The sequence below is a fragment of the Pikeienuella piscinae genome (assembly GCF_011044155.1).
In the GTDB taxonomy this organism is placed as follows: Bacteria; Pseudomonadota; Alphaproteobacteria; order Rhodobacterales; family Rhodobacteraceae; genus Pikeienuella; species Pikeienuella piscinae.
Map to the genome: position 1 here is coordinate 3,260,723 of NZ_CP049056.1, position 57,671 is coordinate 3,318,393.

48 protein-coding genes and 1 pseudogene (2 of these 49 running past the window's edge) are annotated in these 57,671 nt (G+C 62.6%); 27 read left to right on the top strand and 22 right to left on the bottom strand.

What is annotated here, in order from left to right; genetic code table 11:
- Positions 1-678, bottom strand: the 5' portion of a protein-coding gene (locus G5B40_RS15550; RefSeq protein ID WP_165100372.1) for a LysR family transcriptional regulator. Its footprint begins 216 nt before the window's first position; the window shows 678 of its 894 coding nt (coding positions 1-678); its start codon is at positions 676-678; the stop codon falls past the left edge of the window.
- A 104-nt stretch (positions 679-782) separates the two neighbouring features.
- Here G5B40_RS15550 and G5B40_RS15555 point away from each other — a divergent pair, with 104 nt between their 5' ends.
- The 3 genes from G5B40_RS15555 to G5B40_RS15565 all read left to right on the top strand — a co-directional run bounded on the left by G5B40_RS15555 (position 783) and on the right by G5B40_RS15565 (position 2,555).
- Complete coding sequence (locus tag G5B40_RS15555) at positions 783-974, top strand: putative quinol monooxygenase (protein ID WP_246209568.1); 192 nt, start codon at positions 783-785, stop codon at positions 972-974.
- A 185-nt stretch (positions 975-1,159) separates the two neighbouring features.
- Entirely contained in the window at positions 1,160-2,173 is a 1,014-nt protein-coding gene (locus G5B40_RS15560; protein WP_165100375.1) for a zinc-binding alcohol dehydrogenase family protein, read from the top strand.
- A 1-nt stretch (position 2,174) separates the two neighbouring features.
- A complete protein-coding gene (locus tag G5B40_RS15565) occupies positions 2,175-2,555 on the top strand; it encodes a VOC family protein (protein WP_165100378.1) in 381 nt (126 codons plus the stop codon).
- Positions 2,556-3,012: 457 nt separating this feature from the next.
- Here the strand turns inward: G5B40_RS15565 and G5B40_RS15570 are convergent, their stop codons facing one another.
- The 7 genes from G5B40_RS15570 to G5B40_RS15600 all read right to left on the bottom strand — a co-directional run bounded on the left by G5B40_RS15570 (position 3,013) and on the right by G5B40_RS15600 (position 12,959).
- A complete protein-coding gene (locus tag G5B40_RS15570; RefSeq protein WP_165100380.1) occupies positions 3,013-4,668 on the bottom strand; it encodes a bifunctional aspartate transaminase/aspartate 4-decarboxylase in 1,656 nt (551 codons plus the stop codon).
- A gap of 4 nt (positions 4,669-4,672) precedes the next feature.
- Positions 4,673-5,071, bottom strand: coding sequence for a potassium channel family protein (locus G5B40_RS15575; protein WP_165100382.1), 399 nt, complete (start codon positions 5,069-5,071; stop codon positions 4,673-4,675).
- 135 nt (positions 5,072-5,206) lie between these two features.
- The gene (gene cax / locus G5B40_RS15580) at positions 5,207-6,298 is read right to left on the bottom strand and encodes a calcium/proton exchanger (RefSeq protein WP_165100384.1); all 1,092 of its coding nucleotides are present in this window, start codon (positions 6,296-6,298) and stop codon (positions 5,207-5,209) included.
- A 68-nt stretch (positions 6,299-6,366) separates the two neighbouring features.
- Positions 6,367-8,058: an aspartate-alanine antiporter gene (gene aspT / locus G5B40_RS15585; protein WP_165100387.1), complete on the bottom strand. Its 1,692-nt coding sequence runs from the start codon at positions 8,056-8,058 to the stop codon at positions 6,367-6,369.
- 68 nt (positions 8,059-8,126) lie between these two features.
- A complete protein-coding gene (gene aspT / locus G5B40_RS15590) occupies positions 8,127-9,812 on the bottom strand; it encodes an aspartate-alanine antiporter (RefSeq protein ID WP_165100390.1) in 1,686 nt (561 codons plus the stop codon).
- A gap of 33 nt (positions 9,813-9,845) precedes the next feature.
- A complete protein-coding gene (locus G5B40_RS15595) occupies positions 9,846-12,578 on the bottom strand; it encodes an aminotransferase class I/II-fold pyridoxal phosphate-dependent enzyme (protein WP_165100392.1) in 2,733 nt (910 codons plus the stop codon).
- Positions 12,579-12,713: 135 nt separating this feature from the next.
- A complete protein-coding gene (locus G5B40_RS15600; RefSeq protein ID WP_165100395.1) occupies positions 12,714-12,959 on the bottom strand; it encodes a hypothetical protein in 246 nt (81 codons plus the stop codon).
- A 163-nt stretch (positions 12,960-13,122) separates the two neighbouring features.
- Here G5B40_RS15600 and G5B40_RS15605 point away from each other — a divergent pair, with 163 nt between their 5' ends.
- From G5B40_RS15605 to G5B40_RS15620, 4 genes are all read left to right on the top strand, one after another.
- Positions 13,123-14,799 carry a hypothetical protein gene (locus tag G5B40_RS15605; protein ID WP_165100398.1) on the top strand — a complete coding sequence of 559 codons (1,677 nt, stop codon included), beginning with the start codon at positions 13,123-13,125 and terminating at the stop codon, positions 14,797-14,799.
- Between the two features lie 261 nt (positions 14,800-15,060).
- Complete coding sequence (locus G5B40_RS15610; RefSeq protein ID WP_179961585.1) at positions 15,061-15,600, top strand: hypothetical protein; 540 nt, start codon at positions 15,061-15,063, stop codon at positions 15,598-15,600.
- Positions 15,601-15,603: 3 nt separating this feature from the next.
- Positions 15,604-16,833 carry an HlyD family secretion protein gene (locus tag G5B40_RS15615; protein WP_165100400.1) on the top strand — a complete coding sequence of 410 codons (1,230 nt, stop codon included), beginning with the start codon at positions 15,604-15,606 and terminating at the stop codon, positions 16,831-16,833.
- A 430-nt stretch (positions 16,834-17,263) separates the two neighbouring features.
- A complete protein-coding gene (locus G5B40_RS15620; RefSeq protein ID WP_165100403.1) occupies positions 17,264-18,373 on the top strand; it encodes an AI-2E family transporter in 1,110 nt (369 codons plus the stop codon).
- A 318-nt stretch (positions 18,374-18,691) separates the two neighbouring features.
- Here G5B40_RS15620 and G5B40_RS15625 read toward each other — a convergent pair whose 3' ends face one another.
- From G5B40_RS15625 to G5B40_RS15645, 5 genes are read right to left on the bottom strand one after another with little or no spacing between them, the layout of a single operon-like run.
- Positions 18,692-19,591, bottom strand: coding sequence for a LysR family transcriptional regulator (locus tag G5B40_RS15625; protein ID WP_165100406.1), 900 nt, complete (start codon positions 19,589-19,591; stop codon positions 18,692-18,694).
- Positions 19,581-20,243, bottom strand: coding sequence for an aspartate/glutamate racemase family protein (locus G5B40_RS15630; protein WP_165100409.1), 663 nt, complete (start codon positions 20,241-20,243; stop codon positions 19,581-19,583). The genes G5B40_RS15625 and G5B40_RS15630 overlap by 11 nt, the downstream gene beginning before the upstream one ends.
- A gap of 15 nt (positions 20,244-20,258) precedes the next feature.
- Complete coding sequence (gene hydA, locus G5B40_RS15635) at positions 20,259-21,722, bottom strand: dihydropyrimidinase (RefSeq protein ID WP_165100411.1); 1,464 nt, start codon at positions 21,720-21,722, stop codon at positions 20,259-20,261.
- Positions 21,723-21,758: 36 nt separating this feature from the next.
- Positions 21,759-22,682 (bottom strand): N-carbamoyl-D-amino-acid hydrolase, encoded by a 924-nt coding sequence (locus tag G5B40_RS15640; RefSeq protein ID WP_165100413.1) that lies wholly within the window; start codon positions 22,680-22,682, stop codon positions 21,759-21,761.
- A gap of 15 nt (positions 22,683-22,697) precedes the next feature.
- Positions 22,698-23,009, bottom strand: coding sequence for a hypothetical protein (locus G5B40_RS15645; RefSeq protein WP_165100415.1), 312 nt, complete (start codon positions 23,007-23,009; stop codon positions 22,698-22,700).
- Between the two features lie 261 nt (positions 23,010-23,270).
- On the opposite strand from G5B40_RS15645, the gene G5B40_RS15650 reads away from it, so the two are divergent.
- From G5B40_RS15650 to G5B40_RS15685, 8 genes and pseudogenes are all read left to right on the top strand, one after another.
- Complete coding sequence (locus G5B40_RS15650) at positions 23,271-24,674, top strand: amidohydrolase family protein (RefSeq protein WP_165100417.1); 1,404 nt, start codon at positions 23,271-23,273, stop codon at positions 24,672-24,674.
- 39 nt (positions 24,675-24,713) lie between these two features.
- On the top strand, positions 24,714-26,306 hold the full coding sequence (locus G5B40_RS15655) for an ABC transporter substrate-binding protein (RefSeq protein WP_165100419.1): 1,593 nt from the start codon (positions 24,714-24,716) through the stop codon (positions 26,304-26,306).
- 62 nt (positions 26,307-26,368) lie between these two features.
- Entirely contained in the window at positions 26,369-27,310 is a 942-nt protein-coding gene (locus G5B40_RS15660) for an ABC transporter permease (RefSeq protein WP_165100421.1), read from the top strand.
- Positions 27,311-27,444: 134 nt separating this feature from the next.
- Complete coding sequence (locus tag G5B40_RS15665) at positions 27,445-28,212, top strand: ABC transporter permease (protein ID WP_246209570.1); 768 nt, start codon at positions 27,445-27,447, stop codon at positions 28,210-28,212.
- A 28-nt stretch (positions 28,213-28,240) separates the two neighbouring features.
- A complete protein-coding gene (locus G5B40_RS15670; RefSeq protein WP_165100425.1) occupies positions 28,241-29,260 on the top strand; it encodes an ABC transporter ATP-binding protein in 1,020 nt (339 codons plus the stop codon).
- Positions 29,253-30,254 (top strand): ABC transporter ATP-binding protein, encoded by a 1,002-nt coding sequence (locus G5B40_RS15675; protein WP_165100427.1) that lies wholly within the window; start codon positions 29,253-29,255, stop codon positions 30,252-30,254. Before G5B40_RS15670 ends, G5B40_RS15675 begins: the two co-directional genes overlap by 8 nt.
- Positions 30,255-30,312: 58 nt before the next feature.
- Positions 30,313-31,749, top strand: coding sequence for an amidohydrolase family protein (locus G5B40_RS15680; RefSeq protein WP_165100430.1), 1,437 nt, complete (start codon positions 30,313-30,315; stop codon positions 31,747-31,749).
- Between the two features lie 250 nt (positions 31,750-31,999).
- Positions 32,000-32,715, top strand: a pseudogene (locus G5B40_RS15685) (integrase core domain-containing protein); the annotation flags it as partial.
- A 111-nt stretch (positions 32,716-32,826) separates the two neighbouring features.
- Here G5B40_RS15685 and G5B40_RS15690 read toward each other — a convergent pair.
- Entirely contained in the window at positions 32,827-33,360 is a 534-nt protein-coding gene (locus tag G5B40_RS15690; RefSeq protein WP_246209571.1) for a helix-turn-helix domain-containing protein, read from the bottom strand.
- Positions 33,361-33,368: 8 nt separating this feature from the next.
- On the opposite strand from G5B40_RS15690, the gene G5B40_RS15695 reads away from it, so the two are divergent.
- From G5B40_RS15695 to G5B40_RS15720, 6 genes are read left to right on the top strand one after another with little or no spacing between them, the layout of a single operon-like run.
- Entirely contained in the window at positions 33,369-35,204 is a 1,836-nt protein-coding gene (locus tag G5B40_RS15695) for an ABC transporter substrate-binding protein (protein WP_211907349.1), read from the top strand.
- A gap of 44 nt (positions 35,205-35,248) precedes the next feature.
- Positions 35,249-36,196 (top strand): ABC transporter permease, encoded by a 948-nt coding sequence (locus G5B40_RS15700; RefSeq protein WP_165100435.1) that lies wholly within the window; start codon positions 35,249-35,251, stop codon positions 36,194-36,196.
- Positions 36,193-37,068 (top strand): ABC transporter permease, encoded by an 876-nt coding sequence (locus tag G5B40_RS15705; protein WP_165100438.1) that lies wholly within the window; start codon positions 36,193-36,195, stop codon positions 37,066-37,068. The genes G5B40_RS15700 and G5B40_RS15705 overlap by 4 nt, the downstream gene beginning before the upstream one ends.
- Complete coding sequence (locus G5B40_RS15710; RefSeq protein WP_165100441.1) at positions 37,065-38,078, top strand: ABC transporter ATP-binding protein; 1,014 nt, start codon at positions 37,065-37,067, stop codon at positions 38,076-38,078. The genes G5B40_RS15705 and G5B40_RS15710 overlap by 4 nt, the downstream gene beginning before the upstream one ends.
- Complete coding sequence (locus G5B40_RS15715; protein ID WP_165100444.1) at positions 38,075-39,067, top strand: ABC transporter ATP-binding protein; 993 nt, start codon at positions 38,075-38,077, stop codon at positions 39,065-39,067. The genes G5B40_RS15710 and G5B40_RS15715 overlap by 4 nt, the downstream gene beginning before the upstream one ends.
- A gap of 21 nt (positions 39,068-39,088) precedes the next feature.
- Positions 39,089-40,180, top strand: a complete 1,092-nt coding sequence (locus G5B40_RS15720; protein ID WP_165100447.1) for a serine hydrolase domain-containing protein — start codon at positions 39,089-39,091, stop codon at positions 40,178-40,180.
- A 548-nt stretch (positions 40,181-40,728) separates the two neighbouring features.
- Here G5B40_RS15720 and hydA (G5B40_RS15725) read toward each other — a convergent pair.
- The 7 genes from hydA (G5B40_RS15725) to G5B40_RS15755 form a co-directional block, all read right to left on the bottom strand.
- Positions 40,729-42,183, bottom strand: a complete 1,455-nt coding sequence (gene hydA / locus G5B40_RS15725; protein ID WP_165100449.1) for a dihydropyrimidinase — start codon at positions 42,181-42,183, stop codon at positions 40,729-40,731.
- 42 nt (positions 42,184-42,225) lie between these two features.
- Positions 42,226-43,095 carry an NHL repeat-containing protein gene (locus tag G5B40_RS15730; RefSeq protein WP_165100451.1) on the bottom strand — a complete coding sequence of 290 codons (870 nt, stop codon included), beginning with the start codon at positions 43,093-43,095 and terminating at the stop codon, positions 42,226-42,228.
- Positions 43,092-43,952, bottom strand: a complete 861-nt coding sequence (locus tag G5B40_RS15735; protein WP_165100454.1) for an ABC transporter permease — start codon at positions 43,950-43,952, stop codon at positions 43,092-43,094. Before G5B40_RS15735 ends, G5B40_RS15730 begins: the two co-directional genes overlap by 4 nt.
- Positions 43,949-44,740, bottom strand: a complete 792-nt coding sequence (locus G5B40_RS15740) for an ABC transporter ATP-binding protein (RefSeq protein ID WP_165100457.1) — start codon at positions 44,738-44,740, stop codon at positions 43,949-43,951. The genes G5B40_RS15735 and G5B40_RS15740 overlap by 4 nt, the downstream gene beginning before the upstream one ends.
- The gene (locus G5B40_RS15745) at positions 44,737-45,603 is read right to left on the bottom strand and encodes an ABC transporter permease (RefSeq protein WP_165100460.1); all 867 of its coding nucleotides are present in this window, start codon (positions 45,601-45,603) and stop codon (positions 44,737-44,739) included. The genes G5B40_RS15740 and G5B40_RS15745 overlap by 4 nt, the downstream gene beginning before the upstream one ends.
- Before the next feature lie 21 nt (positions 45,604-45,624).
- Entirely contained in the window at positions 45,625-46,878 is a 1,254-nt protein-coding gene (locus G5B40_RS15750; RefSeq protein WP_165100463.1) for an ABC transporter substrate-binding protein, read from the bottom strand.
- A gap of 291 nt (positions 46,879-47,169) precedes the next feature.
- A complete protein-coding gene (locus tag G5B40_RS15755) occupies positions 47,170-47,934 on the bottom strand; it encodes an IclR family transcriptional regulator (protein ID WP_165100466.1) in 765 nt (254 codons plus the stop codon).
- A 968-nt stretch (positions 47,935-48,902) separates the two neighbouring features.
- Between G5B40_RS15755 and G5B40_RS15760 the strand changes: the two genes are divergently transcribed.
- Positions 48,903-51,656 (top strand): right-handed parallel beta-helix repeat-containing protein, encoded by a 2,754-nt coding sequence (locus tag G5B40_RS15760; RefSeq protein WP_165100469.1) that lies wholly within the window; start codon positions 48,903-48,905, stop codon positions 51,654-51,656.
- A 229-nt stretch (positions 51,657-51,885) separates the two neighbouring features.
- Here the strand turns inward: G5B40_RS15760 and G5B40_RS15765 are convergent, their stop codons facing one another.
- A complete protein-coding gene (locus G5B40_RS15765; protein ID WP_165100472.1) occupies positions 51,886-53,232 on the bottom strand; it encodes an amidase in 1,347 nt (448 codons plus the stop codon).
- Between the two features lie 195 nt (positions 53,233-53,427).
- On the opposite strand from G5B40_RS15765, the gene G5B40_RS15770 reads away from it, so the two are divergent.
- The 5 genes from G5B40_RS15770 to G5B40_RS15790 form a co-directional block, all read left to right on the top strand.
- A complete protein-coding gene (locus G5B40_RS15770; RefSeq protein WP_165100474.1) occupies positions 53,428-54,213 on the top strand; it encodes a LamB/YcsF family protein in 786 nt (261 codons plus the stop codon).
- 4 nt (positions 54,214-54,217) lie between these two features.
- A complete protein-coding gene (gene pxpB / locus G5B40_RS15775; protein WP_165100476.1) occupies positions 54,218-54,940 on the top strand; it encodes a 5-oxoprolinase subunit PxpB in 723 nt (240 codons plus the stop codon).
- Positions 54,937-55,980: a 5-oxoprolinase subunit C family protein gene (locus G5B40_RS15780; protein ID WP_165100478.1), complete on the top strand. Its 1,044-nt coding sequence runs from the start codon at positions 54,937-54,939 to the stop codon at positions 55,978-55,980. The genes pxpB and G5B40_RS15780 overlap by 4 nt, the downstream gene beginning before the upstream one ends.
- Before the next feature lie 117 nt (positions 55,981-56,097).
- Positions 56,098-56,766, top strand: coding sequence for a DUF4286 family protein (locus tag G5B40_RS15785; RefSeq protein ID WP_165100480.1), 669 nt, complete (start codon positions 56,098-56,100; stop codon positions 56,764-56,766).
- 29 nt (positions 56,767-56,795) lie between these two features.
- Positions 56,796-57,671: the 5' portion of a TRAP transporter substrate-binding protein gene (locus G5B40_RS15790; RefSeq protein WP_165100483.1), read on the top strand. The gene runs 117 nt beyond the window's last position; only the first 876 of its 993 coding nucleotides appear in the window; its start codon is at positions 56,796-56,798; its stop codon lies beyond the right edge, outside the window.

Sequence of the window (57,671 nt, forward strand, 5' to 3'; positions counted from 1 at the left end):
CACCAGTGAGCCATCATTGGCGATCTTGTCGCCGCGCACGATGACTGTCTGCTGCTTCTTGCCCGTACCGAACCGCCAGACATTGTCGAGCGTCGCTCCGAAACGCATGATCAGGCAGTTGTGTTGCGCCAGGTCGGCGAGGGTTTCCGGCGCGCCGTGAGCAGCGACATAGGAAGGGGCGGCGCAGACGACTCGACGAAAATGGCCGACGTTGCGCGTTCTCAACGTGCTGTCGGTGACCGCGCCATAGCGCAGCGCCAGATCGAATCCCTGGCCGACGATATCGATGTAGCCATCCGACAAGAGCAGTTCTATCGAGATCGCGGGATTCTCGGTGGTGAAGCGCGAGACCGCCTCGGAGACGATGGATCGGCCAAGATCGATCGGCGCGCTGACGCGGATCGAGCCGGAGAGGGTCTCGGCCCCGTGGCGGATGCGCGTCTCTAGCTCTTCGATCTCACCCAGGATCACCTTGGCCCCGCTGAGCAGGGTGCGCCCCGCGTCGGTCAGGCTCAACGAGCGCGTCGTGCGGTTGAACAGGACAACACCGTAGTGCGCCTCCAGCGAGGCGAGGCGTTCGGAGACCGTGGAGCTCGACAGGCGGGCTTCGCGCGCGGCCGAGACAAGGCTGCCCTTCTCTGCAATTGTCAGGAAAAGGCGGATGTTGTCGATCAACATTATACGGATTTACCGGATTATTATTTCGAGTGATGCCCGTTTATCCGTCTCAGCCGCGCATGTATATCCCCGTCAACGCCACAGACATCCGAAGGAACGCCCCAATGTCCAAGCTGACCATCGTCGCCGACATCCATGCCAGGACCGACCAGGTCGAACTGGTGAAGGCCGAGCTGCTCAAGTTGGCGCCGATCACCCGCGCCGAGGTCGGCTGCGTCAACCATGACCTGCACCAGGGCAACGAAGACCCGGCGCATTTCAACTTCTACGAGAACTGGGAAAGTCGAGAGATCTAGCAAGAGCACATGGACGCCCCGCGTCTGGCCGCCTACATGGCCGCCACCGAAGGCGCGGTTGACCAGTTCATCCTCGCCGAGATGACCCAGATCGACTGAACCGCTTCCCTCTCCCGCGCCCTGCGCGGGAGAGGGACCTGCGCGCTGTCGCGCAAGAGCCTTTTGCCCCCTCCAGGAGAATGAATATGAAAGCCATCGGCTATACCGCCAACGGCGCGATCGATCGCGCCGACGCGTTGATCGACCTCGAGATTGAAAAGCCCATGGCCAATGGCCATGACATTCTGGTCAAGGTCGCCGCCGTCTCGGTCAACCCCGTCGATACGAAAATCCGCCAGAGCCGCCCCGCCGAGGGCGACACGCCGGTGATACTCGGCTGGGACGCCGTGGGCGAGGTCGTCGAGACCGGAGAGAAGGTCAGCCAGTTCAAACTCGGCGACAAGGTCTGGTATGCTGGCGCGATCAACCGAACTGGCGCCAATGCGGAATACCACCTCGTGGATGCCCGTATCGCCGGTCACGCGCCGAAGAGCATCGACACCGCGGCCGCGGCCGCGTTGCCGCTGACCACGCTGACGGCGCAAGAGATGATCTTTGATCGCCTGAAAGTCACTGATAGGGTGCCAGGCGCGGCGAACGCCGTCGTCATCATCGGCGGTGCGGGCGGAGTCGGATCCATCGCGATCCAGCTTCTGCGCGAACAGACCGACCTGACGGTTATCGCCACGGCCTCGCGCCCCGAAACGCAGGACTGGGTGAAGGAACTCGGCGCCCATCACGTTGTCGACCACTCCAAGCTGCTGCCCGAGCAGATCGCGGCGCTCAACATCGGCGCGCCGGCCTTCGTGTTCTCGACCAACCACTCGGAAAGCTACGTGACGCAGATCGCCGAGTTCATCGCCCCGCAAGGGCGGTTCGGCTTGATTGACGACCCTGAGAACTTCGACATCATGCCGTTCAAGAGCAAGGCCGTGTCGATCCATTGGGAACTGATGTTCACCCGGTCGCTGTTCGCGACCAAGGACATTGCGCGCCAGGGCGAGATCCTCAACGCTGTCGCCGGCCTGATCGACGCGGGCAAGATCCGTTCGACCGCGACCGAGAGTTTCGGGGTGATCAACGCCGGGAACCTCAAGCGCGCCCACGCGCTGATCGAAAGCGGCAAGGCCAAGGGCAAGATCGTTCTGGAAGGCTTTTGAGATGCAGGTGCGCAGGCTCGACCACGTCAATATCCGGACCACCCAGGTTGAGGCCATGGCGGCTTGGTATCGCGACATCCTCGGCCTGCGCACCGGTCCGCGCCCGGAATTCTCCTTTCCGGGCGCGTGGCTCTATGCTGGTGATGACGCCGTCATCCACTTGGTCCACCACGATGGCGACCCGGCGGTTGGTTCCGAGGCGAACGTGAAACTCGAACACTTCGCTCTGAAGGCGACAGGCAGGGGCGCTTTCGAGGCGCGCTTGCGTGATGCGGCCATCCCTCATCAGCGTCTTGCTCTCGAGGAGATTGGCGTCGTTCAGTTCCATTTGCGCGATCCGGATGGCAATCACGTCCATGTGGATTTCGCCGCGCAGGATTGACTGGGGCCCTGGACGGCAAGGCAGGCTGGGCCGCCTGTCGACGAAAGGCGCTGCGCGCTTGACCCGCGGATGCACTTCGCCGCATTCAATATCCCGTCGCATGGGGTGGGATTCCGCCCATGCCATCGCGCCAACCGTCTCCACAGGAGCTTGACCGGATTTGGCGAATCGTCCGCATCGAACCGGCCACGGCCGAGGAGCGCCGGTCGGGGCGGCGTCCGCCGCTCGATGACCATGTCGCGTTGACCGCGACAACGTTCTTGGTGAGCTTCGACTGAGCCACGGTTGAACACCCGTCCCGGCTGCTCATTCTGTCCCAGAGGCGCGGGTTGCGGCGCGCGACGCGCCGATCGGTCGTTCGAGGGCGCGCGATTGACCGATGGCCGCGACACTCGCGGCGGCGCGTGGTTCAGTCGTTCGACCTGCCGCGCTGAAGGTTTTCCTTCGACGCGCCGGCTCACGCCGTGATCGGCTCACCCTTCGACGCTTGGTAAGCTTGAACATAGCCGCGAGCGATAGAGCGGACCGCCCGACCAATTTCGGAGTACGCCTCGTCATTCAGGTTCGCGAATGACACGCGCGCAGACCAGTTCGGCGCGGCGAATCCCGACCCGTTCAGCAGGACGATGCCGTGATCCTCGGCCAGTCGGAAAGGGATGTCGAGCGGATGAATGTTCTCCTTCACCCAGGAGACCACATCCTCGCCTAGATATTTCCTGAGCCAGAACTCCAGGTCGATGATCCCGTAATAGTAATCGAAATAGGGGCCGGGATCCGACTCGACGCCCATGCCCTCGACGAGGTTGCGAAAGCGTTTCTCGCAGATTGCGATGCATGCCCTCTGGTAGGCCTTGTCGTCGTCCATCATCTCCACGAGTCCGAAGAGCGTCATCATCACCTGTTGCGGCAGCGACAGGCCAGCGGTGTGGTTCAGGGCCACGTCGCGGCTGTCGGCCACGATACGGTCGATGAACTTTACCTCGCGGGGTTTCGGGGCCATCGCCTTGTAACGGTTCGCGACGACCTGCTGCATCTCCTCCGGATGGGCGCGGATGCGCTCGTCGAAGATGTTGTCCTGCGCCACCGCGATTACGCCCAGCCGCCAGCCGGTGCAGCCGAAATACTTGGAGAAGGAATAGACCCCGATGGTGTTGCGGGGCAGGTGGCCCATGATCGACTCGAAACCTGGCACGAAGGTTCCGTAGACGTCGTCAGTCAGGATCATCAGGTCCGGACGCCGCTCGTTCACGAAGCGAACCAGCCTGCCCATGCTGTCGGCATCCATCGCCGCCGCCGAGGGATTGCCGGGGTTCACGAGGAACAGCGCCTTGACCTTGGGGTCGGCCAGAGTCTCGACGTCCTCGTCGGTGAACTGGAACTTGTCCTCCTGCTCGGCGCTCATCCGCACGATGTGCAGTCCATAGTCTTCAAGCTCGGGCATCTCAAGATAAGGGGTGAATATCGGCGTGCCCAGCGCGATGGTGTCGCCGGCGTTCAGCAAGCGCTGGTTTTTCAAAGCCTTGAAGATATAGCACATCGCCGCGGTGCCGCCCTCGACCGGATAGAGGTCGAATTTCACGTCCGGGCGGCGACCGGCGCACATCGCCCACATCAGGTATTCGTGAGTGACGATCTCGTTGTGATGCAGCGCCCGGTCTGGCACCGGGTAGTTGTCGCCAATGATCGAGTCGGTCAGCTCGTGCACGAAGGCGTCCGGCTCGAAGCCGAATCTCTTGATGGCGAAGTCGACCGCGTCCGCAAGCGTGTTGGCGGCAGGCGTGCCCTCGATATCGAAGTCATCGTCCGTCTCCTCGACGACCTGCGCGCGGATCCAGCGTGTGAACCGTTCGTGCGCACCGTCACGCGGCGGCATCCCCGCGATCCCGGCCTTTGGATCGGAATAGCTGCGGCGGGCCTCCGAAAGCGCGAACTGGCCGAGCAGGAAGAACGCCTCGCGCGCTTTTGTGGCGATCCAGTTCGGGTTGCCGCGCCCTGCATTGAGAAAGGTCCGGGTCGACTTTTCAGCGCCAATCCGCGCCAGCTTGATCAACTCGTCCTTGATCTCGAACGGGCTAAGATCGGATATGCTGTTGAAATAATCTCTGTCCAACATGGGATTATCCTTTGCTCTGTTGATCGTCGTCGTGACGCAGCGTTTCGGAGCGGTCCCCCTCCAGAGAGGAACGACGGTCCGCTTCGAATAATTCGTGCATGATCGCTTGGGCGATGGTGGTGACGGTCAGGACGAATATCCCGACGCCGATGACCAGAAAGACCATGCACAACACCTTGCCGAGCGGCGTCGTCGGCGTCAGGTCGCCATAGCCGACCGTCGCCATGCTGACGATCGCGAAATAGAACGCGTCGAGAAAGCTCCAGCCTTCGATCCAGCGGAAGGCGAGCGCCTGCGCCGTCGCGATCAAAGTGCAGACCAGCAAAACAGCCTGCACGCGCGGGACAAGGAAGGCTCTGTAGATGGCCCGGTAGAGCAAGACATATGCATGCAAGAGCCGCACCTCACCCTCCCCGCGCCAGGGTCATGGCGGCGCACGCCCGCCCGCTCGCGACGATCGCGCACCCGATCCGCCTCGGCTGCCTGCGCCTGCGCCGGCGGAGGGCGGATGCTCGCTGAGCGGGCGATTGGGCCTTCCTCATGGGCCCGGCGGCAGCACATAAAGCGTGAGGGCGAAAATGGCGTAGACCATCAGCACCAGCACGCCCAGGAACCATGTGGACCGTCCGCCGGTCGTAAGCAGCGTCGCGGAAACGGCTGCGATCATCATCATCACGATGGCGCCGGGCCAGAAGTCGAGGCCCATCGGCGCGGGGCCGATAATGTAGCTGAGCAACACGAGGAGCGGCGCAACGAAGAGGGCGATTTGCGACGAACTGCCGAGAGCGATGCTCACGCTGAGATCCAGCCGGTCCTTGCGCGCCGCCGAGAACGCGGAAGCGAACTCCGCCGCGCCGCCGACAAGCGAAACGACGATGAAGCCGACGAAGGCGGGCGACAGGCCGATCGCCTCGCCCGCGACCTCGACCGAGGCGACGAATACATGGCTGACGAGCGCGACGAAGATGGTCACGACGGCTAGCGTGGCGAGAGCGAGGCGTATGGGCAGCGGCTCCCCATGGGACCCGCCGTTTCCTGCGCTGGCGAACGCCTCCTTGTGAGTGCCGAGGGAGAACCAGAGACCGAGGACATAGCCGACGATCAGCAGCAGCGCGAGCATCAGGCTCAACTGCTGAAGCGCCGCGGGGTCGGCCGCATTGTCGGCGGTGGCCACCGCCGACGGCACGAGCAGCGCCACCACCGCGATGAAAAGCAGGCTCGCCTGGAGCCGGGCGCCGATGCGGTTGAAGTCCTGGACGTGCTTTCGCATCCCTCCAAGCAGGAACGACGCCCCCAGCATGAAGAGCGAATTGGTGACGATCGCGCCTGCGATCGACGCCTTGACCAACGCGTACTGGCCGGCGGCGAGCGCCGTGAGGGCGATGAGCAGCTCGGTCAGGTTGCCCAGGGTCGCATTGATCAGTCCTCCCGCCGCATCGCCGGTTTTTTCCGCGACAGACTCCGTCGCGAGGCTGAGCATCGCCGCAAGCGGCACGATAGCTAGGATGGAGAGGATGAACAGCAGCGTGTGCGCCTCGGGGCGAACGACCTCGACGACGAGCACGATGGGAACGAAGACGAGAAGCCACAGAAGGGGGGTCTCCCTTATCGCCGTCAATAGTCGTGGCATTCCGCCTCCTTGCTATACGCTCGGGCCGAACACCACGCCACACGGGCGGCTCATCACGGCGCAGCCCCTCAGACCGTGAGCACAAGGATGGGACCGAGCAGCGTAAGGGTGACGTTCGATATGGCATATGGAACCGTGTATCCTAGCACAGGTGTTTCGTTGTTCGCCGCCTCCACCGCCGCATTCAGTCCGGCTGTACAGGTGAAGCAGCCGGCCAGCGCCCCGCAGATGACGGCCGGGTTCATCTTCAGCACGTAGCGGGCATAGTACAGCGATGCGATGATCGGGATCAGGACGCCGATGATCCCGATTATGGGCAGCAAGACCCCCTGCTCCATGAGCAGGATCCTTGCCTGCGGACCGGTTCCCAGCCCCACGCAGGCGATGAAGATCGCGAGGCCGAAGTCCCGCAGGTGCAGCGCAGTCGCCGGCGGCATGCCGCCGAAAGTCGGGTGGCGCGACCTCAACCACCCGAACAGCAGCCCCGACAACAGGCAGCCGCCCCCGGTATGCAGCGCAACCGGCGCTCCGGCGATCGGCACCGTGACCATCCCGATCAGGATCCCGACGATGACGCCGAGTCCCAGGTAGACGTAGTCCACCGCGATGCCCTGATCGACGGCGTAGCCGACGACGGGCACGGCTGTGTCCAGTCCTTCTGGCGTCCCGTAGAGACTGATGACATCGCCCGGCTCGAGGCGCATTTTCGGGCGCGGCTTGAGGGTCTGTCCAGAACGCGAGATCTTCACGACGTGGACCCCGCGGCGCTGATCGGGGTCGATTTTCGCGCGCACCGCCATGATCGTCTCGCCGATGAAGTCCCGGTTCGTCAGGATGACTGTTCTCGTCTCGCCCACGATGTCGAGCCCACGCGTATCGGTCGTCTCGGGGCCCACGAAATTTTCGGCCTCTAGCAGTTCGTCCAGACGGCCCAGCAGGGCGATCCTGTCGCCTTTGGCCAGCGCGCGGTCCTTGGCGGGCTCCAGAATTCGTCCTCGGCGGACGACGCCCTGGACGGTCACGAACCCTTTGAACCTCTCCTCGAGTTCTCCAATGTCGAGGCCGATGGCCTCCTTGCTGGCGACCTGATAGGCGCGGGCGACGATGCCGCGAAGCGCGGATTCCTGCATCGGCCCTAGCTCGTCGTCGCCACCGACGCCGAGTCCCTCCGCATAGTTCGCCGCTTCTTCCTGCAGGTCGATCCTCATCATCCGTGGAGCGATGATGCTTACGAAGAACACGACGAACGTGAAGCCGAACAAGTAAGTGATGGCGTAGGCGATACCGATGTTCGCCTGCATTGCGCCGACCTCGTCCTGGGGCAGTCCCATATTGTTCAGGGCCTCGGTCGCCGTTCCGACGGCGGCCGACTCCGTGAGCGCGCCCGCAAGCAGCCCCGCCGCAGTTCCCTTGTCGAGACCGAATAGCTGCGCAAGCGTCCAGACCGTGCCGAAGATCAGGAGGGTGGACACCAGAGACAGGTTCACCAGGTTCAGCGTGCTGCGGCCGAGGCTTTGCACGAAGCTCGGTCCGCTCACGTAGCCAAGCGAGTAGATGAATAGAGCGAAAGCAATCGTCTTGATGTTCGCGTCGACGTCGACGCCGACCTGGCCTACGATGATCGCCGCGAACAGCGTGCCGGGTATCCCGCCGATCTGAACGCCCGCCACCTTGATCCGCCCGACTGCGAACCCGATCGCGACGCAGACGAAGAGCACCGCGATCGGGGAAGCGTCAAAGAAGGATCGGATCAGGTCCATCCGTCATCTCCAGACGGGAAAGGCGCCCCGCGGGGGCGGCCTTTCTATTTCGCCTGGCCGCCGCTCCGTCACAGCACGAGGAGCACGATGACGAGGCCCCAGAGGGTCAGCAGCGTGTTGCTGACGGCGTAGGGCACCGTGTAGCCCAGCATCGGCACGTCGCTCTTGGCGACTTCACCCACCATCGCCACCGAGGCGGTCGAGGTGCGGGCGCCGCCGCAGACGCCGAGGTTGATGGCGTCGTCGAACTTGAAGATGTACTTGCCGATATACGGGGCGAGCAGCATCGGGATCGAGGTGCAGACGACGCCCCAGAAGAAGAGCCCGAAGCCGGCCTCCTTCAGCCCCTCGACGAATGTCGGGCCCGATGACAGGCCGACGACCGCGATGAAGACGTTGAGGCCCACGGAGTTCATGAACCACAGCGTCGGTTGCGGGATGTTGCCGATCTGCGGCTTCACCGTGCGCAGCCAGCCGGCGACAATGCCGGCTATAAGCGCGCCGCCCGACGTGCTGAGCGTGATCGGCAGCCCGTTGATCGGTACGACGATCGCGCCGATCAGGCCGCCGATGAGGATCGCCAGCCCGACGAGCACCATGTTGGTGATCGTCTGCGGCCGGTCCGCGTAGCCGATCTTCTCGACGAAAGCCGCGACATGCGCCTTCGATCCCGCGACGCGCAGGATGTCGCCGCGATAGATCTTCGTGCCCGGCGCGACCGGGATGTTGACCGCCGCCGAGCCTCGCCGGATCGTGTTCAGGTAGACGCCGCGGGTATACGGCTCCTTCGCGATCTCGATCAGCTCCTTGCCGTCTATCGCCTTGCTGGTGATCAGGACGTCGGTCGACTCCACCGGCACGTCCAGAAGTTCACGGTCGTCCACCTCTTCGGCCTTGCCGAACATGCTGACCAGCACCTCGCGGCGCCCCGAGACGGCGACGATGTCGCCCGCCTGCAGCGCCGTCTCGTCTCCGGGCGTCACCAGCTCCCCGCCGCGGCGCAGCCGTTCGACGAAGATGCGCTCGCCTTCGGCGAGGCTCTCCAGTTCATCGCGCCTCTTGCCGACGGCGGCGCCCCCCTCCTGGACGCGGTAGGCCCTGAGCTCGCGGGCGCGCCAGGCGCTGATGTAATCGCCGTCCTTCGTGGCGCCCTTGAGCACTTCACGCTCGTAGCGCTTGCAGGCCTCTTCGACATTGGTTCCCAGCATCTTCGGGCCGAGGAAGGCGAGGATCCAGCCGGTGCCGATCGTGCCGAACAGGTAGGTGATGGCGTATGCGACCGGTATCAGGGTGATCTCCGCGTCCGCATTCTCGATGCCGGAATCCCTGATCGCGTTCTCCGCAAGGCCGATGGAGGCCGAGAGCGTCTGCGACCCGGCGAACAGGCCAGCGGCGAGGCCCGGGCCATAGCCTGCTATCGTCGCGGCGGCGAAGGGAACGAGCAGACACAGCACGCATACGAGCGCGGCGAAGAGCGCCTGCGGCGCGCCGTCCGTCGCGATGCCGCGCACGAATTGCGGCCCGACGCCGAAGCCGACGGCGAACAGGAACATGATGAAGAAGATCGACTTGATCTGCGCCGACACCTCGATGTCGAGCTGGCCGATGAGAACGCCGGCCAGCAGCGTTCCGGTGACGGCGCCCAGGCTGAAGCTGCCGAACCGCAGGTTGCCGACCCAGTAGCCGACCGCCAGCGTGAAGAACACCGCGATATGCGGGTTCGCCCGGAGCGTCTCGACGAAGAAATTCCACATGACGTCTGTCTCCTGCCTGTTCGGTCCTGGGCGCTACTTGCGAACGTGGTCTTTGGCGTGATCCGGGCGGATCAGCTTCAAGCCCTTGTCACGCTCGAAGCCATGGATTTCCTTCACGTCGAGCTTTCGCATGAAATCGATCGTCTCCTTGGTGACGACCTGTCCCGGCACCATGATCGGGAAGCCCGGTGGATAGGGGATCACAAAGTTCGCCGAGATCATCTCCGGCCCCTTCTTTAGCCGCTGATCGACCTCCGGGCTGTCGAGCGGCAAATATTCGCACCCCTCGGCGTAATAGGCGCTGTAGAAGGCCGACCGCATGTCGCCTTCCACCGTCTTCTTGCCGGCGTCCCAGCGGAAGGCGTCGTGGAAATGGCTGAAGTTCGGCAGGTCCGGCACGTCCTCCATCAGCGATTTCACGCGCGCCGCAAACGTCGCCCGGCCGTTTTCGCCGCCGCGCGCAAGGTCCTTCTCGATCCCGTTGCAGATCTCCAGCAGCACCCGGATCAGGTTCGCGACGTCGCTGCGCGTGTTGTTGATGTTCGACTGGAGCAGGACCGAGTTGCGAGAGGTCTTGTTCAGTTGGATATCGTAGTCGTCGGCCAGCATCTTCTTGAACTGCGTGCCGTCAAAGCCGGCGGTGCCGCAGACCAGCGTCATCCGCGTCGGGTCCAGGCAGAACTCGTCCTCGTGCATCGAACGGACCTGGTCTTCCCAGTCGACGCCCGGCGTGAGGAAATCGACGAACCCCGCATGCCGATACTCGGCCGGGACCATCTCATCCGCGCCGAGCACCCTGAAGTATTTCGAGATCACCGGATGCCCGTTGATCTCCTTGCGGATGTCCAGTGCGATCTCGATGGCGTTCGCCACCAGCCCGTAGCCCTCCAGCTCCATCTGCCGACGCGCCACGTCGAGGCTGGCGATCAACTGCTGGTTGGGGCTGGTCGAGGCGTGGGTGAACACCGCCTCGTGGAACTGCGCCTCGACCTCGCCGAAGTCGATGTCCTTGACCAGCAGCATCGAACCCTGCCGCAGCGCCGACATGGACTTGTGGGTCGAGTTTGTCTGGTAGACCCTGAGCCGCACCTTGCGGGGATCCGGGACCAGCCGCGTTTCCATAAGCTTGGCCGCCGACGGGTTCTTGCCCAACTGCTTCTGTTGCGCTTCGTAGGCCTCGACCGAGGCGGGGTCGGCGATCCATTTCTCGATCGCTTCGGCCGCGCCCATTGCGGTCCGGGGCCGAAGAAACGGCGACCAGCGGGCGAACCCGAACCACGCCTCGTCCCAAAGGAACACCAGGTCCGGCTTGATGGCGAGGCATTCCTCCATCACCCGACGCGTGTTGTAGATGTGGCCGTCGAATGTGCAGTTGGTCAGGTCGACCATCTTGGCCCGGTCGAGCCGCCCTTCCGCCTTCAGGTCCAGGAGGGCTTTCTTGATGCTGCTGAGCGGCACCGCCCCGTACATCGAGTATTCGGTCATCGGGAACGCGTCGATGTAGAGCGGCTGCCCGCCGGCCAGCACGAGCCCGTAATGGTGCGACTTGTGGCAGTTCCGGTCGAGCAGCACGATGTCCCCCGGCGCGACCAGCGCCTGATGGACCATCTTGTTCGATGTCGACGTGCCGTTGGTGACGAAGAATACATGGTCGGCCCCGAAGGCCCGCGCCGCCATCTCCTGCGCTTCCTTGATGTTGCCCGTCGGCTCCAGCAGGCTGTCGAGCCCGCCGGTCGTGGCGCTCGACTCCGCGAGGAAGATGTTCAGCCCGTAGAACTCGCCCATGTCACGGATCCAGTCGGACTTGAACACCGACTTGCCGCGCGCGATCGGCAGCGCGTGGAACGTGCTGATCGGGCGCATCGCGTATTTCTTGAGGTTGTCGAAGAACGGCGTGCGAAAGCGGTCGGACACCCCCTCGAGCACGCAGAGATGCAGCTCCAGCAACTCCTCGACAGAATAGAGCACGCGGCGGATCTTGGCGGCGCGCGGGTCGCCGGCGATTCGTTCCACATGCCGGTCAGACAGCAGGTAGATATCCAGTTCCGGCCGGATCCGGTGGATCACGTCGGCCAGCGCCAGCGTCAGATCGTCATCCGCCACACTTGCGGCGTCAAAGCCCGCCGAAGCCAGGAAGTCGCGGAGCACCGGCACGTCGGCGGAACTCTCATGGGCGAACCCTTCGTAGAGCGTAACGGCGGCGAGGGTCGGGTTGAGGATCGCCGCGCAGATCGCCTCCTCGAAGCTTCCGACTGGCACCGTCTCGTAGATGAACACATCTTCCGGACGACGCAGCCGGCGTATCTGCTCGATCAGGCTGTCGCCTCGCTTCGCAGCGCCGGGCGCCACGAGAAGCATCTCGAAATACGGCCGGTTTCGCTGCCCGCGCGCCATGGTCGGGGTGTTCAGGTCCGGCTGTGTCTCCGCGGCCATCTCGGCGGAATCCCAGTCGTCCGGGTCCGCCTTGTAGGATCGCGTCAGGATTGCTTCGGAGATGCGCCGCGCCAGCGCCGCCGCGGCTCCGGCCTGGCCGCCATCGATCCGCTGACGTAGCGTCGCGAGCAGTTTGCGCCCCGGATAGGCGAAGAACTCCTCGTAACGCCCCAGTTCGTCGAATTCGCCGCGTACGGCCGCCTGGTCGCTTCGGTTCCGCGCCCAGTCGCGAGCGGCGGCGTGAAGAGCGCGCCACCGATCCGCCCGGGCGCCTGGAAACGAAAAGAAATGATCGACCCTTCTGTCCTGCGGCTCATTCTTTGACTTAGGCATCCCGGCTCTCCCCTGCGCCACGAGCCGACCCTACGGGTCACTCTTCGCGAGAAATTCTACAGACAAGCTTCCGCGCGGTTCCATTGCGGGCATGTAGCTTACTGTTAGTGCCGCTGCGGACCCTGGGGCGGCTGGTCAGCCATCATCCGCCGCTGCGAGATACTGTCTGATCTCGGTACCGAGCTCGCGGAGCAGCGTGCGATAGTCATCAATCTCGGGCCGGGTTGGAGCGTCGGATCGCTCTTCAAATCGTCGCAGCGATTCGATCGACATATGGAATTCTTCGCAGATGGACCGAAATTGCTCATCCCGCAGGTAGAGGCGGCGGGCCGTCGCATCCTGCCCCGGGAAATGTTCTAGGACATGATCAATCGGAGACATCGATGCGACGCCTATATGCTGGTGAGTCCACGTTGACGCGATCAGTGCTATTGTAGCGCCAGAATTCTCGATAGCCGTAGGCGGACAATGTATATAACTGTTAGCGTGACTGTTCCATCGGAACGCCGGGGTTCGTCACTTGATAGTCAACATGAACGGATTTATGAAGACGGGGACGGGAAAAACGCTACGGCATGAGGACGTATACGAGGAACTTGAGCGGATCCTGACATCCTCCGCTTTCGAGGCTTCCGAACGCAAGCGTCAGTTCCTGCGGTTCGTCGTCGAGGAGACCCTGAGCGGACGCGCCGATCGTATCAAGGCCTATACGATCGCCACCAGCGTTTTCGGTCGCGGCGATGATTTCGATCCGATGCAGGACTCAATCGTGCGGATCGAGGCCGCGGGGCTCAGGCGCGCGATCGAGCGGTTCTATCTCACGCAGGGGGTGGCCGGGGGGGTCTGCATTTCGATCCCCAAAGGCGGCTATACCCCGCAGTTCGGAACCTCCAGCGACGGCGCTCAAGCTGCGGAGACTGCGAAAAAGGTGAAGGCCGCCACATCGCTTCATCAGCTCGGTCCCCGGATCATGGTCGAGAATTTTGACGTTGGGAGCGATCTCGACAATCTCGCCGGGATCGGTAAGACGATGACCTGTCAGGTGATTTCCGCGCTGACTCGGTTCACCGGAATTTTCGTCTACGGGTTCGACACAACCGAAAGGCGTGATGCGACAGGTCGGCTGGACCGAAGGCCCGACAGTCTCGCCATCGACTACCATCTCCTTGGCACCGTCACAATTTCCAGAAAATCGCTCCATGTCGATATCCTTATGAAACGCGCCAAGGATGGGTGCTTTGTATGGGCGGACAGTGTCACGCGCACCTTGAACGATGATTGCGACCCATCGCGGATCGTCAGCCTGTGCCGTGAGATTGCGGGCCATGTCGCCCGTATCGTGGCGCTACGCGACGGCGTTATCGACAGCCAGGCCCGCGAATGTGCTGGCGACGCGCCAAGACATTTCGCCGGATACCAGAAGCTGCTTGATTTCCAGGACTACTGGCGAACGCTCGAGCCATCCCGCTTCGAACCGCTGCTGAGAGATCTCGAGCTCACTGTCGCCGCCGACCCGCAATTCGCCGACGCCTTCGCTTGTCTCTCGATGCTCTACTCCAACGCCGCCCGTTACGGTTACGACGTTAGCGAGCTTTGCGACGATCCGCTCGAACATGCGATGGAGCTGGCGAAGTCGGCGATCCATCTCGCCCCCCAGTCGAGCCGCGCCCACCACGCGCGGGCGATTGCCGAATGGTTCCTTGGTCGGGTCGACGCCAGCGTCGCCACCATGCAGATCGCACGATCCCTCAACCCGAATGATCCCGAACTTCTCGCAGAGTCGGGCTTCCGCAGCGCAATGCGGATGGATTGGAAAACCGCGGTGCCGCTGATCGAGGAGGCATATCTGCGAAATCCTCTGCAGACCGGTCAGTACCGCATGGGTCTTTTCTTCTACCACTTCGCAGAGGGCCGCTACGACACCGCCTTTCAGATAACGGAGGACATTCAGGCGCCGGGCGTCGCGGTCGTCCATCTCGCCGCCGCAGCGGCGCTCGCCCGCGCCGGCCGAAAAGGCGAAGCCCGGGCGCGGCTGGGCGAGGTAGAGAGGCTTTCGCCCAGCTTTCAACAGAAACTGCGGGTGGACCTGGCGTTTCGCCAGATCCACCCGGATTTGATCGACGCCATCGCCGCCGCCATCGAAGACACGAACCCGAGTTGGTCGCCATCCGCGCGCGGCGCGGATCTCCGCCGAGTCCAGGGTGGCGGCGCGACGCGATGACGACACGTCTATTTCGGCCGACGGCGCGTGGACCATCGCGGCGGTTCGAACATCTGTCCCTTTATCCGCTATCTGGTGACCGCGCCGTTCCGAGCCAGCTCGACCGCGCGTCCGGTTCCATTCGCGGCTTTTCTTCCGCGGCGCGCATCGCTAACAGTAACTTACATCCTGTCGGTGGGCGCCTTGCGCTCTGGCGGCTAGATTGGCCCGAGGCGGTCCCCGACCTGGTGTTCTGCCGGCTGCTTCGAACGGGGGAAAGCCGTGGCGACACAAACCGATACCGCAGGCTTGCTGCATCCCGAGGCAGTGGCCCATCTGCCGCCTTTCATCGCCTTTCCGGGGCAGCCGGACTGGTTCCTGGTGGGCACTGGCGTCTTTCTGCTCGCGGCTATCGTTGGCGTAGGGGTCTTCTATCTCAAACTCCATCACCTGCCCGACCACCTGGCGCACAGCGGTCAGAAGGTGCAGTACGAGATCGTCGCGGTGCTCTGCCTGATCGCGCTGTTTACGCATAACCACGCCTTCTGGATCCTGGCGCTGCTGCTGGCGATGGTGCCGATCCCGGATTTTTCCTCGCCGTTGTCCTCAATCGCAAATTCGCTCGGTCGCATGGCGGGACGTTCGCCCGCCGAACAGCCCCCGTCCGCCGAACAGCCCCCGTCCGCCGAACAGACGCCGTCCGCCGAACAGACGCCGACCACCGAACAGTCCCCGTCCGCCGATCAGCTCCAGACTGACGGACCAGTCTCGACTGGCGCGCCGAACCCGACCGACCGGTCGGATAACAAGCCGGAGCGCTGATCCATGTTCGAATTCATGATCTGTTCCCTTGTGACGATCCTGCCGGATTACCTTTACCGCCGCTACGCTCAGGACAAGCGGTTCGGGCGCGAGATAAACCTGTTCTCGGTCTGGTACGAACTGCGTTACGGTATCGTAACCTGTCTGATGCTGACCGTCGGCCTGATAACCGCGATCTTCTACTTCCATCCATCAACCCATTCCGCAACCTCGGTCTTTCGCACCGTCACGGTCCTGCCCGAGACCAGTGGCCGGGTGGCTGAGACTTTCGTGGAGATCAACCAGACGGTGAAGGAGGGCCAACCGCTCTTCCGCCTCGATGATCGCAAGCAGCAGGCCGCTGTGGAAACCGCACGCCGCAGCATCGCCGAAATCGAGGCCGAGATGCGTGTCGCGCAGGCGCGGCTGCGAGAGGCTGAGGGGCGTATCGCGCAAGCGCGCGGGGTTCTGGAGCAGGCTGTTGACGAATTCGAAACGCGCAACACTCTGCTGCAGCAAGGGTCGAGCGCAATCTCGGTGCGCGAAGTCGAAAGAGCGCAGGTCAGGGTCGCCACGCAGCAGGGCCTCGTGGATGCGGCCGTCGCGAACCGCGATTCGCTCCAGGCCCAGATCGAGTTCCAGTTGCCTGCGCAGAAAGCCCGCGCCGAGGCGGAACTTCAGCAGGCGCAGGTCGAGCTTGACAAGACCCTCGTGGTTGCCGGCACCGACGGGATTGTTCAGCAATTCGCGCTGCGGCCGGGCGATGTCGTGAACCCGATGCTGCGGCCCGCGGGCATCCTCGTTCCCACGAGGCAGGTCACCGGGCTCGCGGCGGGCTTCGGCCAGATCGAGGCGCAAGTGATGAAGCCCGGCATGATCGGTGAGGTCGCCTGCATGTCGAAGCCCTGGAAGATCATTCCGATGGTCGTGACCGAGATTCAGGATGTCATCGCCGCCGGCCAGATCCGGCCGACCGACACGCTTCTCGACCTCGAGCAGGTGCGGCAGGGCGGGACGATCACCGTCATCATGGAGCCGCTGTTCGAGGGCGCCCTTGAGGGCCTGCCGCAGGGCGCGACCTGTATCGCCAACGCCTATTCCAGCTACCACGGTCGGCTCGATGACCCCGAAATCGGGACCATGAAACGCATCGTATACCACGCGATCGATACGGTCGGACTCGTTCACGCGCTGATCCTGCGGATGCAGGCGCTATTGCTTCCGATCCAGACCCTGGTGCTGAAAGGGCACTGACAAGGGCGAGAAGGAGTATGATGATGGTGCATTCGACCCCGTGCTCGCTCGTTCGCCCGCGCGGCTGGGCGCGACGGGTTTAGGCGTAGAACATGGCTTTCGCCCATCCATCCGGCCGGATGGCCAAATCCCACATTCGGAACGACCTGGCTCTTTCGCTTCGAGACGATGGCTCGGTTCGCTTGGTCGGCTGGCGTCGCCAGTCCGGCCTCGCGTGGCCGCGGGCGCGGCCGTCGGCCGGTGGGCGCGCGCCCGATGCGGCTCGATTCCGGCGGATCGCACCGGTTGCGCGCCCATCGCGCCCTGCGGATTTCCCGGAACGCGCCGTCCCGGCGACGCTCGCGTTGAGATTGCAAGCATCTCGCCATTGCGTGCGTTTGCATGCCGAAGGCTCGGGCATACGCGGCGATAGCCGGCAAGGAGACATGCAATGAGCATCCCTCCCGAACGGCTCGATCATCTGGAGGCGCGGGTGACGGATCTCGTCATCCGCCTTATTCTCCTCGGTCTTTTCGCCTATGTCTCGCTGGCGCTGATCCGGCCGTTTCTGCCGGTCGTCATCTGGGCGATCATTCTCGCGGTCGCGCTTGGGCCGATGCACGCATGGCTGTCAGCCAAGATGGGGGAGCGACGGAAGCTCGCCGCGGTCCTGGTGACGCTGGTCTCGCTCGCGGTCGTCATCGGACCCGTCGCTGCGCTCGCCGGAAACCTGGTCGAAACCGTCTACGATCTTGTCGCACGGGCCAATAACGGCAGTCTTCGTTTGCCCGAGCTTTCCGAGCGGCTCAGCACGCTTCCCCTGGTCGGCGACCGCCTTCAGGAATTCTGGAGCCTCGCCGCGTCGGGGCTCAAATCCGTTCTGATCCGTTACAAGGAGTTCCTCGCCCCGTTTGGGGTGAAGGTGCTCGGCCTGCTGTCTACGATCAGTTTCGACCTGTTCCAGTTCATCCTGTCGATCGTGGTTGCGGGCCTGTTCCTGACGCCGGGTCCAGACCTGGCGAAATGGGGCCGGCGTATCGCGACGCGCGTGGTTGCGCCGAGGGGCGAGCAATTCGTCGACCTCGCGACCACCACTATCCGGAACGTCTCGCGCGGGGTGGTCGGCGTAGCCCTGCTTCAGTCGATCCTGATCGGTGTCGTCCTTCAGGCTGCGGGTCTGCCGAGCGCGGGTCTCCTCGCCTTTGTCATACTGGTCCTGAGCATCCTTCAGATCGGCCCGGTCCTCGTCGTCCTTCCGGTTCTGATCTGGGCTTGGGTCACTATGACGACCGGAGGCGCTCTGTTGTTGACGGGTCTGCTGGTGCCGTTGACGGTGATGGACAACTTCCTCAAGCCGATGCTGATGGGACGCGGCCTCAAGACGCCGGCCCTCGTGATTTTTCTTGGTGTTATCGGCGGGACGCTGACCTACGGGCTGATCGGGCTTTTTCTTGGGCCGGTCGTGCTGGCGGTGTTTTATGATCTGATCGTGTCCTGGGCGCTATATGGCGGCGCTTCAGCGAAGACGGGGCAGGTGGAGCAGGAAACCCCGGCGAACTAGCCGCTCGATGCCGCCGGTATCGGGCGCATCCGGCTAGCGCGGCGAACCGCCAACCGGATTGTGCGGTCCGATCGAAGACCAAATGCCGTGAGCGGGCGCATATTCGGGGCGTCGCCGATCCGCAATATCTCGATGCTCTTCTCGGGAGGTTAATCCAGGCCGGCACGCGCTCAAGAAAACTTTCGGCGATGGCCATGAACGGTCACTGATCGTGCCGCTGAGCGTGTATCAGATGCGGGATCGCAAGAACGCGGCCATGCTGATCAGGGCTGTCCCAAACGCTTCGACCTTGCTCGGCGCGTAATATATCTGGCGTCTCTATCTGGAAAGTTGGGCGCGCGCCTCTTCGATGAATGCGGCGCTGACTTTGGAGAGCTCGCCATCCTTGCGGATAACGGCGGATGCCGTGATCGGCACCGCTGGTTCGAACGGCCGAAAGATAATGTTCATCCCGTGTGAAAAAGCGGCGGTGAACGGGTCCACGACCGAGACGCCAAGCCCCGCGTTGGCGAGGACGCAGGCCGTGTGGCAGTAGCGCACGACGATCTTCTGCCGAAACGAAGCGCCGGCCTGATCGAACGCCGCACGCACGATGGGGCCCAAATTCGTTTCCAGCCCGATAAAGGAACAGGTCGCCAGGTCCTGAGGCGTGACCACGTCGAGGCGACCGAGGGGATGGTCAGCGGGCATGACGCACACCATTTCGCCCCGGTAGAGCGGGATTATCTCGTAACCGTTCAAAGCGGTCAGACCGAGAACGAAACCGACGTCAACCATGCCCGCTTCGACAGACTGCAGGACAGTGTCCAGTCGCCGGACATCGTAGCGGACCGTGACGCCGGGACGGTCGGCGATGAAGTCCCGGAGAATCGTCGGCAGCGCCGCGTGCCCGAGAGGCGGCGTCGTCGCGATGCGCAATCGCCCGGCCTTCGTTGCGCGCAGATCGCGTATGTCATGCTCGATATTGCGCAACAGGGCGAAGAGCGGCTCCACCTCCGTAAGCAGGAGATGCGCGTCCTCCGTCGGGCGCAGGACACGGCTCACGCGTTCGAACAGCGTCAGGCCCAACTGCTTTTCCAGCGACTTCACGGCATTCGACACGGCAGGCTGCGACACGCCGAGATCCTCTGCGGCGCTGATCGTCGTGCCGCAACGCATGACGGCCTCGAAAACCTCGAGCAGGCGCAGGTTCAGATCGTTGCGACGGTCAATCTTCAACGGTCGTCGCCTGGGCGCAATCCGCGAGCGCATGCATCGCCGCCGCCTGCGTAGGATCGATTACGGGCAGCGCGACCGTCGCCTCCAGTCTTTCGCGGTGGCGCGCCAAGCCGGCGCAACCCAAGATGATCGCGCTGGCGTGATCGAGGTCGCGTAGTTCAAGCGCTACCTCCAGGATGCGCTCATAGGCTTCGGGCCGCTCGCCTTCCGCGACCGTCATATGCAAGGGGCGCTCGCCGGCCAGCTTGTCCGTCACTCCCATCGCCGTCATGTATCGCATGTGGCGCTCGACCGATTGCGGCCCCAGCGCGATAACGCCAAAGCGGCCGCCTATTCCGGTCGCCTGTCTGACCGCGCTTTCCTGAATGCCGAAGACCGGTTTGTCCGAATCCGCCCGGCACTCCCTGAGACCGGGGTCCGAATAGCAGGCGATCACGTAGGCGTCGCAATCCTTGCGGCTGTTCACCAGCCGACGAAGCGGCGCGACGACCGCATCCGCATCAGCCTGGGTTTCAACGCCGAACGGCCCTTCGGACAGTGTCGCGCATTCGAGCACGGAGCCATTCTCCTCGCCAAGCCCGGCCAGCGTCTCGGCGATACCGCTGGTGACGGCTTCATTTGAATTGGGGTTGATGATCAGGATACGTGGCATGCCGAAACCCACTCGCTACAGGATCTTCGCCCTGAAATTTCTGGCAGGATCGAGCTCCGCCGGCATCTCATGAGACAGGGACGCGATGCCGAAAGGAGCGCGCTTGACGAAATTTCCCCGGCCACGTTCCGCTTTCAGTTCTCCGCCGTCAACGATTACTTCTCCCCGGCTGATGATCGTCACCGGCCGGCCCGTCATCTCCATCGCATCGAAAGGCGTATAATCCATGTTGTCGTGCATCTCCGCTTGAGAGACCCGCCATTCGAGGGTTGGGTCCCAAATGGCGATATCGGCGTCCAGTCCGATGGCGATGCTTCCCTTCCGGTCGCTCATGCCGAACAGCCTGGCTGCGTTCGACGCGCTCAGGGCGACAAAATCGTTCAAGGTGATACGTCCTTTTCGCACGCCTTCCGAGAACAGGAGAGGCAGGCGCATCTCGATGCCCGGCATGCCATTGGCGACCTGATTGAACGCCGGATTCGGGCCGGCCGACAGCTTGCCGGATTCGTCGAACCGATATGGCGCATGGTCGGAGGACCAGAGTCCAAGCGTTCCGTTGCGCAAATACCGCCACAGGGCGACTTGCGTAGCCTCGTCGCGCAACGGGGGCGAGCAGCAGAACTTGGCCCCTTCCGCCCCCGGCCGATCAAGATCCTGCCGAGTCAGGAAGAGGTATTGCGGGCAGGTCTCGCCGTAGATGCGCTGTCCAGCCATTTGCGCGTCGGCGATCAGTCCGGCGCCGGCGGGGGTCGACACATGAACGAACAAAAGCGGCGCGTCGATATATGAGGCGAACTGGATGCCGCGCCCGATGGCCTCGACCTCCGCCGCGGCGGGGTGACTGGTCGCATGATAGCGTGGGGCGTCGTTTCCACCCGCCAACAGACGTTCGACCATCCACTTGATCATGCCGTTGTTCTCGGCATGCACCATGGTCAGCGCGCCATGATCCTTCGCCGTTGCCAGAATGTCGAGAAACTGCCGATCGTCGACCACCATCTTGTCATAGGTGAGGAACACCTTGAACGAAGTGATCCCGCGTTCGAAAGCCTCTGGCAACTCTTCCTTCAGGACCGTTTCCGTAGGATCGGAGACAATCAGATGGTATGAGTAGTCGATCACCGATTTCGGCGCCGCCCTTCGGTCATAGGTCTCCAGCACGTCGCGCACCGACTGGCCGCGGTGTTGCGCGGCGAATGGCACAAAGCTGGTATTGCCGCCAAACGCCGCCGAAACGCTTCCACTGTAATAATCATCCGCCGTCATCGCCCCGGTGGCGGATTCCTGCTCGATATGGCAGTGCGTCTCGATCCCGCCCGGGAGCACCAGCTTGCCCGTCGCATCGATCTCGCGCGCGCCGGGCGCGAGATTCTCGCCAAGCGCCACAATGCGCCCACCGGAAACACCGACATCCGCCCGGAATGTATCGACGGCCGTAGCCACCGTGCCAGCCCTGATCACAAGGTCATATTCGGTCATTGTCGCGCTCCCGGTCACGTTCTGTCCGCCCCAGACTCAGGGAGCCTCTGCTCCAACGCGCGATGTGATCAAACCATAGTGTTCTATGCGCCGGTGACGCGCGAAATCGAAAATCGTGGTCTTGCCGAAATTGCACTGGTCGAGATCGCAGTCGTGGACAAGTATTTCGTCGTCTTCGGTTTTCGATTCGGCGACAATATGCCCGTTGGGATCGACGATCAGGCTTCCGCCAATCAGCGGATGGCCGTCCTCGACACCCGCCTTGGCCGATGCGAGGACCCAGCACGCGTTCTGGTAAGCGCCGGACTGACAGCTCAGACGATGATGAAACAGCCGATCCTCGGCGCCCTCCTCGCTCCGCTGAGAATTGACCGAAGGGGTATTGAACCCCAGCGAAATCATCTCGACACCCTGGAGCCCCATCACGCGGTAGGTCTCAGGCCAGCGCCTGTCATTGCAGAGCGCCATGCCCATCAAGCCGCCGTGCGCGCGCCAGACCGGAAATCCGAGGTCACCCGGCTCGAAGTAACGTTTCTCAAGATGCTGATGGGTGCGTTTGTCGTCGTACTCCGCATGCCCAGGCAAGTGAATCTTCCGGTATTTTCCGATAATATTACTGCTCGTATCAGTAAGTATAGACGTATTGAAATGCCTTCCTTCGGGCGTGAGTTCAGCGTAACCTAAATACATTCCCATGCCGTGTTCTTTCGCGCGCTCAAACAATGGCATGGTCGCGGCGTTCGGCATCGAACGCTCAAACCAACGATCAACTTCAACCTGATCCTCCATGTACCAGCGGGGGAAGAAGGTGGTGAATGTCAGTTCGGGGAATACCGCATATGTAGCCCCTTCCTTTTTCGCCGCATCAAGAAGAGCGATCATGCGTTCGACGACAGAGCTCCGGCTATCCGCTTTCTGAATTGGCCCGAGCTGTATCACGGCGGAAACGATCTTTCGCATTGGGATCTCTCATCTTTAATCAGCGGCTACGTCACGGTGACGCTCATTCAAGCCTGGAACTTGACCCAGGACGAACAGAGCAGAACTTTTGCGCGCGAATTTTTCAATCGAATAAGTATCAAACTTTTCCCCCGGTGATAAACAGAGGATATCGTTTCGGCGGCCCTCGAGGAGGGCGCCGTCGATGCGCTCGACGCCGAGCCACGAAGGCCGCTCCGAGCTGCGATTCCGGCCTGCCTGATGAGCGCCGCCGATCATCGCCGCGATAGATAATTCCCGATGATAGATGGCTTTGATTTTTAATATAAATTCTATTGTCAGGAGCATCTCGGCAGATGTCTACTCATGGGCAACAGTGAAATCTGAAGCATCTGCAGTCGACCGGGAGTGTATTGGGTTATGGCGTGCAAGATACAATACATTGGTACTGTAACGCGCCTGTGACGAGGTGGCTGGGGTCTGCAGGCCGCCTGTATCCCATACGGGGCTGAGTGCGCCGCTAGGCTTACAGAGTATCTCGCGGATAGTTCCTGTGATTTCTTGGATGTATTATACTGTTACTTGCCATGCTTGGGAGCTGAAAAGAGTATGACGACGCTGATAACGAACGCCGCAATTGTCACTCTCGACTCCGACGACCGGGTAATTCTGGGCGGCGAACTCGCCGTCGAAGGAAATGGAATTTCCGCGATTGGCGAGAGCGGCGAGCTGCGGGCCCGGTTTTCGGAAGCGGAGGTCGTGGATGCGAGCGGGAAGCTGGTCTTCCCGGGCTTTGCGAATACGCACACGCATTTTCAGCTTTTGATCGCCAAGGGCATCTATGAGGACCTCTCGCCGCCTCATCGCCCGCCCTTCGATGGCGGACTGGCGCCGATCCCGGTGCCGGATCTGGATCCCGACGAGATGCGCGTCATATGCCAGGCCGCTGCAATCGAGGCGATCCGCAGCGGAACTACGGCGGTCCTGGAAGACGGGGCGTCAATCGACAGCTATGCTGATATCCTCGCCGACAGCGGCCTGCGCTATCTGGTCTGCGAGCGGATATGGGACCGCGCCAACGCCCAGATCGGCGACCCGCGCGCGTTCGAGCAGGATCGCGCTCTCGGGGCAAGAACGCTGCAGGCGGCGGCCGATCTGCACACCAAGTGGCATGGCGCCGCTGATGGGCGCATCGAGGTCGGCCTTGCCGCCTGGGCTCCGGACATGTGCTCGCCGGATCTGTTGCGCAATGTGCGGAAGTTGCAGGATGATCTGTCGTGCGTCGCCACCATTCATCTCAATCAGATCTGGGGCGAGGTCGCCGCGATACAGGCTCATCGAAACATGTTGCCGACCGAGTATCTCGACGATGTCGGGTTTCTCTCCGACCGGCTTGTCTGCGCCCATTGCCGGTGCATGGACCCTCGCGAGGAAAAGATACTGGGAAGGTGCAACTGCAATGTGGCCTTCAATTCTGCGATCGCCGCCCGGCGCGGCCTGAGCCCGCGGGTCGCCGATCTGGAGCAATATGGCTGCAATATCGGCATGGGTTCGGACAATATGTCCGAAGACATGGTCGAAGTCGTCCGCACCGGCCTGTTCATGGAGCGGGTTCGCCGCGAAGACGGGCGCAACCCGAGCCCCGAGGTGGCGCTCCGGTGGGCGACGGTCAATGGTTACCGGTCGCTGGGCGTCGCTGACGGCGGCTCTCTCGCCCCTGGCAACAAGGCCGACCTCATTCTCGTCGATACCGATCGCGCGCATATGGTGCCGATGCTGCGGCCCGCCTCCTGCTTCGTCCATCAGGGCCAGCCTTCCGATGTCGATAGCGTCATGGTCGATGGGCGCTGGGTCATGCGTGATCGGGTCATTCTGACGATGAACGAGCAGGACATTCTGCGGCGCGCGCAGGATGTCTCGGAATCCGCCTGGAAACGACAGTTCGATACGCGCCCCGAGTTGCCCGTTCCATCGGGGTTGAGCCTGCGGCGGGACACCGGGACGGCGACTTAAGCAGACTCAGAATAATCACCGCAAAACATGGAGGTTCTCATGAGAATAGCCGGAAAACTGTTAACCACGGTCGGCGCCGTAGGGATGTCATTGGCCATCGCGGCCAATGGGGTCGCGGCGCAGGACGACAAGATCACGGTCAGGTCAATTCCGATCGGCAATCTCAAGGTGCTGGATCCGATCTGGACCACCGCCTATATCACCCGCAATCATGCCTATATGGTTTGGGACACGCTCTTCGCCACCGACGAGAATGGCGAAATCCAACCCCAGATGGTGGACACCTGGGACGCGAGCGAAGATGGGCTGACCTGGACGTTTACTCTGCGTGACGGCCTGCTTTGGCATGACGGCGCGCCCGTCACCGCCGAAGACTGCGTCGCCTCGCTCAAGCGCTGGGGTGCGCGCGACGGCATGGGTCGAACCCTGTTGGATTTCACCGATTCCATCGAAGCGGTTGACGACAAGACATTCAAGATGGTGCTGAATGAGCCGGTGGGCTTCGTTCTCGACGCGCTTGGAAAGATCGACAGCAATGTGCCGTTCATGATGCCGAAGCGCATCGCTGAAACTGATCCGAACGAACAAATTGAGGAGATCATCGGCTCCGGCCCGTTCCGCTTCGTGGCGGATGAATGGGTTCCCGGAAGTCAGGTCGTCTACGAAAAGTTCGAAGAATATGTCCCACGTGACGAACCCCCGAGCCTCGCCGCCGGCGGCAAAGTGGTCCATATCGACCGGGTTGAATCCGTGTACATGCCCGACGCTGGCGTCGCCATGGCTGCGCTTGCGGGTGGCGAGGTCGATCTGAACGAGTCTCCGCCCACCGAGCTGTTGCCGATGCTTGAGGGCAACCCGGACGTGGTGCTGGCCCCGAACGACCCGCTGGGCTATCAGCTGTTCTTGGTGATCAATCACCTGCATCCGCCCTTTGACAATAAGGCGGCGCGCCAGGCGCTGCAGTGGGGCAACCGGCAGTCGGATTACATGGCAACGATCGTGGGCGATCCGGACCGTTGGCAGGAATGCGGCGCGATGTATGGGTGCGGCACGGGAAGCGAATCCCACGCCGGAGAAGAACCGGTGCTCGGCTTCGACCTAGACAAGGCCAAGGCGCTGCTTGAGGAGGCGGGGTACGACGGCTCGCCTGTTGTCTTGATGGACCCGGCGGACAATTCGACATTGCATCCTGCGGCTCTGGTTGGCGCTCAATCGCTGCGCCGCATGGGGATGGAAGTCGAGGTTCAGGCGATGGACTGGTCGACCCTGACGCAACGACGCGCTTCGAAGGATGCGATCAGCGATGGCGGATGGAACGTATTCATCACCAACTCGACGATCGCCGGCATTTCGAACCCCCTGATCCATTCCTTCGCCAAGAATTGCGAGAAGGCGTGGTATGGCTGGCCCTGTGAACCCAAAGCCGCCGAACTGGTGCGGGAATGGGCGCTGGAGACCGACAGTGCGAAACGCAAGGCGCTGACCGATCAGATTCAGGCGCTGAACTACGAGAATGTGACGTATATCCCGCTTGGGCAGTACCGCCCGGTGGTCGCCTATCGTAGCAATATCACAGACGTCATTCCAAGCCCGTCCCTGTTCTACTGGGGACTCAAGAAAACCGCGGACTGACAGTTGAAGGCGCGGCTGGATTCTTCGCGGACCCGGCCGCGCCGCATAAGGATTGCGACTTTATGACCGCTTACATAATACGTCGGCTGCTGGCGACGATCCCGGTTCTGGTGGTCGTGGCAGTCGTGGTTTTCTCGATCCTGTACCTGGCGCCCGGAGACCCCGCCGCGATTATCGCCGGCGACCAGGCGACCATCGAACAGGTGGAGCAGATCCGGCAAACGCTTGGGCTCGATCGGCCGTTTCTGGAACAATTTGCAACATGGTTGGGCGATATCGTCCGCGGTGATTTTGGCGACTCCATCTTTTCCAACAGACCCGTCATCGATCTCTTCATGCAGCGTATCGAGCCGACGATCGCGCTTACGGTCTCCACCACGATCGTCACCATACTGCTCGCGGTGCCGCTCGGCGTTCTGGCGGCTTGGAAAGCCGGGTCATGGATCGACCGTGCAGTAATGAGCTTTGCCGTCGTAGGGTTTTCGTTTCCGGTGTTTGTTATCGGTTATATCCTGATCTACATTTTCGCGATAACGTTCAAAATACTTCCGGTCCAGGGTTATCGAAGTATTGAAGACGGCTTGTGGCCGTTCATCATCCATCTGATCTTGCCCAGTTTGGCGCTTGCGATGAGCTTCATGGCGCTGGTGGCCCGCATCACGCGCGCGAGTGTGCTCGAAGTCCTGTCGCAGGATCATATCCGCACCGCGCGCTCCAAGGGGCTTACGACGAACAAGCTTCTCTTCCGGCATGCGCTGCCAAACGCGGCGGTGCCGATCGTCACCATCATCGGCGTCGGCATCGCCATTCTGCTTGGCGGCGTGGTGGTCACGGAAAGCGTCTTCGCCATACCCGGCGTCGGACGGCTGGTCGTCGATGCGATCCTCGCCCGAGACTATCCAATCATCCAGGGCGTTCTGTTGATCTTTTCCGCGGTTTACGTGGCGCTGAACCTGATCCTGGACATCCTTTACACCTTCCTCGATCCACGCATCCGGTACTGAGAGATCATATGGCTTCGGCTTCACCCCAAACTGGCGAAAACGGCGCGGAAGAGGATCAGCTCCCGCGCGCCCGCAGTCTCCGGCACCTGCTCCGTCGCAATCCGACAGTCGTAGTCGGCGCAGCCATTCTGAGCGTGATAGTTCTGATAACCCTGTTTGGGCCGCTGCTGACGGTGCACGATCCCTTGGAGATCGACCCGCTCAACCGCATGTCGCCGCCTACGGCCGATCATATACTGGGCACCGACGCTTTCGGGCGCGACCTGTTCAGCCGCACGGTCCATGGCGGGCGGATCTCTCTGGTGGTTGGCATCGTCGTCGGACTGTTCGCGTCGATTATCGGCCTTGGGCTTGGCCTTATCGGCGGCTACAGCCGCATCGGCGACGCAATACTGATGCGGGTGATGGATGGGCTGATGTCGATCCCGACCATCCTCCTCGCCATCGCGCTGATGGCTGTCACCCGGGCGAGCGTCTATACGGTGATATTCGCGATCACCATCGTCGAGTTGCCCCGCGTCGTCCGGCTCGTACGCAGCGTGGTACTCACCATCCGCGATCAGGCGTTTATCGAGGCGGCCACGATATCCGGCACCCGGTTCTGGAAGGTGCTGTTTCGCCATATCCTGCCGAACACGATCGCGCCGATGACGGTGCAGGCGACCTATATCTGCGCCGCCGCGATCCTGATCGAGTCCCTTCTCTCGTTTCTTGGCGCCGGCACGCCGCCTGAAGTGCCGAGCTGGGGAAATATCATGGCTGAAGGGCGCTCGTATTTTCAGCTGGCGCCCTGGATTATTCTTATCCCCGGCACAGTGCTGGCGGTGACCGTCCTGGCGATCAACCTGATGGGCGACGGGCTGCGCGACATGCTCGACCCCCGTCTGGCGAACCAGGTGTGAAGTCATGACCGTAACCGAAAGAACGCGAATGGCCTCCAAATCCACGGATCAAGGTCCCGTCCTCAGCATCCGCGATCTGCAGACGAGTTTCGACACCTATGACGGGACCGTCCGTGCTGTCGACCGGGTCTCCTTCGATATTGACGGCAGCGAGATGCTCGGCTTGGTCGGCGAATCCGGCTGCGGCAAGAGTCTGACCGCATTGTCCGTCATGGGACTGGTTCCAATGCCGCCCGGACGCGTTGCTGGCAGCATCCGCCTGAACGGGCGTGAACTGGTCGGCCTCCAGGAAAAGGAGATGCGTAAGGTCCGGGGGAGCGAGATCTCGATGATCTTCCAGGAGCCGATGACCTCGTTGAACCCGGTGATGCGTATCGGCCGGCAGATCGCGGAGCCGCTTATCCAGCACCAGGGACTCACCGCCCACGAAGCGCGCGCGCGGGCGAAAGACATGCTGGAGCGAGTGCGCATTCCCGAAGCGACGCGCAGGCTGGACGAATACGCGCACCAGCTATCCGGCGGGATGCGCCAGCGCATCATGATCGCGATGGCGCTGGTGTGCCGGCCGGCGGTGCTTATCGCCGACGAGCCGACCACGGCGCTGGATGTCACCATTCAGGCGCAGGTTCTGCGCCTGATGCGCGACCTCCAGACCGAATTGGACACCTCTGTGCTGCTGATCACGCATGATCTCGGGGTCATTGCGGAATCCGTCGATCGGGTTGTGGTCATGTATGCGGGCCGCAAGATCGAAGAGGCGCCGGTTTCGCTTCTGTTCCGTCGCCCTCAACACCCTTACACGGTCGGTCTGCTGGGCTCCGTCCCGAAGGTGGATCGCAGCGAGCATCCGCAGAGGAACCGGCTTCTGGAGATCCCGGGGATCGTTCCGGCGCTCAACCGACCGATTCCGGGGTGCCGCTTCGCCCCTCGCTGTCCGATCGCAACCGAACGGTGCCGTGTCGAAGAGCCGCCGTTGGAGGTGAAGGCGGAGGGTCACATTGCGGCGTGCTGGCATTCTGACAGAGCAATGGAGGTCGCAAGTGAATAAAGCGGTCACTCAAAGCGACGACCAGCCGATCCTGTCGGTTAGCGGCCTTAGCAAACGGTTTCCCATCAAGCGTGGCGTGTTCGGGGGCGCCAAGCAATATCTCCACGCCGTCGATGACGTGAGCTTCGAACTTCGCCCCAGGGAAACGCTCGGAATCGTTGGCGAGTCCGGGTGCGGAAAATCGACTACCGCGCGCATGATCGTCCGGCTGGCGCAGCCGTCCGGGGGACGCATCGATTTCGCGGGAACTGATATCACGAACCTGTCTCCCAATGAGATGCGGCCCCACCGGCGCGCTCTCCAGTTCGTTTTTCAGGACCCCTATTCGTCGCTCAACCAACGTATGCGGGCGGCGGATATCGTCGCCGAGCCGATGCATAATTTCACCGATTTGCGCGGCAAGGAGTTGCGAGAGCGGCTGGCGTGGCTGTTCGATCGGGTCGGCCTTCGGAAAGACATGATGGATCGGTTCCCACATGAATTTTCAGGCGGCCAGCGTCAGCGCCTCGGGATCGCCCGCGCGCTTGCAGTCAATCCCAGCGTCATTGTCGCTGATGAGCCGGTATCGGCGCTCGATGTGTCGGTGCAGGCCCAGGTCATCAATCTGATGATGGATTTGCAGAAGGAGTTCAATCTCGCATATCTGTTTATCGCCCATGATCTGGCGGTGGTTCAGCACATCAGTCATCATGTGGCGGTCATGTATCTGGGCAAGGTCGTGGAGATCGCGGACAGGGATTCATTGTTCTCCGACCCCCAGCATCCCTATACCGAAGCGCTGCTCGACTCCGTGCCCATCCCCGACCCGGAGATGCGGCGCGAGAGCGTCGCCCTGTCCGGTGAGGTGCCGAGTCCAATCAACCCGCCCTCCGGCTGCCGTTTTCACACCCGCTGCCCCTTCGCTTTCGATCGTTGCCGCAAGGAATCGCCCAAGATGCGGCAGGTCAAGCAGGGTCACTCGGTCGCCTGTCATCTGCGCGAGCCTCAGTCATAGCGCAAGCGCGCCTCGCCATAACAAGCTGCTTGTCAGCATGAATTGAAAGGATACTGCAGTGGTCACCACCCTGATCCGAAACATCGACTGGGCCATCCTGTGGAACGGCGAGCGCCACGAGTATGCGCGCAATATCGACCTGGTCTTCGCCGACGACGAGATCGTCTACGCGGGCGCCGATTATGATGGAGCCGTCGATGTCGAGCGCGACGGGACAGATCTCATGGTCATTCCCGGATTTGTGAACGTCCATGGCCATCCCAGCCATGAACCCGCCTATCGAGGCATCCGTGAGGAACACGGCGTGCCGAACATGTACATGACCGGGCTCTACGAGCGGTCGGGCGCTTTCGACACGTCCGATCCCGAGCTCAGGACCTCTGCGCTCGAGATGGCGCTCTGCGAGCTGCTCAAATCGGGCGTCACCTCGGTCTGCGATATCTCTCCGATATTTGACGGTTGGCTCGAATTGTTCGAGCGTTCGGGAGTCCGTGGTTTCCTGGCCCCCGGGTTCGCATCGGCCCGGTGGAAACTTGCGAACGATCATGAACTCGGGTTCGATTGGGACGACGCCGGCGGTCGCAGCAAGATGGATCGCGCGCTCGCCTTCATCGACCAGATCGCCGATCATCCGTCAGGGCGGCTTTCAGGCGTCGTGTCGCCCATGCAGATCGAGAATTGCACGGACGATCTGTTGCGCGACAGCTTCGACGCGGCGAACGACCGGAAGGTTCCATTTACGCTTCACATCTCTCAGGGCGTGCTCGAATTCCACGAAATGATCCGCCGTCACGGGCGTACGCCGATCCAGCATGCCGCCGATATCGGGATCATGGGGCCGTCGAGCGTATTCGGCCACGCCATTTTCCCAGATACACATTCTTGGACCGGCTGGTGGACGAAAGAGGATGTGTCGCTGCTGGCCGATAGCGGTTCGTCCGTCGCGCATTGCCCCACTCCCTTCGCCCGTTACGGTCATATCATGGAGAATTTCGGCGACTATGTGCGCGCCGGCGTCAATATGGCGATCGGGACCGATACGACGCCCCACAACATGATTGAGGAGATACGCAAGGCAGGCACTTTCGCCCGTATCGCCGCCCGCGACCTCAATACCGTTTCGACGGAAATGCTGTTTCATGCGGCCACGGTAGGTGGGGCCAAGGCGTTGCTTCGGGATGATCTCGGCCGGCTGGCGACGGGGTGCAAGGCCGATTTCGTCGCCGTCGATCTCTCGCATCCCGACATGATGCCGGCACGCGATCCGTTGCGGTCGCTGATATTCCATGCCGCGGACCGTGCGGTGAAAGAGGTATGGGTCGCTGGCCGGCAACTGGTGGCGGATGGCGCGGTCCTAGGCCTCGACCACGTCGCGGCTGGCAAGCGCCTGAGCAAGGCGCAGATCGCCATGATGGAGTCATCCCAACGGCTTGATTACAAAGGTCGCAGCACCGATGAACTAGCTCCACTCAGTCTCGCCATCGCCAAGAGCTAGGCGGACGGTTTGCGCCCCTGAATGCCGGGCGCTCATCGCTGTCAGGCGTGGCGGGGTTTGACCAGTATCGCTGAGTCCGCGAAAGCGACGAGCCGTGCGGAGTCTCGAATGGTTTTCTCGCAACGCAGTGCGATGCGGCTGATTTTCTCCGTCGGCATGCTTGCCATGCGCTCTTGCACGGGAGAGCGTCGTCGCTGAGAATTTGGCGCCTGTTTCGAAACTCGGTCAGGGATAACAGCACCATGCGAGGCGCCGCGAAGGCGAGCTTTCCGGCATCAATCGGATCTGCAGCCTATATCGCGAAGAAGGGCTGACCGTGCGCAAGCGGAAGGCGCTGCGCAAGGCTTTAGGCACACGGGCGCCGATCCTTGTGGAGCCCGCGCCAATGCGCGCTGGTCGCCGGATTTCGTTCATGACCGGCTTGCCTGCGGGCGGCGCTTCCGGGTGCTGAATGTCGTCGATGACGCGACCCGCGAATGCCTCGTGGCGATCCCGGATACATCAATCTCCGGACGTCGGGTGGCTCGGGAATAGACGACCCTGATCGAGCGCCGCGGAAAGCCCGGCATGATAGTTTCCGACAATGGAACCGAACTGACCTCGAACGCCACCCTGGAGTGGTGCTCAGCGCACCTCGTCGAGCGGCATTATAGCGCGCCAGGAAAGCCGATGCAGAACGGGTCCGTCGAGAGTATCAACGGCCGGATGCGTGACGAGTCGCTCGACGAGACGATGTTCAGCAACATGACGCATGCCCGTCATGTCATCTCTACTTAAGCGACCTACTATAACGCCGAGCGCCCACACTCGGCCTTGGATTATCAGACCTCTGTCGATTGCGCGCTGACCCTGACCAACGCAATCGCCCGCCCCGCTGCGCGAGATGAAAGCTCCACGCGTCGGGCGATTGCTCAACCTGCGCCAATCGACGTAAACGGAAACCGGACTCCGGTCGTGGCTGGATGAAGGTCCAGTGGCAGGTCAGAGCCGCACAGTTTATCATCCTGGCGCCAGGCGATGCTGTGTTGCGATAGGTCCGGAAAATATATCCCAGCCGGTGAACAAGACCCAACCTGCTCAACTCGAGGAGTCGCTGGCGACCGCTGAGGCGAAGCTCAGGCTCTCCGCCGAGCAGACGCCGAGCACAGTCGCTTCATCGTCTCCTGTATTCACGTAGGCGTGGCCCATCGTGCTATCGATGTAGATCCCGTGCCCCTGAAGAAGTTCGACCGGTCCGTAATGCTGGGTATGAACTTCAATCTTCCCCTCTAGAACGAATATAAATTCTTCACCGGAATGCGAAAGTAGTGGTCCGAACTCGGAGATGGAACGCGCCTTGACCCGGGTTATGATCGGAATCATCTGCTTGTTTCTGAGATCCGAGAAGATGTAGTTGTACTCATAATTCTTAGTTTCGACGATGACATCGCGCTCACCGCGCATGATCGACCGCCGGGCGGTCGGCGGATGATCGTCCTCCGGCGCGATCAACTCGCTCAGGCTCATGTCGAGGCCCTCGGCCAATTGAAGAAGCTTGTCATAGGTCAGGGAAAGCTTGTCCCGTTCGACCTTGGACAGCGTGGCGATGGACACGCCGGTCCGCTCGCTCATGTTCTTCAATGTCCAGCCGTTCGCCCTGCGCACCCTTCGCAGGCGTTCCCCGACCGCTGATCTTTTCCTCATCTCGCCCAGAAGACGCTGACCCATTCGAACATAAATTTTCGTTTCCGAAAACTCTCTTGACCTGCGAAAAAACTGTAGGCCATGTTATCAAGAGATGGCAATCCTTCGGACGGTGGCCTCGACGATCACCGGCGTCGCCGCAACCGGGGGTGGGCGCAAGTCGGAGCAGATGGTCGGCGCGCCGCGCCGGCAAAGATCAATCCAGGAAACCAGGGGAGTTGAATGCCATGGACCGCAGAGAATTCTTGATCGCCGGCGGCGTCGCCGGCATCGCGCTCGGCATGGCGCCCGTCCGGGCGCAGTCCGGCACAATCAAGCGCGGCGGCACGATCACCGTCGCCCGAACCGACGAAGCATTGAGCCTCGACCCGTTCGTGGTTTCTGACAACGGGTCAATCTACAACATTGCGCAGATCTGCGAGCCGCTGATCATGGCTGACGAGACGGGTCGCGGGCTGGTTCCCGGCGTCGCCGAATCCTGGACGGAGGCGGAGGACGGGCTGTCCATCGAATTCACGATTCGCGACGGCATCAAATTCAACAACGGCGCGCCAGTCACCGTCGAGGACGTCATCTTCTCCTTGACCAAGGTGTCCGACCCGCAAGGTTCTTACGGTTTCGCCTTCAACCCGCTTTCCTCGATCGACAAGATCGATGATCGGACCGTCAAGCTGACGCTCAGCACGCCTTATGCGGCGCTCAAGTCGGCCTTGTCGCTCTTCGCAGCCTCCATCGTGTCCAAGGAAGCCTACGAGAAGGATCCCGAAGCGTTCGGCCAGGCCCCGGTCGCCACCGGTCCGTTCATGGTCGAAAGTTACGTGCGCGGAACCCAGGTCGTCATGGTGCGAAATCCGCACTACTGGATGAACGGAGAAGATGGAGAGCCGCTGCCCTATGTGGACAAGGCCGTCCTGAAATATGTGCCGGAAAGTAATTCGCGTGTCCTTGGCCTGCAGAATGGCGATTATGACACCAGCCTGGCGATGCCGCTGAACCAGGCTGCTTCGGTCGATGATATGGACGGCGTTAGTCTTGAGGTTTCACCCTCGTTCCGTCTCGACTACGTATATCTGAATCACGGAAAAGCGCCTTTCGATGATCCGAAGGTCCGGCTGGCGGTGAACTACGCGGCGAACCGCGACGCGATTATGAAGGCGGTGTATTTCGGATTTGGCGAGATTCCGAACTCATACATGCCCAAGGTCGCTTTCTGGTCCGACGCGGTCGAACCGATCCCGTTCGACATGGCGACCGCCAAGCAATTGGTCGAGGAGTCGAACTATGACGGCACGCCCATCCAGTTGATGGTCGACACGGGCAACGCGTCATTCCGAACGGCGGCGACGATCCTTCAACAAGGCTGGCAGCAAGCCGGTCTGAATGTCGAGATTGTTGAATATGATGTCGGCACCGCGTTCTCGATGACCGAGCAGGGCGAATTCCAAGCCTATGTCAGCTACATCACTTCCGACATAAACGACGATGACGAATTGGCCAGCATCCAGGCCGAAGGCACGGGCGCGACGCGCGCTTTCTTCTCAAACTACAACGATGATGAGGTGAACAAGCTTCTGAGCCAGGCTCGCCAGGAGTCGGATCGCGAGAAGCGCGCCGAACTGTACGCGCGTGTTCAGGACAAGGTGTACCACGCCGGATACAGCGTGCCGCTGAATTTTCTGCCCTATGTCAACGGATATCATGACTACGTCCGGAACTGGCGGAACATCACCGTCGGCTGGTGGTGGCTGCGCGACATGTGGCTGGACAAGTGACGCTGACAGGGGCAATCGCCCTCGAATCCGGCGACTAACCGACGATGGACCTGCTGCGCTTCGTCCTGGCCCGGCTTCTGCGCGCCATTCCGGTGTTGCTGGGCGTTGTGGTATGCGTCTTTCTGACCATCCACCTCGTGCCGGGGGATCCGGTCCGGATCATGATGCATGGTCGGATCAGTGATGAGGACGTCGCCGCGATCTATCAGCAACTCGGCATGGACCGCCCGCTGATCGTCCAGTTCTTCGACTTTCTTCGCAACGCGATTGTCGGGGACCTAGGCACCAGCCTGATCCAGAAAGCGTCGGTCACCACCCTCGTTCTTGAGAAACTCTGGCCGACGCTGCTGCTGCTTTCGCTCAGCGCCGTCTTCTCTACGCTGATCGCCATCCCACTCAGTCTGCTGGCCGCGTATCACCGCGACCGCTGGCCGGATCATGCGGTCCGATTGGGCAGCATCGTCGGCTTCGCCATGCCGCCCTACTGGATCGGCCTGTTGCTTGTGCTGTTCTTCGGCATCGCTCTGAACTGGTTTCCGATCGCCGGAATGGGCGAGGGGCCGGTGGACAATCTCTATCACATGGCCATGCCCGCCCTCACCATTTCGCTCTTTCTCGGGCCGGTGCTGATCCAGTCGCTCCGGGCGTCGATGCTGGATGCGCTGACCTCCGAATATGTCGAGGTGGCGATGGCCAAGGGCCTGTCGGACTGGCAGATACTGACTCGACATGTGCTTCGGAACGCTTTGATTCCGGTTATCACTGTGCTCGCCGTGAACATGAGCTGGCTGTTGAGCAGCGCAGTGGTGGTGGAGTACGTGTTTGGCCTGCCGGGGCTCGGCTCGCTGCTGGTCCGCGCCGTCGGCTATCGCGATTATCCGCTGATCCAGGGCGTTTCGCTGATCTTCGCAGTCATCGTCATCGTCATCAACCTGCTTGCGGATCTCAGCTATACGTTGGTCGACCGCCGTATCCTGAAAGGCAAGCCATGAGCGGCGCGAGCGCCCTTGTCGGGGCGTCGCGCGGGCGCACGTTGCGCCGCGAGATCGGCTCGTGGAGCGCGTCTCTCAAGGTCGGCGGATCCATGCTGATGCTCATCGTGCTGGCGGCGATCTTCGCCCCCGTGCTCGCACCCTATGATCCAACCGAGCAGGATTTCATGGCGATCCTGATGCCGCCCAGCCTCGCCCACCCGTTCGGGACCGACAATATCGGTCGGGACATCTTTTCGCGTGTTCTCTACGGCGCGCGGATCGATCTGACGATCGGGTTTCTGACCACATATGTGCCGATGACATACGGCGTTGTGCTCGGCGCCTATTCCGGTTATGTCGGTGGCCGGTTCGACAGCATCGTCTCCGGCCTGATCGATGTCGCGCTGGCCTTCCCCTTCCTGGTTCTCATCATTATCATCCTCGCCATCCTTGGGCCCGGTATCCAGAATATCTACATCGCGGTATTCCTTGTCGCTTGGACGATGTACGCTCGGCTCGCTCGCGCAGAGATGATGGTCGAAAGCACGAAAGACTACATGACCGCCGCACGGGTGCTTGGCTATCCGCGCAGCCGCATCGTCCTACGCCACGGGTTGCCCAACGTCATCAACTCCTCCATCGTCTTTTCCGCTACGGATTTCGTCTTGAACATCGTGCTCGTCTCCAGCCTCAGCTTCATCGGCCTGGGGGTGCAGCCGCCGGCCCCCGAATGGGGCGCGATGATTTCCGAGGGACGCGACTTCATCCGTCAGGCCTGGTGGCTGGCGACGCTGCCCGGCCTCGCCATCGTCATCACCGGCGTCGCGCTCGCGCTGATCGGCGACGGTCTAGCGCGCCGATTGGGCGAGAGGCATCACACCACGACATGACGACGACCGAGCTCCCGCTTCTGAACGTTCGCGGCCTGACCATCACATTTCCCACTCCCGTCGGCCGCCTCGCTGCGAACCGTTCGGTTTCGCTCGCCGTCGCGGGGGGCGAGACTCTGGGCGTCGTCGGCGAAAGCGGCAGCGGGAAATCGGTGCTCTGCCGCGCGCTACTGGGGCTGGTCAGCGCCCCGCCCGCCCGGATCGAGGCGGAGGAGATCAGTTTCGATGGGCGCGACCTGCTGGCGATGCCGCCGCGCGAGATGCGCGCTCTGCGCGGGCAGGAGATCTCGATGATCTTCCAGAATCCGATGAGTAGCCTCAACCCGGTCCGCCCGATCGGCGAACAGGTCTATGAGGGCCTGCGTATCCATCAGCGTATCAGCCGCGCGGCAGCCCGCGAGGCCGCGGTCGAGGCGTTGCGCCGCGTCGGCATTCCCAGTCCGGAGATCCGGGTCGATGATTACCCGCATCAATGGTCGGGCGGCATGGCGCAACGGGCTGTGATCGCCATGGCGATGATCGGCAAGCCGAAGCTGTTGCTGGCTGACGAGCCGACGACGGCGTTGGACGTGACGATCCAGGATCAGATCCTCGCGCTGCTGGTCGAGATCCAGCGTGAGACGCAAACCGCAATTATCCTCGTCTCACATGACATGAGCGTAATCTCCGAGACCTGTGATCAGGTCATGGTGATGTATGCCGGACATGTCGTCGAAGCCGCCCCGACCCGGCGGATATTTGAATCGTCCGCTCATCCCTATACGCTGGGCCTGCTCGGCTCGATCCCGAGCGCCGAAGGCGGTAGTGGAGCGCTGACGCCGATCCCTGGTCAGCCGCCGGATCTGTCCGACCTGCCGTCAGGCTGTCCCTTCGCGCCACGCTGCCCGGTGGCCAGCGCCGAATGCGGCCAGCGACAGATCGCGCTGCGCGCGGTGGGCGACGGGCACATGAGCGCCTGCCTTTTCCCTGAGCGCGCCAGCACGATCCGGCGTAAGGCGGCCGCCTCATGACGGCGCCGATGCTCGAGGTCAAGGATGTGGTGGTCGAGTTCGGCAAGTCTCGTTCCGTCGCTGACATGCTGACCGGCCGCAAGGCGCGCGCGGTGCGCGCCGTCGACGGAGTCTCGCTGGTCATCCGTCGCGGCGAGACGCTTGGCCTCGTAGGCGAAAGCGGCAGCGGCAAATCCACCGTCGGCCGGGCGATCCTGGGCCTGAATCAGCCGACCCGCGGAGAAATCCGGTTCGACGGAAGCGACGCCGCGATCCGCAAGGACCTGCGCCGCCGCATGCAGATGGTGTTCCAGGATCCTTATTCCTCTCTGAACCCGCGCTTCAGGATCGGCGACGCCATCGCCGAGGCGCTACGATTTCACGCCATCGTCCCGCCCGAACAGACCGATGCCGAGATGCGGCGTCTCCTGTCTCTTGTCGGGCTCCCGCAATCGGCGGCGGAACGGCGACCGCGTCAGTTGAGCGGTGGGCAGCGTCAGCGCGCCGGCCTGGCGCGCGCCCTTGCTGTGCGCCCCGAATTCCTGGTGCTCGACGAACCTGTGGCGGCGCTCGACGTATCGATCCAGGCGCAGATCCTCAATCTGCTCTCCGAGCTTCAGGTCGAACTGAAGCTCACGATGCTGTTCATCGCGCATGAGTTGGGTGTGGTGCGCCACATGGCCAAGCATGTAGCGGTAATGTATCTGGGCAAGGTCATGGAGACCGGGCCGGTGGCCGACGTCTTTGACGCTCCCGCCCATCCCTATACCCGCACGCTGATGCAGGCGATGCCGCGCGTCAACCCGGTCAAGCGTGATCGTCCGCCGGTGGCGCAGGGCGACATTCCCAGTCCTCTCGATATGCCGAGCGGCTGCCGGTTCCGTACGCGCTGCCCGTTGGCGCAGGCGATCTGCGAGACCGAACCGCCGATGGCCGACGTGGGCGGCGATCAGACCGCCTATTGCCATTTCGCCGAAAGAACCCGCGACGCCACCGCGTCCGGGGCCTAGATCAGAACGAAAGGAAAGCCGATGAGCGACCAGCTTGACAGTCAGATACAGACGATCATCGATGATCACGTAAAGCGCGGCGTGGTTGGCGTGTCACTTGCGCTCAGTCGGCCGGGTGAGGAGATGCGGCTTTATCAGAGCGGTCTCGCCAATCGGTTCGAGAACATACCGATGACCGGGGACCGCCTGTTTCGCATCGCCAGCTGCACCAAGACCTTCATCGCCACCGGTCTGCATCTTCTCGTCGAGGACGGAAAATTGGACTACGATGAGCCGATCACCCGCTGGTTCCCGGACTTGCCGCGCGCGGCGGAGATGCCGGTTCGGATCTTGCTCAATCACCGCTCGGGCCTGCCTGACTTCGAGACCTCGATGCCGATGATTTCCGACAAGACCTGGACCGCCGAAGAAATCGTCGAATTCTCCTTCGTGCACGGAGTTCAGAAAGATCCGTGGCACGGTATGGAGTACTCTAACACCGGTTATGTGCTTGCCGGGATGATCATCGCGAAGGAGACCGGCGCACCCTATTCCGAGCATTTGCGCCGCCGCATCTTCGAGCCCCTCGGGATGAAGGACACATGGGTCGGCACGCATGAGAGCTTCCCGATCGAGCGTGAGGCCCGCGGCTATATGCATGTGGACGAGGAAGGCGACTCGCAATGGGATGTGACCGGGGCCGGCGAACCGATCGACGGGGTCTGGGACGCGACGGAGTGGTTCCCGCTATCGGGCGCCAACGCCGCGGGCGACATGATCTCGACCCCGCGCGACGCGGTCACCTTTCTCAACGCCCTTTTCGACGGGCGCATCCTGAAGGAAAAGGCGCTTGCGGAGATGAAGGACAACACCAGCCCGGCGCAGTTTCCCGGCTCGAACACCGTCGCCAACGGCCACGGCCTTCTGGTCATGCGCTACGGCGATGCGGACGTGAAGGGCCACCTTGGCCAGATACCCGGTCATACATCGATCATGGGGCGCGAAGAGAAGACGGGCGTTACCTTGATGCTGATCCAGAATTCAGGGGCCGGCGATTTTGAGTCCTTCTGGCTGGCGGGCGTTAATGAGCCGGTCGGGCGTATTCTCGAAGCGGCGAGCGCCGCGCAAGCGTGATCGTTGCATCAGAGCGTCCCCCGTTCGACCTGGATCGTTGAGGCGACCCGCAAAGCGTCATCAGTCTGATGATGTGAACTGGGTGCGGGCGCCTCAGCGAGGCGATGGGCGCGCGACTATCGGTGAAACAGAGGCCGTCCATGGAATGGGCGGCCGATGGCGACATGAGCGGACTGCGTCGCAGCGAGGGCGTTATGGGGTTCCGCGTCTTCGATGATCCGTGTGGATGCGATCCAGCGGAGTCGCCAATTCACAACAACGCGAAAACCGCTTCGCGGCCACCGGATACGATGCGGATAGAGCGGGAAACACCCTAGACGCCGGGCTCGGGAGAGGCTGCGGTTTCCCGTGAAAGCCGGCAGGTGAACGGATGAAGCGCACTCTGTCAAAGCATCATCGCTTCCGACCAGTGGCGATATTTCTCGCGGTTGGTTGGAACTGCAATTGCCCGTTTTCTGACGGGTTGGTCGGGGGAGTCTTCGCCAGGCACGGACGTCCCGGCCTTGATCCAATAGGTTATCAAACCCGTCCCCCATATCGTCGGCGATCTATGCGCCCAGCGCGTCGCGTAACTCCGCCCGAGCCCGGCCAGCGGGCTCGATCAGGGGATAGGGTGCTCTGGGAACGTGGCGGCCGCCGCCGGCTTCCGCGACCGGTGCGCCGTCTTTGCAGACCAGCCGCCCGCGCACATACGTCGCGGATGGCCAACCAGTCACCTCGAACCCTTCCCAAGGCGTATAGTCTCCGGCGTGGCGCATCATCTCGTTGCGGATCACAACCTTTCGCTCCGGGTCCCAAATCACGAAGTCGGCGTCGCTGCCTACGGCGACCAGGCCTTTCTGGGGGAAGATGCCGAACCGGCGCGCGGGCTCGGCGCTGACCAGGTCCACGAATTTCGCGATGGTGATACGCCCCTTCGACACGCCTTCGGAGAAAAGAACGGGCATCCGCGCCGCAAGTCCCGGGACGCCATTGGGTACGACGCTGAATGGCGCGTCCTCGCCGGCGACCTTCTTGCCTTTGACGTCGTCGTAGCGCGACGGCGAATGGTCCGAAGAAATGACGGATATGACCCCGCGGCGAATATAGTTCCAAAGCGCATCCTGATCGGCGACGGTCCGCGCCGGCGGGCCGAAGATCAGCTTCGCGCCTTCAAAGCCGGGCTTGTCGAGATCGTCCGCGGTGATGGTCAGATAGTGGGGGCAGGTCTCCGCCGTGACCTTGAGCCCGCGCTGCTGGGCCCGTTCGATCTCCGCCGCCGATTCCGCGCCCGAGACGTGAAAGATATGGATCGGCGTGTCCAGCGCTTCACTGAACGCGATGATCCTGTTCACGGCTTCGCGCTCCGCGGTCATCGGCTTCGACAGCGGGAAGTATTTTGGCGCGCCGAGTCCGGCGGAAACCAGCTTTTCCGTCAGATACTCGATCAACGCGTGGTTTTCCGCATGGACGCAAACGAGCGCCCTGTTGCGCCGCGCGGCGTCGAGAACGCGAAGTATATCCTTATCCTTCAAACCGACGCCCTTGTAGGTCATGAAGATCTTGATCGAACGATCGCCGGCGGCGACGAGCGCGGGCAGTTCGTCCTCAAGCACCTTTTCCGTAGGGTCGGTGATGGTCAGATGAAACGTGTAGTCGACGCGGGATTTCCGCGCGCGGCGCGCGTAATCCTCCGCGATTCCGGCGAGCGACTCCCCCGGCGACTGCCACGCAAAGGAGATTACGGTGGTCGTGCCGCCCGCCGCAGCGGAGGCGCTTGCGCTGTCAAAATCGTCGCACATCTCCGCAGCCGATCCCGACGGCTGATCGATATGGACGTGACTGTCGACTCCGCCGGGCAGGACGAGTTTCCCGGCGGCGTCGACCGTCCTGGCCGCAGGCGCATCAAGCCGATCCGCGATCGCAGCGATCACGCCATTCCTAACGCCGACATCGCAGCGGCAGAGAGCGCCCCCTGTGAACACGTCGCCGTTTCGGATGAGCAGATCGAAGTCCTCGGCCATGTACCCGTCTCCCAACCATTCATCCTCGCCCGCGGCGAGATCTCAAAGGCGCGCCAGTTTCGAAATTCTGCTCGGCGACGGTTCCGCCAGAAAGAGATTCCCCTCCGCGTCGCCCGTGATTCCGTGTGCGCCGTTCAGGACCGGTCGACAGCGGCCGATGCGGACGCCATCCGCCGAAAGCATCGTCAAAGAGGGGATGAAGTCGGTGACATAGAGATTGTCTTCCGCGTCGCCCCAGACATCCAGCGGTTTCACGAAACCGGTCCAGATATCGAGCAGTTCGCCGTCGGGCGTGAAGAGCTGAAGCCGGTCGTTCTCGCGATCCACCACGACGACGTTGCCGTCGGTCCGCACCCAGACGGAATGCGGGTTCATGAACGCGCCGGGGCCATCTCCGGCTTCACCCCAGCTTCCGATCAGGCGCCCATCCGGCGCGAAACGATGGACGCGATGGTTGGCGTAGCCGTCCGATACGTAGATATCGCCGTCCGGGGCGAAAGCGACGCTGGTCGGGTGATTGAATGGTTGCAGCGGCCCGTGGCGCGTTCCGATTCCGCCGACCCTGCGTCGATCCTTGCAGATGACAATCTCATGGGCGTCACGATCGACGACGAATACGCGCCCGTCCGGCGCGGCCGCCACCATGTGGGCGTCCAGGATCAGGTCGTCGCCCCAAGACGCCTGAATGCCGCCGTCGGCGTTCAGTTCGAACACCGCCGGGCCGACCGGGCCGACGAGCGGGTCGGTCCTGATCAGCGCCAGCGTCGTCCCGTCGGCGCAAATGGCGACATCGGATACGGCGCCGGGCCCCTCATTGGCGAAGAACGGCCGCTCCACCCGATACCGACGGTCTCCGAGCGCGACCGTTAGGCTTCGCTCCAGTCCCTTGTCCAGCGACGCTTGGGCGTTCATGCTAAGCTTTCGCGGCCCGACGCGCGCGGCGCCCAGCGCAGCATCTTCGTCGAAACCATGTTGAACAGCGCGAAACTGATCGAGGCGTAGAGCACGAACAGCAGTGCGACGAAAAACATCCGATCTACAAATCCATATGATTGCGCGTAGACGAGAATGTAGCCGAGGCCTGATTGCGCACCCAGATACTCCGCGCCGATCACCGTCGCCCAGGCGAGGCCGAGACTGAGCATGATCGTCGCGCGTAGTTCGGGAAAAATCGCCGGCAGGATCACGGTCTTGTAAATCTCCATTTTCGAGGCTCCGAGTGTGCGGGCGTTTTCCAGATAGATCGGCGGCACGTTGCGCACCGCGTTGATAACGCCGGCAACAAATAGAACGGCGACGCCATAGCCGATGAACGCGATCTTGCCGGCGAAGTAAGTTCCGAACCAGAGTTGGAACAGCGGCACCATCGCGAGAAGCGGCAATGTGCGCAGCACCTCTACCGGTAATTCTATGATCCGCCGGGTCCATGCCGACCAGGTGATCGCGAGACCGAGCGTCGCGCCGCAGATTGCGCCGAGCGCAAGGCCGACATAGAGCCGCACAAGCGTGTCCCAGGAATGGCTGATGATTGAGAGCGCTGCGGCCGCGGTTGTCCGTTCGCCGCCTTGCGCGACCGAAATGATCCCGAAACCGCCGCCCCAGTAATCCGCCATGGAGAGAAACGTCGTTGTGGCGAGAACTTGCCAGCCGGGGATCATCGGCACGCCGTCGACGATCTCGGCGGGGAAGAGGACGGACAAGACCTGCCAAAAGACGACCATCGCCACGAAGACGGCAAGCGAAATCCGCTTCTGGGTAGCTCGCGTCACGCTTCCGACCCGGTTGCGGGCTCAAGCCCAAGATGCGCGAGAAGCCTGTGTTTGATCGCGAGAAGCTCCGCCGACGCGAGGCTGTCGACCCCGCGCGGTCGCTCAGCCTTCAGCGCGATGTCATCCGCCATTGCGCCCTGTTTTACGACAAGAATACGATCGGAAAGAAGAAGCGCCTCATCGACGTCATGCGTCACGAACAGGATCGTGCGCCGCCGTTCCCGCCCCGCGTCCACCCACAGGTCAAGCAACACGTCGTGCAACTGGCGTTTGGTGACGTAGTCCAGCGCCCCGAACGGCTCATCCAGCAGCAGGACGCCCGAATCGTTGGCGAAGACAGTCGCGATGGCGACACGTTTCAGCATCCCGCCCGAAAGCTCTTTCGGCCAGGCCTTGGCGACGTCGGAAAGACCAACGAGATCGAGATAACGAAGCGCTCGCTCCCGACGCTCGTCGTGAGGCATCCCGCGACGCTTTAACCCATATTCGACATTATCAATTACGCGCATCCACGGGAAGACGCTGTCCTTCTGAAAGACGAAGCCGCGGTCCGGCCCCGGCCCGGATATCGGCGCGCCTCCGACTGTGATCGCCCCTGCTGTAGGGGAGAGAAGGCCCGAGACGAGCTGAAGAAGAGTGGTTTTTCCGCAACCGGACGGCCCCACGAGACAGACGAACTCGCCGGCCTTGATCTCAACCGAGACATCGCTGACCGCCACGACTTCACGCCCGTCGGCGCGGCGAAAGTTGCGCCTGACATTCTCGAAAGTGATTCCGGTCTCATTCACTTTGCGTCGGCGCTCCATCGCATGGCGCGGCGAGCGAGCGCGCCCATCAACATGTCCGAGATGACCGCTGCGACGCCGAGAACCAGCAGGCACGCGAAGATCCCCTCGGTGTCGAGACTGCCGGCGAGCACCTCGATGATCTTGCCGATTCCCCGCTGCGCGCCGAGCAGTTCGGCGATCGCCTCAAGCCCCCAGGCGCCGGCGAGAGCAATGCGAAGCCCGCCGAGTATCTGCGGCAGAGTTCCGGGGATCAGCATCCCCCAGAGAATATCCCATCCTCCGGCGCCCAGGGTGCGCGCCGAATCCTCGTAGACCGGATCGAGATTGTCAGCCGCGCGCTGCGCGTAAATATAGAGAATGACGACCACGTAGATCGTGATCAGAAGGAGTGCGCTCCACCGTCCCGTCCCGAACCAGATCAGGAAGAAAGGCGCGAGGACGAGGATCGGGATCGTGCCCACCGTCGTCAGAATCGGATCGAGAATCGCGCGCGCCAGCGTAACCCTGGCGGTGAAAAGGCCGAGAACCACACCGATCGCGCCGCCGAGAAGCACTGAGAGAAAGACATTCGTGGCGCTGTACGTCAGACTGTCGAACAGTCCGGTCTTCGGAAGACCATAGTAGCTGAGCATCGGCGCGACCCAGAAGTCCTGACCGACGCGCGCCATCACTGCATGAGGCGAGGGAAGGACAGCTGAACCCACGACGAAGCCGAGCGCCCACCAGATCACGACCGCGAGGACGATGCCGACGAGACCGAGCGGGTCGGCCGAGGGGAGCCAGGCCTTCAGCACGCGCATCGCATGCCCGGTCGGCGCCCCGTCGCCCGCAGTGGCGCCGATGGTCTGACGCAATGTAGCCACGCCGTTTCTCTGGCCTCGTCCTCAGCCTTTCGCCGCGGCGGCGAAACGATAAGCGTCAAGGTAATTGAACCGCTCGTAATGCAGTTTCGCCTGCTCCAGCAGTTTTCCGGCCTCATCGCTCAAGGTTTCACCCTCGAGCGCCTCGATCAGTTCTTCGGATTTGACGCGATAATCGCTCATCTGCTTCCAGATCGACGCCGCCCAAACGATATCGTCGGGCTCCATCCCTTCGTCGGGCAGAATTCCCTTCTCGGTAAACTCTTCGATTAAGGCGCCCCAGGCGTTCCCATAATAGAGGACGCTCTCGGGATCGCGGAAATAGGTTTCCCCGTCTTCGAAAGGCGCGAACGGATGCAACGCGGCGACGGTCGCCTCCAGTCCCTTTGCGTCGAGGTCGGTTCCGGCGACGCTGTTCAGGTACGGCGCCTGAAGCTCATATAGGGAGGGGTCCTTGCCCACCGCGTCGATCGTCCGCCAGACGACCGAAAGAAAACGAAGCACGGTATTCTGGTTCTCGTTTACATAATCCGCGTTCGCGCCGACCCCGACGATGGCGACCAGGGGCGCGACCGACGAACCCGCGCCCCCCGGCGCGTGAGCGAAGAGATCGCCAATGCCCAGCACCCGCGTCCAGCCGGCCTGCATCAGCGTGTAGACTACCGGCGCGCCCTCCGGGTTCACGAAGTCAATCTGCCCCGACCGGGCGAGGACGAGCGATCGGGCGTCTTCAAGCACCTCGATATCCCAGTCGACTCCGCTGAACTCTGCGGCCGCGTCGGTGAAGGGACGGTTCGAGATCACCGGCGGCACGATCAGGGTCTTCCCCTCGAGCGGCGCCAGACCCTTCGCCATCGCGTCTTCGAAGGACATGCCCTCCTCGATATATTCACTGACCGGCTTCAGCCCGAGTTCGGGATTGGCGAGGATCGCCGCGCCGAGGAAAGTGTCAGTGAAGGCTATGCATTTTAGTTTGTCGCTGGATCGATAGGTTGGCAACATCAGCGGGCAATACTGGCTTGCGAGGTCCAACTGACCGTTCAGAAGAAGCGCATTCACGTTCGTGTCGTTGACCTTCATGCCGAGCTCGTCGGGGCCGATGGTGACACCCACCTCCTCGAACCAGCCCTTCTTCATGGCGATGACGTAGAACGTGTTGTCGGCATAGGGCCGCATCCCGAAATTTACGGTCGCGGACGGAATTTCGACGCCGGGTTCCGGTTCCGCAGGCTGGAACCGGTTTTGCGCGACCGCGCCGTCGGCGAACGACGTCAACATTGTCAACAACGCCGCTGCGACGATTGCGGATCGTGCTGGTGAACTGCGCATAGTGGACGTTGTCACTGTCATGTCGACCTCAGCTGGTTGGAGCCGTTATTCTGTAGGCGAATAGCCTTATCATTCTCCATGGAGAATGACAGCCTCTCCAAAGATCAGCGAACACTAACGAATTTTTGCTGTCAAGACTATTCGAGCATCGCTCTCGTCCCGGAGCCACGGCGTGAGGATCTGCCCCGATCATCTGCGTGTGCTCGATCGGCGCGCTGGCTTTCAGAGCCTGCGAGCCGCCTACGGAAAGTCGGCAGGCGGTTCGCCCATGATGGAGTCATGGATATCGCGCGCGGCGCGCTTCATCGCGGAGGTCACCCGCGCCTCATACTCTTCGATCTGAGACACGAAACCGGCGAGACAAAAGATGTAGGCGACCTTCCCCTCTCGAGAGAAAATCGGCAGGCCATAGGCGAGCATTCCCTCGAAATGCTCGCCGACGCTCCGCGAGAAGCCCCGAACTCTGGTCGCAGCGAGTTCTGCGATCAGGCGCTCAGGCGTGGTGATCGTATGCCGCGTGTATTTATGTATCTTTCTTCTCGCCAGCAGTCGCTTTTGCTCCGCTTCAGGCCGCCAGGCGAGAAAGGCGCGCATCTGCGCCGGAGAGTCGTAAGGCAGCGTTGAGCCGATGGCGTACGACACCAGCACCTGATTGTCGTTGGAGAGATTGTCGATGACGATGAACGACCGGTCCTTCTGGGGCTGTGTCAGCACGCACGAAAAGCCGGATTCGACCACAAGCTGCGCCAAGCGTTCGCGGATGCGCTTCAGTTCGGGCGACGCTCGCAACGAGGAACAACTCGCCAAGAGCCCGGCGCCAAGCCGGTATGTCTTGGCGCGGTCATCGAATTGCAGCCAGTCGGAATGTGTGAGCGTCTTCAGGATGGCGTGACAGTGGCTTTTGGTGATGCCGAGCGCGCTGCTGAGTTCCGCCAGCGATGCGCCGGTCGACCCGTGACGATTGAGCGCTTCGACGATGCGAATCCCATTGAAAAGTGCCGGCACGAGCTTGGGCGGCGCCTTCGCCGTGCTCGATTCCAAAAGAGCATCCGCAGTATCGGCATGGGTATATGATTGATGCGCAGTAAGATTCATTCGTCTCAAGGATCCATACTGGTTTCGTCCACATGGTAGAGTCGATTCCGTTTCCTCTCAAGAACGGGCCCGCTGTTCTTGAATCCCGCTTGTCTGCGCCAGCCATGATCAGATCATGATCGCCGTTCGGCCGGTGAAGGTGTTTCCCGGGCTCCGGCTGACGAGACCGGCCAGACGACCATGCGGCGACTGTTGTTGAAAACGCGCGCACCCCCGGCCTCTGTTACGCGCTCCGGGAACGACACGCCGCGTCAGCCGATAGCGCAAACCGGCGCCGAAGGGCTCCGAAACGCCGCCCAGGCGCAGGCGTGGGGTCCGGCCGTTGCAAATGGCGGTCTCGTTGGCCCGTTCTCCGGATCGTCCTCGTTCAAGAGTTGGGAACCCGCAATGGAAGGGCGCCTCAATTACCCACGTGCGATGCGCAAACCGACGGTTTCTTCCGGCTCGCTCGGATTGTGATGACCAGGGTGCGGACAGAGTTCGCGCACACCGCCAAGGACGGTGAATTCGATTCTGGTCCGATTCAATCCGGGTTGGCCCGGTCGCAAACACCGGTTTCAATCGATCCGGCGGTCCATGCGCCGGACATCCTTTGCGCCCGCCAGCGACCGCGTCCGGCAGGAACAAGCGTGCGCCGACGCGCGAAGAGCCGTAGAAATGGCGCCTAACGAGCCGGGATACTTCTATAAATTCGGCGCCCATGCTTCGCCCAAGTGACAAGGCGGCCGCAGCATCTGGTCAGTTCTCTACAAAGATGTCAGTTCGATTTAAAAAGTGTATGAACTCCCCCTTGGCCTTTTCATGGAAGATCGAATAAACGAATTTCGTGACAAGGTCGATTGCGCGACTGGTCTGGCGTACGTACGAAAGGACATTCGATGGCGGTATGGTATTCCTCTGATCTGGGGTGGAATTCGGGTCAGGATGTTTCTGGGGAGATCGGATCGCTTCTGGCCAATCGGTTCAAGGCTGGCGATACGCTTGTTCTTGAAGACACCTATCAGATCTCGGGGGCGAATCTGCGGCTTCCGAAGGACTTCACGCTGACCGCGGTGGATGGCGGCGGGTTCGATGTCCGGACGAGTGCGAAGGACAGCTCGGCGCTCTTCGTGCTTTCCGACGGGGTGACGATCGACAACATGACCTTCACGGCGATCGACGCGCCGGGAACGGGGTATCGCGGGGCGAACCCGCAATCGGGGACGGATTATCACGCCAAGCGGGTGCTGGTCGTCGATGGCGACGACGTGACCATCGAGGACAGCGCCTTCACCGGCAACGTGGCGATGCATGTGGACGTTCCGGGCGGCGACGACCTGACGATCCGGAGCAGCTATTTCGAGGGCGGCTTCTACCAGGTGCGGCTTGTGGGCGGCGCCGACGACGCGCGCATCCTGAGCAGCCATTTCCGGAAATCCCTCGGCGACGGGATCAAGACGGAAGGCGACAACACCGACCACGGCCCGCAGCGCATGCAGGTGATCGACAGCTTCTTCGATCACAACGCGCGCGACGGGATCGACACCGCCGGCGGCTTCCGGGACGGCCATGTCCAGAACAGCGTGTTCTATGGCAATGGCGTCAGCGGCATGGACATCAAGAGCCTGTATTACGACAGCGGAGATCTGAACCCGACCAAGATGAACTCCGGGATCGTCGTGGAAGGCAGCCAGTTCATCAACAGCCCGAACGGCGTCGTCGTCACCGTGCTCGACCGGGGGAACGTACTGACGGCGGCGAATGTCGACGCCATCCCGCACGACATCCACGTCACCGACAGCATCTTCGAGAACACCTCGCCGACGGCCGGCATGCGGGCCTTCCTGGTCAAGGACGGCTACGACATCACCTGGGACGACCTGACCTTCAACGGCGAAGTCGCCGAGCTGCGCTTCATGAAGGCCGAAGTCCCCTTCAACCTCTCCGGCGTCAACGTCCAGGGCGATGTCGCAAATTACGGAGAACCGAGAAATGTCGACGCCAGCGATCTCTGGGCCTACGATACGGGCCCGAACGCCGGCGGAGAATCGTCGTCGCCGGAACCGCAGCCCGAACCGGAGCCGCAGCCGGAACCTCAGCCACAGCCTGAGCCGGAACCGCAGCCCGAACCTGAACCACAGCCCGAGCCGGGCGCAAGCGGCGGCCTGCTCTTCCAGAAGACGGGCGCGATGGAATTCGACGGCTCGTCGCGATCGGTAATCGAAGTTGCGCCATCGGAGACGCTTCAGGTGGACGCGACGACGATTTCCTTCGACTTCAACGCTGACCGCGTTTCGGGTCGCCAGGGGCTCGTTTCAAAGGATGCCTACGGCGTCAATGAAAACGACGGCCACTTCGTGGCCTATATCAACAATGGAACGCTTCACGTCCGCTTTCAGCAAGACAGCGATTCCCGGACCTTCTCGGTTTCGAACATAGACGCCCATACCGACCATTCCGTGCGCGCCAGCTTCGGCGACGGCAAGGTCGCGCTTTGGTTCGACGGCGCGCTCGTTGGCGAAAGCGCTTTCGACACGAGCTGGTCCGACAACGCCGAGTATCTGCAGATCGGTGCGAATGGCTGGGGAAGCAAATCGGGCGAAGCCGGGTTCAGGGATGTGTTCGACGGTACAATCTCCGACCTCGCCATCGTGGAAGGCTATAATGTGGCCGTAGTTCCGAGCGAACCGGAGCCGAACCCCGTGCCGGAGCCGACCCCTGATCCGGAGCCGACCCCCGAGCCAGAGCCTGAGCCGGAACCGACGCCTGAGGCCCAGCCGACGATCGATATCGCCGCGCTCACGGGCGACAATGAACTGGGCGAAAGCGAAATCGATTCGGTGGATATCGCCGGCAGCACAGAAAATGTTCAGGACGGGGGCCAGGTGACGGTCGCCCTGTCGGGCGACTCGCACGACACTGTCCTTGGAACCGCGACCGTTTCTTCGGGAGAGTGGTCGCTGAATAACGTCGATCTCAGCGATCTGTCCGGCGACGCGTATACTCTTACCGCGACCGTCGCCAACACGACAGGGATAGCGCAGTCGACAGAGAGCTTCATCTTTATCCGGCCTGAGCCGGCCGCGGAGCACGATGAATTGTTCGCCATGGACGGAGAGATGGAGTTCAACGGCTCGACCGTCTCCGTAATCGAGCTGGCGCCGACCGACGATCTTCAGGTGGATGCGGCTACGCTCTCGTTCATCTTCAATGCGGATAAGGTATCCGGCCGGCAAGGCCTGGTTTCGAAGGACGCCTATGGCGTGGAGGTCAACGACGGGCACTTCACCAGCTACCTGAACAATGGAACGCTTTCGGTTCGTTTTCAGGAAGGCGTGGAGTCCGAGACGTTCAACGTGTCCGGCATAAAGGCGGGCGAGGATTACGCGGTCAGCGCCAGCTTCGGCGATGGCGAGGTGTCGCTATGGTTGAATGGTGAACTGGTCGGAGATGCGTCTTTTGAAATGAGCTGGGTCGACAATATCGAATACCTGCAACTCGGCGCCAACGGATGGGCCAGCAGATCAGGCGCCGCCGGTTTCCGAGATGTTTTCGACGGGACGATAGGCGATGTCTCCATCGTGGGAGCGGGTCCATCGGATGCGGGCGCCATCCACGAAGCCGCCATGAGCCACGGTGACTTCATACTCTAGCGACCGCGGTGAGCCCTTGGCGTTCGCGTCCACTATGCGCCAGTGAGTTCGGCCTCAGCGGTGAGGCTGACGCAAGCGATGAGTTCAGACGTCGCGCCTCTCACTATACCTTAATGGTCACGCCTGAGTGTGCGGTCGAAGAGAAGACCGGCGCAGCGGCCTGACCTTTGGGTTGCGAAACGGGCAACGGGTTTTCGGCGGTTGCGCGGGACGCGCCGGACTTCGCTCCTTATTCGCGCAAGAGCGCCTCCACCGCGCGGCTGATCGCCAGCAGGCGCCGTTCGCTGAGCGGCGCGCCAAGGAGTTGCAGGCCGACAGGAAGACCGCTTCCCGCCAGCGGGATCGTCACGCCTGCGAGGTTGAGATAGTTCGCCGGCTGCGTGTTCTGCGTCATGCCCAGCGTCAGGCGCATCGCCTCCTCGGGATCTTCTAGCGCGGCGATCGCCGGCGCCGGGATCGCCGCGGTCGGGCAGACCCAGGCGTCTAGGTTGGCGGCGCGTTCGTGCGCCGACGCCATCAGATCCGTCCGCCGCCGCTCGAGCCGAAGAAGATCGGCGGCGCGGGCTTCGGCGCCAGCATCGGTGCGGCGCGCGACGAGCGGGTCCATCCGCTCGCGACCCTCGCGCACCCGTTCCGCGCCCAGCGCCGCGACGAGACAGGCGGAGAGCGAGAGTGGAAAATAGGCTTCGCGCGCCGCCGGTTCGGGGATCTCGACTTCGGTGAGGCTGCATCCGGCGCCCGTCAGCCGCGCGAGCGCGGCTTCGGTTCGTGCGGCGACATCGGCGTCGAGCCCCTTGAAGAAATACGCGCCGGGCCGGGCGAGGCGCAGCCCGTCGAGCGACGCCGGCGCCGCCGGAACGGTATCGTCGAGCGCGGCGTGGATAATCGCGGCGTCCTCGGCGTCGCGGGTCAGAAGTCCAAGCGTGTCGAGATGCGGGGCGAGCGGAAAGACGCCTTCGGTCGGCCAGAGGCCATGCGTGGTCTTGAGCCCGAAAACGCCGCAAAGCGCGGCCGGGATGCGCACCGATCCGCCGGTGTCGGAGCCGATGGCGAAACCGCAGAGCCCGGCCGCCATCGCCGCGGCGGAGCCCGAGCTGGAGCCGCCGGGTGCGCGCGGCGTCTCCATGTCCGCCGGGTTGCGCGGCGTCCCGCGCGGCGCGCTGGCGCCGGTGACGCCGAAAGCGAACTCAACGGTGCGGGTCTTGCCGAGGATGACGCAGCCGAGCCGCCTTAGTTTGCGTACGAACGGCCCTTCCGCGCCGATCAGATCGGAGACGTCCAGCAGGGACCCGGCAGTGACCGGCATGCCATCGACCGCGAGAAGGTCCTTGATCGCCAAGGGCGCGCCCATCAGCGGGCCGAGGTCGGTCCCGCTCTCCAGAAGCGCGTCGATCGCCCGGGCCTGCGCCAGCGCGCTTTCCGCGGACACGTGCTGATAGGCGCCGATGTCGCCGTCGAGCGCCTCGATCCGGTCGAGATAGGCGCGCGTCGTCGCCTCGGCGGTGGTCTCGCCGGCGCGAAGCCGCCGGCCATACGCGGCGAGGCCCCCGGCGAGCGGATCGGCAGGTGATGTCATGCTTCGGACTCCTGTTGTTCACGTCTCGTGACGCCCGTCTTGTGACATGGCCGCAGCGCGGTCGTCCAGAGGCGCGGCGCCCATGCGCAGGGCCCTGCGGCCATCCGGCCGCCTTTTCATCCGGTTGTGAAAGTTGTACTTTTTCAGTATCCGCGAAGGCTGATCGGGTCGCACCGGAACTATCGGAGATCGAGGATGCGCAAAGTGGATCTGAACGCGGATATGGGCGAAAGCTGGGGCGCGTGGAAGATGGGCCACGACGCCGAAATGTTTGAAGTGATCACCTCGGCCAACGTTGCTTGCGGCTTTCACGGCGGCGACCCGCTGGTGATGCACGAGACGCTTCGCCTGGCGCGCGAGAAAGGCGTCGGCGTCGGCGCCCATCCGGGCTACTTGGATCTCTGGGGTTTCGGCCGCCGCAGATTTGAGGGCGATGATCCGATCGAGATCGAAAAGCTGCTCATCTATCAGGTCGGCGCGCTGCAGGGCATGGCGAAGGCGGTCGGCGTTCCGGTGACGCATTTCAAGGCGCATGGGGCGCTGGCCAACCTCACCGCCGTTGACGCCGACATGGCCGACGCCACCGCGCGGGCGGTCCTGGCGACTGATCCGGACATGATATTCGTCGCGCTGCCCGGGACCGAACAGGAACGCGCCGCCGCTCGCGCCGGCCTTCGCATTGCGCGTGAAGCCTATGCCGATCGCGCCTATGCGGCGGACGGGACGCTGGCGCCGCGCAAGACGCCTGGCGCGGTTCTCGACGATCCGGAGACGGCGGCGCGCCGCGCGGTCCGGATGGCGACAGAAGGCAGGGTCGCGACGATCGACGGCCGGGAGATCGCGCTCGAATTCGACACGATCTGCGTACATGGCGATAATCTGCATGCGGTCGAGATGGCGCGCGCCGTGCGTGGCGCGCTGACCGAGGCCGGCGTCGCGATCCGACCGATGGCGGAGACCGCGGAGCAGGGCGCTGGCTGAGAGCATGTCGAATGAAATCCGTTATCTCCCGTCAGGCGATTGCGCTCTGACTATAGAGTTTGGCGATCGTGTCGACCGTTCTCTCAGCGCGAGAGCCATGGCGCTGCGGCGCGCGCTGGAGCGCGGCTCGATCGAGGGCGTGATCGAGACGGTGCCGACCTTCCGCTCGCTCATGGTGCATTACGATCCGCTCGTCATCTCCGGCGCCCGTTTGCGCGCGCAGATCGAGGTGTTGGCGACCGACGAGGCCGAGGCTGAGGCGGAGGGCCGAGCGGTGACCTTGCCCGTCGTTTACGGTGGTTCGCACGGGCCTGACCTCGAAGATGTGGCGAAGGCCGGCGGCGTCACGGCGGAAGCAGCGGCGAAACTGCATAGCGACATCACGCATTACGTTTACATGATGGGATTCGCTCCGGGGCATCCCTATCTCGGCGATCTGCCCAAGGAACTGACATTGCCGCGCCGCAAGACGCCGCGTACGCGTATCCCCGCCGGGACCGTGGCGATCGCCGTCGGGCAGACCGTCATCTATCCCTTCGAGAGCCCAGGCGGCTGGCGCGCCATCGGCCGGACCCCGGCGGTCCTGTTCGACATCCGCCGCGATCCGCCCTCGCTCCTGCGCGCCGGCGATCATGTTCGCTTTCGCCCGATCGAGGTTGATGAATACGATCACCTGTTGTCACGCCCAGCCGCCGAGCGGGTCGAGATCGCCGGGGACAGCGCATGAGCGCGGCGCTTGTCGTCGAGGCCCCAGGGCCCTTCACGACCTTGCAGGATCTTGGCCGGACGGGTCATCAGGCGGCCGGTATTCCGGTCTCGGGCGCGCTCGATCCGGAGTCGCTCAGGCTCGCCAATACGCTGGTCGGCAATACAGAGGGGGAGGCGGCGCTGGAGATGCGTCTCGCCGGCCCGACGCTGAAGATCGCGGCGGATCATGTGCGCGTCGCGCTCTGTGGCGCGTCCTCGCCGCTGGAGATCATCGCCCCTGAGCGGGGCGAGATCGCCCCTTGGCGGACGGTCCGGCTGGAGAGAGGAGCGGTCATTCGCGTTCCGCCGCTCCGCGAAAGCGTCACGGCGTATCTTGCGGTCGAGGGGGGATTCGACGCGCCGGAGATTCTCGGCAGCCGCTCGACATGCCTGCGAGCTGGGTTTGGCGGATTCGAAGGGCGCATCCTCGCGGAGGGCGACAGGCTCGGACTGAATCTCGATACAGTCGCGGCTCGGCCCGAAATCAGGGCCGCCCGGCCGCCGACGCTAACGCCGCCAGAACGGATCCGCGTCGTGCTCGGACCGCAGGACGACTATTTCAGCGAGGCCGGACTAGCGACTCTGCTGACGGCGGAGTTCGTTGTGACCAAAGATGCGGACCGGATGGGCTTGCGACTGAGTGGTCCGCGGCTGGAGCACCAGCGGGGTTACAACATCGTGTCGGACGGTATCGCGACTGGAGCGATACAGGTGCCGGGAGACGGTCAGCCGATCGTGCTGCTGGCCGATCACCAGACGACGGGTGGTTATCCCAAGATCGCCACGGTGATTTCGGCGGATCTGGCGGCGCTGGGACGTCTCGCGCCGGGCGCGACGGTTCGGTTCTCCGCGGTGACGGTCGAGGAGGCTGAGGCCGCGCGTGCGGCGCGGGAACGCGACATCGCCGCGCTCCTGCGCAGTCTTGAGCCGATCCTGGTCGACCCGAAGACGCTTTCGAGCGTCGCCCTTCTGGCGGTGAACCTCGTGAGTGGCGTCGTGGACGCACCCCGCGCGGGGTAGGCTGGCGCCGGCATTGACACCGAAAGAGCCATGGCCCACGAATCTTGACGAGTCCGCGCGGCCCACGCGCCATTTCGCCACGGGCGATTCACAGCAGACAGGAGCTTAGAAGCGCCAATGCCCCTTTCCGGCCAAGCCATGCTGATCAACTTCATGAATGTCAGCGCGGAGCATGAACAGGATTTCAACAGGTGGTATGACAAGGAGCATCTTGAGGAGCGCGTTGCGATCCCCGGCTTCCTTGAAGCGCGCCGCTACATCGCCGAAGATGCGTTCGAGCGCTATCTCGGCATCTACACCACCGAGACGATCGAAACGCTGGGCAGCCCCGAATATCATCATCGACTCGCCAACCAGACGCCATGGTCGCTGAGAAACATCGAGCGGTTCCGCGATGCGACTCGCGCATGCGCCCGCGTGGTGGAGAGCCGGGGCGTCGGGCGCGGCGCTGCGCTCGGCTTCATCCGCCTTCGCCCGGCGCCGGGGATGGAAACGTCAACCGTTTCCTTCAAAACGCGGATCGACGCGGCGCTCGATCTCGATGGCGTGATTTCAGTCCATGTACTGGCGAACGATCCCGATCTCTCGAAGCCGCTGAAAGATGACCCTGCGGCGGCGGCGGGTGCGAACGACTGGTATGTGCTGATCGATGCGACCGGGCAGGAGGCGCTCGGCCCGGCCGAGGCGGCGCTGGACCTCGCGACCGTTGCGGGCGGACTGAGCCTGGTATCGAGAGGGCGCTATCGGCTGCTCTGGGACCTGGCGCGGGCCGAACTTGGGAACTGATTGCTTAACTGCGAACTGGGGAGATTGACATGGACTTCAAAGGCAAAACGATCGCGGTTGTGACGGCCGGCGCCATGGCCGCCTTGACCACGGCGGGCGCGGCGACGGCGGAAACGTCGTGGAACATGCCTGCGCGCTCCAACACGCAGAACTACATGACGAAGAACATCATTGAGTTCGTCGAGGACGTCGCCGAAAATTCGGGTGGTGAAATCAAGATCGATGTGCATCCCGAGGATTCGCTGGTCCGTCAGCCCGACGTGCTGAGGGCGGTGCAGACGCAGCAGGTCGAACTCGGCGAATATCTGATGTCGATGCAGTCGAACCTAAGCCCGATTTTCGCCGTTGACGCGATCCCGTTTCTCGCCGTCGGCTACGAGGCGAACCGCAAGCTGGCGAAGGCGGCGCGTCCGGCGATCGAGGAGGAGCTGGCCAAACGCGGCGTGAAGCTGCTCTTCATCCAGTCATGGCCGCGTCAGGGCATCTACGCCGACAAGGAGATCAACGATCTTTCCGATTTCGACGGGGTGACGATGCGCGCCTATAACCCCAGCACCGCCCGGCTGGCGGAACTGATGGGCGCGACCCCGGTGACGATCCAGCAGTCCGAGGTGCCGCAGGCCTTCGCGACCGGCGTGGTCGAGGCGATGATCACCTCGCCGACGACCGGCGTCGACACTCAGGCTTGGGATTTCGTTAGCCATTTCTATGATGTCGAGGCCTTCATCACCTGGAACGTCATCGTGATGAACCAAGATGTCTTTGACGGGCTGTCGAAAGATGAGCAGGAAGCGGTGATGAAAGCCTCCGCCGCCGCCGAGAAGCGCGCCTGGAAGAACGCCCCCGCGGTGACCGAGGAGCAGATCGCGACGCTCGCCGAGAACGGCATTACCGTGAAGAAGCCG

Bases quoted from the DNA above. Each gene is read 5' to 3' on its own strand.
- G5B40_RS15660 (WP_165100421.1), top strand. From the start codon at position 26,369: ATGACCGCTTACATAATACGTCGGCTGCTGGCGACGATCCCGGTTCTG.
- G5B40_RS15565 (WP_165100378.1), top strand. From the start codon at position 2,175: ATGCAGGTGCGCAGGCTCGACCACGTCAATATCCGGACCACCCAGGTT.
- G5B40_RS15710 (WP_165100441.1), top strand. From the start codon at position 37,065: ATGACGACGACCGAGCTCCCGCTTCTGAACGTTCGCGGCCTGACCATC.
- hydA (WP_165100449.1), bottom strand. From the start codon at position 42,183: ATGGCCGAGGACTTCGATCTGCTCATCCGAAACGGCGACGTGTTCACA.
- G5B40_RS15630 (WP_165100409.1), bottom strand. From the start codon at position 20,243: ATGCCACGTATCCTGATCATCAACCCCAATTCAAATGAAGCCGTCACC.
- G5B40_RS15720 (WP_165100447.1), top strand. From the start codon at position 39,089: ATGAGCGACCAGCTTGACAGTCAGATACAGACGATCATCGATGATCAC.
- G5B40_RS15730 (WP_165100451.1), bottom strand. From the start codon at position 43,095: ATGAACGCCCAAGCGTCGCTGGACAAGGGACTGGAGCGAAGCCTAACG.
- G5B40_RS15555 (WP_246209568.1), top strand. From the start codon at position 783: ATGTCCAAGCTGACCATCGTCGCCGACATCCATGCCAGGACCGACCAG.
- aspT (WP_165100390.1), bottom strand. From the start codon at position 9,812: ATGTGGAATTTCTTCGTCGAGACGCTCCGGGCGAACCCGCATATCGCG.
- pxpB (WP_165100476.1), top strand. From the start codon at position 54,218: ATGTCGAATGAAATCCGTTATCTCCCGTCAGGCGATTGCGCTCTGACT.
- G5B40_RS15695 (WP_211907349.1), top strand. From the start codon at position 33,369: ATGTCCAGCCGTTCGCCCTGCGCACCCTTCGCAGGCGTTCCCCGACCG.
- G5B40_RS15705 (WP_165100438.1), top strand. From the start codon at position 36,193: ATGAGCGGCGCGAGCGCCCTTGTCGGGGCGTCGCGCGGGCGCACGTTG.
- hydA (WP_165100411.1), bottom strand. From the start codon at position 21,722: ATGACCGAATATGACCTTGTGATCAGGGCTGGCACGGTGGCTACGGCC.
- G5B40_RS15715 (WP_165100444.1), top strand. From the start codon at position 38,075: ATGACGGCGCCGATGCTCGAGGTCAAGGATGTGGTGGTCGAGTTCGGC.
- G5B40_RS15645 (WP_165100415.1), bottom strand. From the start codon at position 23,009: ATGCTCCTGACAATAGAATTTATATTAAAAATCAAAGCCATCTATCAT.
- cax (WP_165100384.1), bottom strand. From the start codon at position 6,298: ATGCCACGACTATTGACGGCGATAAGGGAGACCCCCCTTCTGTGGCTT.
- G5B40_RS15640 (WP_165100413.1), bottom strand. From the start codon at position 22,682: ATGCGAAAGATCGTTTCCGCCGTGATACAGCTCGGGCCAATTCAGAAA.
- G5B40_RS15605 (WP_165100398.1), top strand. From the start codon at position 13,123: ATGAAGACGGGGACGGGAAAAACGCTACGGCATGAGGACGTATACGAG.
- G5B40_RS15670 (WP_165100425.1), top strand. From the start codon at position 28,241: ATGGCCTCCAAATCCACGGATCAAGGTCCCGTCCTCAGCATCCGCGAT.
- G5B40_RS15570 (WP_165100380.1), bottom strand. From the start codon at position 4,668: ATGTTGGACAGAGATTATTTCAACAGCATATCCGATCTTAGCCCGTTC.
- G5B40_RS15750 (WP_165100463.1), bottom strand. From the start codon at position 46,878: ATGTTGACGTCGTTCGCCGACGGCGCGGTCGCGCAAAACCGGTTCCAG.
- G5B40_RS15595 (WP_165100392.1), bottom strand. From the start codon at position 12,578: ATGCCTAAGTCAAAGAATGAGCCGCAGGACAGAAGGGTCGATCATTTC.
- G5B40_RS15600 (WP_165100395.1), bottom strand. From the start codon at position 12,959: ATGTCTCCGATTGATCATGTCCTAGAACATTTCCCGGGGCAGGATGCG.
- G5B40_RS15780 (WP_165100478.1), top strand. From the start codon at position 54,937: ATGAGCGCGGCGCTTGTCGTCGAGGCCCCAGGGCCCTTCACGACCTTG.
- G5B40_RS15620 (WP_165100403.1), top strand. From the start codon at position 17,264: ATGAGCATCCCTCCCGAACGGCTCGATCATCTGGAGGCGCGGGTGACG.
- G5B40_RS15560 (WP_165100375.1), top strand. From the start codon at position 1,160: ATGAAAGCCATCGGCTATACCGCCAACGGCGCGATCGATCGCGCCGAC.
- G5B40_RS15760 (WP_165100469.1), top strand. From the start codon at position 48,903: ATGGCGGTATGGTATTCCTCTGATCTGGGGTGGAATTCGGGTCAGGAT.
- G5B40_RS15785 (WP_165100480.1), top strand. From the start codon at position 56,098: ATGCCCCTTTCCGGCCAAGCCATGCTGATCAACTTCATGAATGTCAGC.
- G5B40_RS15615 (WP_165100400.1), top strand. From the start codon at position 15,604: ATGTTCGAATTCATGATCTGTTCCCTTGTGACGATCCTGCCGGATTAC.
- aspT (WP_165100387.1), bottom strand. From the start codon at position 8,058: ATGGACCTGATCCGATCCTTCTTTGACGCTTCCCCGATCGCGGTGCTC.
- G5B40_RS15765 (WP_165100472.1), bottom strand. From the start codon at position 53,232: ATGACATCACCTGCCGATCCGCTCGCCGGGGGCCTCGCCGCGTATGGC.
- G5B40_RS15650 (WP_165100417.1), top strand. From the start codon at position 23,271: ATGACGACGCTGATAACGAACGCCGCAATTGTCACTCTCGACTCCGAC.
- G5B40_RS15690 (WP_246209571.1), bottom strand. From the start codon at position 33,360: ATGAGCGAGCGGACCGGCGTGTCCATCGCCACGCTGTCCAAGGTCGAA.
- G5B40_RS15770 (WP_165100474.1), top strand. From the start codon at position 53,428: ATGCGCAAAGTGGATCTGAACGCGGATATGGGCGAAAGCTGGGGCGCG.
- G5B40_RS15655 (WP_165100419.1), top strand. From the start codon at position 24,714: ATGAGAATAGCCGGAAAACTGTTAACCACGGTCGGCGCCGTAGGGATG.
- G5B40_RS15700 (WP_165100435.1), top strand. From the start codon at position 35,249: ATGGACCTGCTGCGCTTCGTCCTGGCCCGGCTTCTGCGCGCCATTCCG.